Consider the following 57,671-nt stretch of genomic DNA (forward strand, 5'->3'; position numbering starts at 1 on the left):
TCGCTGCCCAACCTCGACTACGCCCTCAGCGCCTATTACATCATCGCACCCGCCGAGGCGAGCTCCAACCTGGCGCGGTTCGACGGGGTGCGCTACGGCCTGCGCGTGGAGGGCGCCGCGGACATGATGGAGATGTACGGGCGCACCCGCGCGGCGGGCTTCGGGGCGGAGGTGAAGAGGCGTATCATGCTCGGCACCTATGCCCTCTCGGCGGGCTATTACGAGGCCTATTACGGGCAGGCCCAGAAGGTGAGGACGCTCATCATCGCCGATTTCGACGCCGCCTTCCGGAGCTTCGACGTGCTGGTCAGCCCCACTTCCCCCACCCCCGCCTTCGAGCTGGGGGAGAAGGTGGAGGACCCGCTATCCATGTACCTCTCGGACGTGTGCACCATCCCCGTGAACCTGGCGGGCATCCCGGCGGTGAACATACCCTGCGGGCTGGACGGCGGCCTGCCGGTGGGGCTGCAGATCATGGGGAGGGTGCTGGATGAGGCCACCCTGCTCCGCGTGGCCCGCGCCCTGGAGGAGGCGCTGGACTTCCGGGCGGCGCCGGATCCCGGAAGGGGGGTGGGGAGATGAGCGGCTACGAGGCGGTGATCGGGCTGGAGATACATGCCGAGCTCAAGACGCGCTCCAAGATGTTCTGTGCCTGCGACGCCTCCTTCGGGGGTGAGCCCAACACCAGGACCTGCCCGGTATGCCTGGGGCTTCCGGGGGTGCTCCCGGTCCTCAACCGCCGCGCGGTGGAGCTGGCCGTGCGCCTTGCCCTGGCCTTGCACTGCGAGATAGCCCCGTACAGCATCTTTCACCGCAAGAACTATTTCTACCCCGATATGCCCAAGAATTTCCAGATATCGCAGTACGACCTCCCGCTGGGGGTGGGCGGCTACCTGGACCTGGAGGAGGAGGGAGAGGCGTTCCGCGTGGGCATCACCCGCGTGCACCTGGAGGAGGACACGGGGAAGACCGTGCACGTGAGCGAGAGCGGGCGCATCCACGGCTCGGAGTACAGTCTGGAGGATTTCAACCGCGCCGGCGTGCCCCTGCTGGAGATCGTGACCGAGCCCGATATCCGCACACCCGAACAGGCGCGCGCCTTCATGCAGGAGCTCAAGAGCATCATGGAGCACCTCGAGGTCTCCGACTGCAGGATGGAGGAGGGGAGTCTGCGCTGCGACGCCAACGTCTCCCTGCGCCCCCTGGGCTCCTCGCGACTGGGGGTGAAGACGGAGGTCAAGAACATGAACTCCTTCCGCGCCCTGCAGCGCGCCCTGGCCTACGAGATCCGGCGCCAGCAGGAGGTGCTGGAGGGGGGAGGAGAGGTGGTCCAGGAGACGCGGCACTGGGACGCCGACGCCAACGTCACCACCCCCCTGCGCACCAAGGAATACGCCTACGATTACCGCTACTTCCCGGAGCCGGACCTGGTCCCCCTGGAGCTGGACCGCGCCTTCATCGCCTCCGTGGAGGAAGCGCTCCCGGAGCTGCCGGCGCAGAGGAGGAGGCGCTTGCGCGAGGAATACGGACTGCCCGCCCACGACGCGGCTATCCTCACCTCCTCCAAGGCCATGGGCGACTTCTATGAGGCGGCGGTGGCCGCGGGAGCCGATCCCAAAGCGGTCAGCAACTGGATGATGGGTGAGCTCTCGGCTTACCTCAACGCCAAGGGGATGGAGATCGGCGAGGTTCCCGTGACCCCCGCCCAGCTCGCGGCGATGATCAAGCTGGTGGAAAAGGGCACCATATCGGGCAAGATCGCCAAGTCCGTGTTCGAGGAGATGCTGGAGAGCGGAAGGGACGCGGAGGAGATCGTGGCGGAACGCGGCCTCACCCAGATCAGCGACCAGGGTGAGCTGGAGGCGGTGGTGGAGGAGGTGGTCAAAGAAAACCCCGGCGTGGTCGAGGATTTTCGCAAGGGGAAGGAGAAGGCGGTGTCCTTCCTGGTCGGCCAGGTGATGCGCAAGACCCGGGGAAGGGCCAACCCGCAACTGGTGAACGAGCTCCTGCAGCGCAGGCTGCGGGAGGGGAGCTGATCTCCCCGGCGGGCGTCAGGGGCACGGGCCCCTGTTCGCACGCCGTGGAGGTCCGAGGCCGCGGCATGTCGGCTGCCGCGTGAAGCTTGGAGGGAAAGCCGACATACCGATGGGTTTCGTCGGATGAGAGGAGAAAGCGATGGATGAGAGCGGCGGAGGATACTGTCCGCGCTGCGGGAAGACGGTGAAGGAAGGCGCCTCCTTCTGCACCGGCTGCGGGGAGCCCCTGGGGACCCAGGGCGGTCCGCCGGGCGCGCAGTCCGGGGGAGCCGCCGGCGAGACGGGCGGGGGCGCGGAACAGGTCACGGGCGGGGCGGCGGCCCCGGTCCCGCCCCCGGGACCGCAGGCGTCACCCCCGGGAGAGCCCCCTTATCCCGCGCCGGGGATCCCGTCTTACGGGGGCGAGATGCCCCCGGCGGCGCTTCCGAGGAAGAGCAGGCTCCCCCTGGTGTTGGGGATACTGGGTGGGATCCTGGTGTTGGGGGGCGTCGCCGTGCTGGTGCTCTGGCTGACCCTGTGGAGGGGCGGCGCGGGAGGGACCGGTGACCCCATAGCGTTGGCGGAGAAGTTCATCTCGGCCATGGAGAAGGGCGATGCCGACGCCTACCTGGACTGCTTCGACCCCGAGTCCCTGTCCATGGAGGACAACCCCTTCATTGATGCCATGGGCATGGATATGAAAAAGCTGGTGGAGATGACCTTCTCGATGTCCGAGATCAGCTTCAAGGGCGTGCAGCTGGAGAAGAAGTCCGAGAGAGGGGACCGGGCCGAGGTGGTGACCACGGCGGGGACGCTCACCCTCTCGGTCATGGGCTTCGAGGAGGAGTACGACCTCGCGGAGGAGCCCCTGAGATTCAAGATGGTGAAGAAAAGCGGGCGCTGGTACCTGACGGAGGACCCCATGCCCGGTTCCGTGGGGCCGGAGATGGACCTCGAGGACCTGGAGGACATGGATTTCGAGGACCTGGACCTCGAGGACCTGGAGGAGTTCCTCCCCGAGGACCTGGACCTCGAGGAGCTGGAGAACATGAGCCCGGACGAGCTCCTGGAGTTCCTCGAGGAGCTGGAGCGCTTGATGGAAGATCTACCCAGCGAGTAAACGAGCACCCGGCTCTTCCTCGCGTACGGGTACCCCCGCCGCCGCGGGAAGAGGCGCGTGAGCGCCGGGCGGGACAAAGCGGCGGCGTACCGCGGCCGGAGAGGCACGGGAGAAGCGGGCCGCCGGTATGCGCGGATCGGGCGGCGCCGGAAAGGCGGGAGAAAAACAAGACGGGGGCGGCGCGCCCCCGTTCATCTTCCCTGCGGCGGCGAGGAAGCTATTCCGAGACCAGCTTCTCGTAGGCGGCGGCGTCGAGCAGCTCGTCCACGCCGGAGTCCTCGGCCAGCTCCACCTTGACCATCCAGCCCTGCTCGTAGCAGTCCTCGTTGATGATCTCCGGCGCCTCCACCACTTCCTGGTTGGTCTCGATGATGGTGCCGTTTACCGGGCTGTAGACGTCGGACACCGACTTGACCGACTCGATCTCGGCATAGGGCTTGCCCGCCGTCACCTCGGTGCCCACGGGAGGCAGCTCGAGGAACACGATCTCTCCCAGCTGGTCCTGGGCGTAGTAGGTGATGCCCAGGGTGGCGGTATTGTCCTCGATCCTTGCCCAGCAGTGCTCCGGATGGTACTTGAGGTCCTCAGGATACATCGGCTTCACCTCCAGGTAGTCCCGATATGACTATGCCATGATATCGCAACCCGTATCCTCGCGCCACACCCGTCACTTGCGGGCGGGAGCGGCGTGGATGGCGCGGTCGTGAGCCGCCTCGGCCGCCTCCATTACCGCCTCCGCCAGGCTGGGATGCGCGTGTATGGTCTTCCCGATCTGGTCTGCGGTGACGCCGACCTGGATGGCCAGGGCGATCTCGTGGATGAGGTCCGAGGCATGGGCGCTCATGATCTGGCACCCGATGACCTTATCGCTCTTGGCGTCCACCACCAGCTGCACGAAACCCTGGCCCTTGCCCATGGCCAGCGCCTTGCCCAGGCCGCCGAACATGAAGCGCCCGATGCGCGTCTCGATGCCCTTTTCCTCCGCCTTGGCGGGGGTGAGGCCGACGCTGGCGATCTCCGGCTCGGTGAAGATGCACGCTGGGACGACGTTGTAGTCCATGGTAGAGGACAGGCCCATGGCGTTCTCCGCCGCGCAGATGCCCTCGAAGGAGGCCACGTGGGCGAGGAGAATACCTCCCACCACGTCCCCTATGGCGTAGATGCCGGGCACGCTGGTCTCCATGCGCTCGTTGACCACGATCTCGCCGCGCTGGCCGAGCTCCACGCCGATCTCCTCCAAGCCCAGTCCCCTGGAATTGAGGGAGCGGCCGATGGACACCAGGAGTTTCTCCGCCTCCAGGACCTCGCCGTTGGAGAGCCTGGCCTTGACCCCGTCGGGGCGGTATTCAACCATCTCCTCGATGGTGGTCTCGGTGAGGATCTCGATGCCCTTCTTGTTGAGGATGCGCTTCATCTGCTGGGCCACGCGCTCGTCCTCGGTGGGGAGGATGCGGGGCATGAGCTCCACCATGGTCACCTTGGTGCCCAGGGCGTTGTAGATGGTGGCGAACTCCGATCCCACCACCCCGCTTCCCACGATGATCATGGACTTGGGGATCTCGGTGAGCTCCAGGCCCTCCGTGGAGGTGAGGATGGCCGGCTGGTCGAAGTCGAAGGTGGGCAGCCGCGCCGGCTCGGATCCGGTGGCGATGATCACCTTTTCCGTCTCGATCTCCAGCTCTCCCTCCTCGCCCCGTACCTTCACCAGGTTCGGCGATGCCAGGCTGGCCGTCCCCTTGACCACCTCCACCTTGTTGGCCTTGAGGAGCTGGGCGATGCCGTTGCGCAGCTGGGCGCTTATCTTCTCCTTGCGCTCCACCATGGCCTTCAGGTCGGGCACCGGCTCGGACACCTTGATGCCGTATTCGCCCGCCTCCTTGATGGTCTCCAAGGCCTCGGCGCAGGCGAGCAGCGCCTTGGTGGGAATACACCCCCAGTTGAGGCAGGTGCCGCCGAGGAGGTTCTTCTCCACCAGCACCACCCCGTCGCCGAGCTGGGCCGCGCGGATGGCCGCCACGTAGCCGCCTGGCCCGGCGCCGATGACCACCAGCTTCGCCTTTTTCGTCTCTGCTGCCATGTCTTCCTCCTTCGAAAAGAGCCTCGCGTGCGATGGGGTCGCCGCCGCGGCGGCGCTAAAGGTCCCGGCATATTTTATCATCATCGGGGGGAAAGGGCGCGCTGCTGCTAGGGGATGGCGCCGCGCTGCGGCAGTGGGGGAGGCAATGCTCGGCGTGACTCCAGGTGGAGGGGCGGATACCGAAAGGGGAGCGGACGCGGGCTTCGAGGCCCCGTGCCCTGACGGGGTCGCGGGTCCGCGGGGTGCTCCGGGACGCTTTGCGAAAACCTGCCGCGTATTGAATAATGGTAGCCGAATCCCGGTGGAGGGCGGTTTGGCCGACGCGGGCGTTGCCGGGTACAGGTGACGGAGAGGAGTGAAGCGAGGAGGAGAGAGCGCCGATGGGAAAGACCATGGCGGAGAAGATATTCGCCGCCCACTGCGGCAGGGAGGTCACGGCGGGCGAGCTGGTGGTGGCGGAGGTGGATTTCATGATGGGGCAAGACGGCACCTCGCCCCTGGCCATCCAGGCCTTCCGCGAGTTGGGGGGGGAGCGGGTGAAGGATCCCTCCAGGGTGGCCCTGGTGATCGACCACAGCGCCCCCAGTCCCCTGGAGGGGGTCTCCAACCTCCATGCCATGATGCGCGGCTTCGCCGTGGAACAGGGGGTGGGCCTCTACGACGTGGGATGGGGCGTGTGCCACTGCCTGCTGCCGGAACAGGGGCACGTGGCGCCGGGGGACATCGTCATCGGGGCCGATTCCCACACCACCACCTACGGGGCCATCAACGCCTTCTCCACCGGGGTCGGCTCCACCGACCTCGCGGCGGCCATGCTCACCGGCAAGCTGTGGTTCAAGGTGCCGGAGACCTTGCGCCTGGAGCTGCGGGGGAGGCTGCAGGAAGGCGTGTATTCCAAGGACGTAGCCCTCTTCCTGGCGGGCGAGCTCACCGCCGACGGCGCCACCTACATGGCGGTGGAATACGGGGGTGAGGTCATCTCCTCCCTCAGCGTGGATGCGCGCTTCACCATCTCCAACATGGCGGTAGAGATGGGGGCCAAGGCCGGCCTCATGGAGGCGGACGACAAGACCCTGGCCTGGCTGCGGGGGCGGGTGACGCGTCCCTTCCGCCCCGTGTCCCCCGACCCCGACGCCTCCTACCGCGAGGTGAGGGAGTTCGACCTCGGTGACCTCGTCCCCCTGGTGGCGGAGCCCCACCGCGTGGACGCCGTGCGCGCGGTGGAGGAGGTGGAGGGGACCCCCGTCCAGGAGGCGGTCATCGGCACCTGCACCAACGGGCGCCTGGAGGACCTGGAGGAGGCGGCGCGCATCCTGGCGGGCCGCAGGGTGAGCCCCGAGGTGCGCCTCATCGTGGCCCCCGCCTCGCGCCAAGTGTTCATGGAGGCCATGGAGAGGGGCGTGGTGCGGGCGCTGCTGGAGGCGGGGGCGGCCTTCGTCACTCCCGGCTGCGGGCCCTGCGTGGGCACCCACAACGGCGTCCCAGCCGACGGCGAGACGGTGATCTCCACCGCCAATCGCAACTTCAAGGGGCGCATGGGGAACGCCAACGCCTTCATCTATCTGGCGAGCCCGGCCACGGTGGCGGCCAGCGCGGTGGCGGGCAAGATCACCGACCCCCGGCGCATGCTGTAAGGTCGATCAAGGAGCGGTGAGATGAGCAGAAGTATGGTTCTCAGGGGAAGGGCGCACGTCTTCGGCGACGACGTCAACACCGACTACATCATCTCCGGCAAGTACAAGTTCAAGACCCTGGACATGGACGAGCTGGCCTGCCACTGCATGGAGGACCTCGACCCCGGGTTCGCCTCCCGGGTGGAGCCGGGGGACTTCATCGTGGCGGGGGCCAACTTCGGCTGCGGCTCCTCGCGCGAGCAGGCGCCCCTGGTGATCAAGCATGCCGGGGTGGGGGCGGTGCTGGCCCGTTCCTTCGCCCGCATCTTCTTCCGCAACGCCGTGAACAAAGGCCTGCCGGTGGTGGAATGCGACACCGCGGGGATCCGGGACGGGGACGAGCTGGAGGTGGACCTGGCCGCGGGGAGGGTTGTAAATATTACCAGGGGAACGGAGACGGAGATGGTGCCCCTGCCCCCGGTGATGATGGACATCCTCTCGGAGGGTGGGCTTACGGAATACCTTAAGAACCACGGAGGTTTCGAGCTATGAGGCGCGTGACGCTGATACCGGGGGACGGGATCGGTCCGGAGATCGTGGAGGCCTGCTGCCGCATCATCGAGGCGGCGGGGGTGAAGATCGAGTGGGAGGTGCAGAAGGCGGGAGCGAAGGTCATGGAGGAATACGGGACCCCCCTTCCCACCCACGTTCTGGACTCCATCCGCGCCAACGGGGTGGCCATGAAAGGCCCCATCACCACCCCGGTGGGATCCGGGTTCCGCAGCATCAACGTCGCCCTGCGCAAGGAGCTCGATCTCTACGCGAACCTGCGCCCGGCGAAGAGCATGGAGGGAGTGCGCTCCCCGTATCGGGATATCGACCTGGTGGTGGTGCGTGAGAACACCGAGGACCTCTACGCCGGCATCGAGCGCAGGGTGGACGAGGACACCGCCGAGAGCGTGAAGCTCATCACCCGCGGGGCCTCGGAACGCATCTGCCGCTTCGCCTTCGAGTACGCGCGCCGGGAGGGGAGGCGCAAGGTGACCGCGGTGCACAAGGCCAACATCCTCAAGTTCACCGACGGCCTCTTCCTGGAGGTGGCGCGCCAGGTGGCCTCGGAATATCCGGACATCGAGTTCGAGGACCGCATCGTGGACAACATGGCCATGCAGCTGGTGCAGAAGCCCCACATCTACGACGTGCTGGTGCTCCCCAACCTCTACGGGGACATCATCTCCGACCTCTGCGCCGGTCTGGTGGGCGGCCTGGGGGTGGCGCCCAGCGCCAACATCGGCGACGACATCCAGGTCTTCGAGCCCGTGCACGGCAGCGCCCCCAAGTACACGGGGATGAACAAGGTCAACCCCACCGCCCAGATCCTCACCGGGGTGCTCATGCTCCACCACCTGGGGGAGGAGGAGGCGGCGCGGCGCATCTACGAGGCCACCGCGGCGGTGATCGCGGAGGGGAAGACGGTCACCTATGACCTGGGAGGCGACGCCGGCACCTCGGAGATGGCCGACGCCATCATCGCCCGCCTCTGAGGGGCGGCTGAAGGCCCTCGCACGACCGCCGCGGAGGCGGCGCGGGGAGGTCCTGACGCGCCGGCATCGCGAAAGGGCCGCCCGACCGGCAGGGGCGGTGAGGGCGCACAGAGGCCGCTGGATAAGGAGGACGTTCCCGGCGCGAGGCGGACATCGATTTTTTTCACTGCGATCGGAATGCGTCGGTGGAGGCCGGGAAAACGCATCCCGGTCCAGGGGATCCTTTAAGGAATATCGCACGTTCCATGCCGTCGGCGGTATTCGCGTGGACGCCAAGAGAGGCATGCATCGCCTTCCTTCCTCGCGCGTACAGCGGCCAAACAGGTGGCCGGACGCGCCGGGGCCGGATTCCAAGGCTCGAATCGGGATGCAGACCGCGCTCTCCCTGCCCGGCGGCTTGACGCCGATAGTTATTATCTAAATAATACGGTCTATAACCGCGGCAGGGCGTTTCGCGCCGCTCTTACCATCGGGAGGGAAATAATGGAACTTGTCAGCGAGGTTGCGAAGAAGGGCGTTCACCGCGCTCCCCACCGCTCCCTGCTCAAGGCCCTGGGTTATACCGACCGCGAGATAGAGCAGCCGTGGGTGGGGGTGGCCTGCGCCCACAACGAGGTGATACCGGGGCATACGCACCTGCAGCAGGTGGCGGAGGCGGTGAAGGCGGGCGTGCGCATGGCCGGCGGCACCCCTATGCAGTTCGGGATCATCGGCATCTGCGACGGCATCGCCATGGGGCACGCAGGGATGTGCTATTCCCTGCCCTCGCGGGAGAACATCGCCGATTCCGTGGAGCTCATGGCGAGGGCCCACGCCTTCGACGCCCTGGTGCTCGTCACCAACTGCGACAAGATCGACCCCGGGGTGCTCATGGCCGCGGCGCGCCTCAACCTCCCCGCGGTGGTGGTCAGCGGCGGCCCCATGATGGCGGGGCGACACCGCGGGCGGGACGTGGACTTCATCACCGTCATGGAGGCTCAGGGAGCGGTGGAGGCGGGGCGCATGACCCCGGAGGAACTGGCGGAGCTGGAGGAATGTGCCTGCCCGGGCTGCGGGAGTTGCGCCGGCCTCTTCACCGCCAATTCCATGAACTGCCTCACCGAGGCCATCGGCATGGGATTGCCAGGCAACGGCACCATACCGGCGGTCCACGCCCAGCGCCTGCGCCTCGCCAAGCAGGCGGGGATGGCGGTGATGGAGATGCTGCGCAAGGGGCGCAGGCCGCGCGACATCATCACCCCCGCCTCGCTGCGCAACGCCCTGGCGGTGGATATGGCCATCGGCGGCTCGACCAACACCGTCCTCCACCTCCTGGCCATCGCCTACGAGGCGGGGATTGAGCTGAGCCTGGACACCATCCAGGAGGTCTGCGACGCCACCCCCAACCTGGCGCGCATCAGCCCGGCGGGGGAGGGGCGGCATCACCTGCAGGACCTGCACGAGGCGGGGGGCATCCCGGCGGTGATGGGAGAGCTTTCCAGGAAAGGCCTGGTGGATCCCGAGGTGCCCTGCGTGGCCGCGGACCGCATCGGGGACGTCTTCGAGGGCAAGGCCACCCTCGTGCCCGAGGTCCTCAGGCCCGTGGACGACCCCTACATGCCCACCGGCGGTCTGGCCATACTCCGCGGCAACCTGGCGCCCGAGGGGGCGGTGGTCAAGCAGTCGGCGGTTCCCGAGAACCTCCTCCACCACCGCGGTCCCGCGCGGGTCTTCGACCGCGAGGAGGACGCGGTGGAGGCCATGCTGGCGGGGCGCATACGCGAGGGTGACGTAATCGTGGTGCGTTACGAAGGGCCTCGGGGGGGCCCGGGCATGCGCGAGATGCTCAATCCCACCGCGACTCTGGCGGGCATGGGGCTCGCCGACAGGGTGGCGCTCCTCACCGACGGACGCTTCTCCGGAGGGTCGCGGGGGGCGGCGGTGGGCCATATCTCGCCGGAAGCGGCGCAGGGAGGGCCCATCGCCCTGGTGGAGGAGGGGGACGTGATAGAGCTGGACATAAGGGCAAGGCGCATCTCGCTGCAGGTGGACGACGCCGAGATCCGGCGCAGGGAGGCGGCATGGAGGCCTCCCGCCCCCAGGGTGGAGGGTGGGGTGCTCGCGGATTACGCCCGCAGGGTCTCCAGCGCCAGCCGGGGCGCGGTGAGGCTGCGCGAGTAGGTACCGGAAAGAACGGGAAAGGCGGGATGGCGTGAAGCTTACGGGAGCGAAGGCGCTGGTGAAGAGCCTCGAGGCCGAGGGAGTGGAGATCATCTTCGGCATCCCCGGAGGGGTGCTACTCCCCGTCTTCGACGAGCTCTATCGCAGCAGGATACGCAAGGTGCTCACCCGTCACGAGCAGGGTGCGGCCCACGCCGCGGACGGCTACGCCCGCGCCACCGGGAGGGTGGGGGTGTGCATGGCCACCTCGGGGCCCGGCGCCACCAACCTGGTAACGGGCATTGCCACCGCCTTCATGGACTCCGTGCCCCTGGTGGCCATCACCGGGCAGGTGGCCACGAACCTCATCGGCACCGACGCCTTTCAGGAGGCCGATACCACCGGCATCACCATGCCCATCGTCAAGCACAATTACCTGGTGAAGAACCCGGCGGACATCCCCGACGTGGTGCAGGAGGCCTTCTATATCGCCTCCACGGGGAGGCCCGGGCCGGTGGTCATCGACGTGCCCGTGGACGTCTCCCGGGGCGAGCTCACCTACCACCGCCGCGAGCATCCCGTGCTGCGCGGCTACCGTCCGACCTACAAGGGTCACAAGAAGCAGATCAGGCTGGCTGCCCAGGCCATCCTGCGCGCCCGCAACCCCGTCATCTATGCCGGGGGAGGGGTGATAACCTCCAACGCCACCGCGGAGCTCAAGAAGCTCGCGGTGGACAACGGCATCTTCGTCACCCACACCCTAATGGGCAAGGGCGCTTTCCCCGAGGACCACAAGCTCTCCCTGGGCATGCTGGGCATGCACGGCACGCGCTGCGCCAACTACGCCATGTGCGAGACGGACCTCATCGTGGCGGTGGGCGCCCGTTTCGACGACCGCATCACCGGCAAACTCTCGGAGTTCGCCCCCAAGGCCACGGTGGTGCACGTCGACATCGACCCCGCGGAGATAAGCAAGAACGTCTATGCCCACATCCCCATCGTGGGGGACGCGAGGCAGATCCTGCGCGAGCTCAACGCGGCCATCAAGGAGATGAAGGCCGAGATGGAGAGGCCGGACCGCGGGGAGTGGAACCGGCTCATCTCCGAGTGGAAGGAGAAGTACCCCCTCACCTACGACCGGAGCGGCGGCCTCAAGCCGCAGTTCGTGGTGGAGAAGATCCACGAGGTGACGCGGGGAGAGGCCATCATCTGCACCGAGGTGGGGCAGAACCAGATGTGGGCCGCCCAGTTCTATCCCGTGCGGAAGCCGCGCCGTTTCATAACCTCGGGCGGGCTGGGGACCATGGGCTTCGGGTTTCCCGCCGCCATCGGGGCCCAGCTCGGCAGGCCCGGGGAGCTGGTCATAGACATCGCGGGAGACGGAAGCTTCCAGATGACCCTGCAGGAGATGGCCACGGCGGTGTTGGAGGGCGCCCCGGTGAAGGTGGCCATCCTCAACAACGGCTACCTGGGCATGGTGCGGCAGTGGCAGCAGCTCTTCTACGGCCGCACCTATTCCTGCTCCTGCCTGGAGAGGGAGCGCGACTGTCCCGATTTCGTGGCTCTGGCGGAGGCATACGGCGCCAAGGGCCTGCGCGTCAGGGAGCCCGAGGAGGTCGAGCCCGCCCTGCTGGAGGCCCTGGAGGCCGATTGCCCGGTGGTCATCGACTTCCGCGTGGAGCCCGAGGAGAACGTCTATCCCATGGTGGCGCCCGGCGCCCCCCTCTACGACATGATCGGGGACATGCTCTATCCGGTGGAGAAGGTCCACCCGGAGAAGGCCGAGGAGCCCTTCCTCTAAAGGGGTGATGGGGATGAAGCACACGCTTTCCGTGCTGGTGGAGAACAAGCCCGGGGTGCTGGCCAGGGTGGCGGAGCTCTTCGCGCGCCGCGGCTTCAACATCGAGAGCCTGGCGGTGGGGACCACCGAGAAACCCGACATATCCCGCATGACCATCGTGGTGGACGTGGCCGAGCACTCCCTGGAGCAGGTGCGCAAGCAGCTCCACAAGCTCATCAACGTCATCGAGATCGTGGACCTCGACCCCGAGGCCTCGGTGGCCAGGGAGATGGTGATGGTCAAGGTTAGGGCGGACACCTCCAACCGCTCCGAGATCATCGAGATCACGGACATCTTCCGCGGCAACATCGTGGACGTCTCGCGCGAGAGCATCATCGTGGAGGTGACCGGCAACGCCTCCAAGCTCAGCGCCTTCGAGGACCTGGTCAAGCCCTACGGCATCAAGGAGCTGGTGAGGACGGGCAAGGTGGCGCTGCCGCGCGGCAGGTAGGGTCGCGGGAAGCCGGGGCGGGTCCCGGGGGGACGGCCTCCGGCCGCGGTGGCGCCGGCGCGAGGCTCGGGCATCACTTGCGTGTAAAGGCACGGTCGGTGGTCGTGGGCAGCACGGGCCCCACGCTTCCGTGCCGGGAGGGGGCCGCCGAGAGGAGGGTACATCGGGACATGCCGGCGCCGCCGTGAATTCGCCCATGAAGGAGGCGCACACGGCCGGGACAAGCGGACGGGATACAGGCCATCGAGCTCAGGCGACAGGAGGTTGGAGATGACGGAGATCTATTACGATAAGGACGCCGACCTTTCCCTCCTGGAGGGAAGAAAGGTGGCGGTCATCGGCTTCGGCAGCCAGGGGCACGCCCACGCCCTCAACCTCAAGGACTCCGGCGTCGACGTGGTGGTGGGCTTGCGCGAGAACAGTCCCTCGCGGGAGAAGGCGCGGGAGGCCGGCCTGGAGGTGGCGGGGGTGGCCGAGGCGGCCGAGGCTGGCGACATCGTGATGATCCTCGTCCCCGACCAGGACCACCGCCGCATCTACATGGAGAGCATCCAGCCGGGGCTGAAGGAGGGGAACGCCCTTTTCTTCGCCCACGGCTTCAACATCCATTACCACCAGGTCATCCCGCCTCGCGACGTCGACGTGGTGATGGTGGCTCCCAAGGGTCCGGGACACATGGTTCGCCGCATGTACGAGCAGGGGAGCGGCGTTCCCTCCCTGGTGGCGGTGCACCAGGACTATACCGGGCGCGCCCTGGACATCGGACTGGCATACGCCAAGGGCCTGGGGGCCACCCGCGCGGGGGTGATAAGGACCACCTTCGAGGAGGAGACGGAGACCGACCTCTTCGGGGAGCAGTGCGTGCTCTGCGGCGGGGTCTCCGAGCTCATCCGCGCCGGTTTCGACACCCTTGTGGAGGCGGGATACCAGCCGGAGATCGCCTACTTCGAGTGCCTGCACGAGCTGAAGCTCATCGTGGACCTCATCTACGAGGGCGGCATCTCCTACATGCGCTATTCCATAAGCGACACGGCGGAATACGGCGACCTCACGCGGGGCAGGCGGATCATCACCGAGGAGACGCGCGCGGAGATGCGGCGCATCCTGGAGGAGATCGTGAGCGGCGAGTTCGCCCGCGAGTGGATCCTGGAGAACCAGGCGGGGAGGCCGGTCTATCATGCCCTGCGCCGACGCGACGCCGGGCACCTCATCGAGCGCGTGGGCAAGGATCTGCGCTCCATGATGAGCTGGTTGAAATAATAGACATGGTGGATCCCGGCGTTTAGGCCAGTGCCCCCTTCGAGGCAGGGCGGAAAAAGACCGCCCGCCTCGCATGAACGGCGCGGGATATTCTGCTATTATTAGAGGACATGACCCTTTCCAGGGCGAAAGCTCCTTCGGAGGGGCTCCGCCCCGGGAGTGTTTGCGCCAGCAACAATCGCAAGATCGCCGTGGGTGTAGGTTACCCTGAAAACCGGGTGAAGGCGGAAAGGCAGATGACAGGAGGACGGAGATGATACGCAAGGAATACCTCATGACCCCGGGGCCGACGCCCATCCCCCACCAGGTGAGCCTGGCGCAGGCGGAGCCCATCATCCACCACCGCACGCCCGCCTACACCGAGCTCTTCGTGCGCATGGTGGAGGGGTTGAAGAGGGTCCTGCTCACGGAAAACGACCTGCTCACCTTCGCGGCCTCAGGGACGGGGGCCATGGAGGGAGCGGTCTCCAACTGCTTCAGCCCCGGCGACCGCGTCCTGGTGGCCGCGGGAGGCAAGTTCGGGCAGCGCTTCGCGGAGATCGCCAGGGTCTACAAGCTCCAGGTGGAGCTCTATGAGTACCCCTGGGACGAGGCGGCGGATCCCGAGGTCATCGCCCGCTACCTCAGGGAGAAGCCGGACATCAAAGGCGTTTTCGTCACCCACAGCGAGACCTCCACCGGGGTGGTCAACGACGTCGCCGCCATCGGGGAGCTGGTCAGGGAGAAGCCCGCCATCCTGGTGGTCGATTCCATCAGCGGCGCGGGAGCCCTGGAGCTGCGCACTGACGACTGGGGGATCGACGTGCTGGTCACCGGTTCCCAGAAGGCCCTCATGACCCCGCCGGGACTGGCCGCCGCCGCGGTGAGCCCCAAGGCGTGGGAGCTCATCGAGGCCGCGGACTCACCGGCGTACTATTTCTGCTTCAAGAAGGCCCGGAAGAAATACAACTCGGACAATCCGGAGACGCCCTATACCCCGGCCATCAGCCTGGTGAAGGCCATGTCCGAAGCGGTGGAACTGCTGCTGACGGAGGGCTTGGAGGCGGCCTGGGAACGCCACCGCGTGCTGGCGGAATGCTGCCGGGCGGCGGTCAGGGCCATGGGGCTGGAGCTCTTCCCCAGGGTGCTGGACCGGGCCTACGCGGTCACCGCGGTGAAGGCGCCGGAGGGGATAGGCGGCGGGGACATCGTCAGGCACATGAACCGCGTGCACGGCGTGATCATCGCCGGCGGGCAGGACCGGCTGAAGGGAAAGATCTTCCGAATCGGCCACGTCGGATACTATAACTTCTTCGACATGGTCATAGCGCTCTCCGCCCTGGAGCTCACCCTCGCGGAGCTGGGCCATCCCCTGGAGCTGGGGGCGGGGCTGGCGGCGGCGGAGAAGGCCTACGCGGAGGCGCTGCGGAGTTGAACCCGGCATGGTGCGCCGAGGCGGTCCATAGGCGTTGATGGAGGCACGGTGAGAGGAAGGAGGGCTGAGAGTTGGCACGTGTCCTGGTGAAGGAGAAGATCGCGGAGAGCGGCCTGCAGCTGCTCAGGAAGGACTTCGAGGTGGACTACCTCCCGGACATGTCCCGCGAGGAGCTCCTCGGACGCATCGGAGACTACGAGGCCCTCATCGTGCGCAGCGCCACCCGGGTGGACGCCGAGCTGATCCAGGCCGCGGAGCGCATGAAGGTCATCGGCCGCGCCGGCGTGGGCGTGGACAACATCGACGTGGAGGCGGCGACCAAGAAGGGGATCATGGTCATCAACGCCCCCCAGAGCAACATCATCTCCGCCGCGGAGCAGACCATGGCCCTGCTCATGGCCATGTGCCGCAACATCCCCGAGGCGGTCAATTCCCTGCGCGGTAAGTGCTGGGAGCGCTCCAGGTTCGAGGGCGTGGAGCTCTACCACAAGGTGATGGGGATCGTGGGGCTGGGGCGCATCGGCACCCTGGTGGCCCAGCGCTGCCTGGCCTTCGGCATGCGCGTGGCGGCCTTCGACCCCTATATCTCGGAGGAAAAGGCGAGGAAGCTGGGGGTGGAGCTGGTGTCCACCCTGGACGAACTCCTCGCCCAGGCCGATTTCATCAGCGTGCACCTGCCCAAGACCAAGGATACCTACCATCTCCTGGGAGAGGAGGAGTTCGCGAAGATGAAGGACGGGGTGCGGGTGCTCAACGTCGCCCGGGGCGGGATCATCGACGAGGACGCCCTGCTGGCGGCGCTCGACTCCGGCAAGGTGGCGGGGGCGGCCTTGGACGTCTTCGAGAACGAGCCGGCCACGGAATGCCCGCTCATCGAGCACCCCAGGGTCATCGCCACGCCCCATATCGGGGCCTCCACCCAGGAGGCGCAGGACCGCGCGGGGGTGATGATCGCCGAGTTCGTGAGCGCCGCCCTCAAGGGGGAGTTCGTGGCCAACGTGGTAAACCTGCCCGTGCCCGCGGAGGTGGACGAGACGGTGCGCCTCTACCTCCCCCTGGCGGAGAAGCTCGGCCTTCTCCTCACCCACCTGGTGGAGGGGCACGTGGACGAGATAGAGCTCGAGTACCTGGGCGGGCTGGCGGGGCACGAGACCGGCGTGCTCACGGTGGCGGCGCTCAAGGGGTTCTTCCAGAAGATCGTCTTCGAGCCAGTGAACTACATCAACGCGCCCCTCTTCGCCAAGGAGCGCGGCATCGCGGTACGGGAGACGAAGTCCGAACAGACCAGGGATTACGTAAACCTGGTGATGGTGCGGGGCCGGCGCGACGGAGAGGAGGTGGCCGTGGGTGGCACCCTGGTAGGCCTCTCCAACGCCGAGCGCTTCGTGCACGTCTACGAATACGACATCGACCTGGGGCCATCGCAGTACATGGCCTTTTTCCGCTATGATGATGTCCCGGGGATGATCGGCAAGATCGGGACCATCCTCGGGGACCACGGCATCAACATCGCCCACATGCAGGTGGGAAGGCGTAAGATAGGCGGAGAGGCGGTGATGGGCATCAACGTGGACATCCCCATACCCGACGAGGTCATGGAGGAGATCCGGGCGGTGCCGAGGGTCAAGGACGGCAGGTTCATCGTGTTGTGGTGAGCGTACGGGGGAGGACTCGGAGATGACGAGGAGGATATATATTTTCGACACCACGCTGCGGGACGGCGAGCAGGCCCCGGGCATCAGCCTCAACCAGAGGGAGAAGGTGGAGATCGCGGAGCAGCTCGCCCGCCTGGAGGTGGATGTCATCGAGGCCGGCTTCCCCGTCTCCAGCCCCTCCGATTTCGAGGCGGTGAAGGCCGTGGCCAAGACGGTCAAGGGACCGGTGATCTGCGCCCTCGCGCGCACCGACCGCAACGACATCGACTGGGCCTGGGAGGCGCTGATGTACGCGGAGAGGCCCCTCATCCACACCTTCCTCTCCACCTCCGAGTACCACATGAAATACCAGCTCAAGAAGACGCCCCGGCAGGTGCTGGAGATGGCGCGGGAGGCGGTGGCCTACGCTCGCAAGTACGTGGACAACGTGGAGTTCTCGGCCATGGACGCCACGCGCTCCGACCCCGCCTTCCTCCACCAGGTCTACGCCGCGGCCATCAAGGCGGGGGCCACGGTGATCAACATCCCGGATACCGTGGGCTATGCGCTGCCGGACGAGTTCGCGGAGCTGGTCAGGGGGGTCATGGAGAACGTGCCCGGCATCGAGGACGTGATCGTGAGCGTGCACTGCCACAACGACCTCGGCCTGGCGGTGGCCAACTCCATCGCCGCCGCCAAGGCGGGGGCGAGCCAGATCGAGGTGGCCGTGAACGGCCTTGGTGAGCGCGCCGGGAACGCCTCCCTGGAGGAGGTGGTGATGATCATCAACACCCGCCGCGACGCCACGGACATGACCACGGGCGTGAAAACGCGCGAGATCTACCAGACCTCGCGCCTGGTGTCCATGCTCACCGGCTACAACGTGCAGCCCAACAAGGCGGTGGTGGGGGAGAACGCCTTCGCCCACGAGTCGGGCATCCACCAGGACGGGGTGCTCAAGCACCGCCAGACCTACGAGATCATGAGCCCCGAGGACGTGGGGCTGGTGGAGTCGGAGATCTACCTGGGGAAGCATTCCGGGCGGCATGCCCTCAAGGCCAAGCTGGAGGAGATGGGGTTCTACCTCGACGACAAGGGCTTGGAGCGCGCCTTCATACGCTTCAAGGAACTGGCGAGCAAGAAAAAGGAGATCTCGGTAAAGGACATCGAGGCCATCGCCCTGGACGAGATCCGCACCTTGGAGGAGCTCTTCCAGCTAGACTACATGCAGTCCTCCTCGGGCACGGGCGCCATCCCCATAGCCGCGGTGAAGCTCTCCCGCGAGGGGAAGAGCTACGAGGCCACCTCCACCGGCGACGGGCAGGTGGACGCGGTGTGCAAGGCCATCCTCAAGGCCACCAAGGTGAAGGCCAAGCTCAAGGCCTACCAGGTTCAGGCCATAACCAAGGGCCTGGACGCCATGGGCGACGTGACCATCAAGCTGGACGTGGAGGGACACGAGGTGGTGGGGCGGGGGGTGAGCCCGGACATCATCGAGGCCAGCGCCCGCGCCTACATCAACGCCATCAACCGCGCGGTACAGAAGGGCCTGCTGGAGAAGAAGAAGCTCGCCCTCAAGGCGAGGTCCTCGGGCGCGGCGAAAAAGACCCCGGCCAAGCAGGCGGCCGCGAAAAAGGCCGCCAAAAAGGCCGCGAAGTCCGGCAAGGCCTGATCCTGCCGCAGGGTGAGATCCCATGGGAATGACCATCACCGAGAAGATACTCGCGTCCCACTGCGGACGCGACGAGGTACGGCCGGGAGAGCTCATCAACGCCCGCGTCGACCTGGCGCTGGCCAACGACATCACCGCTCCCCTGGCCATCCAGGCCTTCCGTGAGATGGGCGCGGAGCGGGTGTTCGACCCCGCGCGGGTGGTGCTGGTCCCCGACCACTTCGCTCCCGCCCGCGACATCGCGGCGGCGGAGAACTGCGCCATGATGCGCGAGTTCGCACGCCGGCAGGGGCTGGAGAACTACTACGAGGTGGGCAGGGTGGGCATCGAGCACGTCCTCCTTCCCGAGGAGGGCCTGGTGCTGCCGGGCGACCTGGTGGTGGGAGCCGACTCCCATACCTGCACCTACGGGGCCCTGGGAGCATTTTCCACGGGCATGGGGTCCACGGACCTGGCCATGGCCATGGCCCTGGGGGAGGTCTGGCTGCGCGTCCCCGAGAGCATGCTGCTGGAATACGAAGGGGAGCTCAAGCCCTGGGTGTGCGGGAAGGACCTCATCCTGCATACCATAGGCGCCATCGGGGTGGACGGGGCGCGCTACCGCGCCATGGAGTTCCGCGGCCCCGCCGTAGACGCCCTCTCCGTGGAGGGCAGGCTGACCATGGCCAACATGGCGGTGGAGGCGGGGGCCAAGAACGGCATCTTCCACGTGGACGCCAAGACCCGGGCCTGGCTGGAGCGCAGAGCGCGGCGGGAGTACATGGTCTTCCAGAGCGACCCCGACGCCTCCTACGCGGAGAGGATCCGCTTCGACGTGAGCGGCCTGGAGCCCCAGGTGGCGCTGCCGCACCTCCCCTCCAACGTGAAGCCGGTGTCCGAGGTGGGGGAGATCGCGGTGGACCAGGTGGTCATCGGATCCTGCACCAACGGCTGGCTGGAGGACATGGAGACGGCGGCGAGGATACTGGAGGGCAGGGAGGTGCATCCCCACGTGCGTTGCATCATCTTCCCCGGCACCCCCCGCATCAAGCGGGAGATGATCCGCAGGGGGTGGATGGACATCTTCCTGGCCGCGGGCGCGGTGGTGAGCACCCCCACCTGCGGGCCGTGCCTCGGCGGACACATGGGGGTGATCGCGGCGGGAGAGAGGGCGGTGTCCACCACCAACCGCAACTTCGTGGGCCGCATGGGTCACAAGGAGGGTGAGGTATACCTGGCCGGCCCCGCGGTGGCCGCGGCCTCGGCGGTGACGGGGAGGATAACCGATCCCGGGGAGGTGGCGGGAAGATGAGCGTGGCGGTGCTGGAGGGAAAGGCCTGGCGCTACGGGCGTGACGTGGACACCGACGTCATCATCCCCGCCCGCTACCTCACGGCCACCGACGAGCGCGAGCTGGGAGCGCACTGCCTGGAGGACCTGGACCCGGACTTCGCCGCGAAGGTCGAGAGAGGGGACATCATCGTGGCGGAGGAGAACTTCGGCTCGGGCTCATCGCGGGAGCACGCGCCGCTGGCCATCAAGGGGTGCGGGGTGTCCTGCGTCATCGCCTCCTCCTTCGCGCGCATCTTCTACCGTAACGCCATCAACGTGGGCCTGCCCATCCTCGAGTGCCCCGAGGCGGTGGAGGGCACCAAGACCGGCGACCGCCTACGGGTGGACCTGGAGAAGGGCACCATAGAGAACCTGAGCACCGGAAAGTCTTACCGAGCACAGCCCTTTCCCGACTTCATGCGGGAGATCATCGCCCTCGGCGGCCTGGTGGGATACGTGAGAAACCGCCTGGGGCGGGGTGAGGGCCGGTAGGGGAAGACGGGAGACGAGGAGAGCGCGGCTCCGCGGTCCGCACGTGAGATCGATCCGGGCCGGAGGCCGCAAGAGGGGAGAGAGATGTACAGGATAGCGGTGATTCCCGGGGACGGCACCGGTCCCGAGGTCACGCGCGAGGCGGTGAAGGCCCTGGAGGCCGCCGCCGGCTGCGCGGGGTTCGATTTCCAGGCCGACACCTTCGACTACGGAGGCGATCGCTACCTCGCGACGGGGGTGGTGCTCACCGACGAGGAGCTGGAGGGCCTGAAGGCCTACGACGCCATCCTGCTCGGGGCCATCGGGCATCCCGACGTGAGGCCGGGGGTGCTGGAGCAGGGCATACTGCTGCGCATCCGTTTCGCCCTCGACCAGTACATCAACCTGCGGCCGGTCAAGCTCTATCCCGGCGTGGACTGTCCCCTCAAAGACAAAGGGCCCGAGGACATCGACTTCGTGGTGGTGAGGGAGAACACCGAGGGGCTTTACGCCGGCACCGGCGGCTTCCTCCGCAAGGGGACCCCGGACGAGGTGGCGGTGCAGGAGAGCGTGAACACCCGCAAGGGCGTGGAGCGCTGCCTGCGCTTCGCCTTCGAGTACTGCCGGCGCAGGAACAGGGGACGCAAGCTCACCCTTTGCGGCAAGACCAACGTGCTCACCTATGCCTGGGACCTCTGGGAAAGGGCCTTCAACGAGCTGGCGGCGGACTACCCCGACATCGCCACCGACTACGCCCACGTGGACGCCATCTGCATGTGGTTCGTGAAAAACCCGGAGTGGTTCGACGTGGTGGTGACGGACAACATGTTCGGGGACATCATCACCGACCTGGGAGCCATGATCCAGGGGGGCATGGGCATAGCCGCGGGAGGGAACATTAACCCCGAGGGGACCTCCATGTTCGAGCCCATCGGGGGATCGGCGCCCAAGTACACGGGGAAGAACGTCATCAACCCCCTGGCGGCCATCTGCGCCGTGCAGATGATGCTCGACCACCTGGGGGAGCGCGAGGCGGCGGGGATGGTGGAGAGGGCGGTGATGCGCGTCTGTGCCCACGACCTGGAGTCCCTGTCCGCGGGACGCATGGGGAAGTCCACTTCGGAAGTGGGGGATCTTGTCGTAAAATACATCAGGGAGCAGGATGAGTAGAGCCGCGGGGGAGGAGAAGCGGAGCGGAGGTAGTTTCGATGCCCATACCTGAAGTAGAGAAGATCTGGATGGACGGCGAGCTGGTGGACTGGAAGGACGCCAAGATCCACCTGCTCTCCCATTCCCTGCATTACGGCTCCGGGGTCTTCGAGGGCATACGCGCCTACGAGACCCCGCGGGGGGCGGCGGTCTTCCGCCTCACCGACCACATGAAGCGGCTGTTCCGCTCGGCGGCCATCTACCGCAAGCCCATACCCTTCACCCTGGAGGAGCTGGTGGAGGCGACCAAGGTGGTCATCCGCGCCAACGGCCTAAAGAGCTGCTATATCCGGCCCATAGCTTTCCGCGGCTACGGGGAGATGGGATTGCACCCCATGGGCGCGCCGGTGAACGTGGCCATAGCGGTATGGCCCTGGGGGGCCTACCTGGGCGAGGAGGGGATAAAGCACGGGGTGCGTGCCAAGGTATCCTCCTTTCGGCGCAACGAGGCCAACTCCATCCCCACCGCCGCCAAGGCCACCGGTCAGTACCTCAACTCCATCCTGGCCAAGATGGAGGTGGTGGAGGCGGGCTACGACGAGGCCATCCTGCTCAACATGCACGGGCACGTGGCCGACGGGGCGGGAGAGAACGTCTTCGTGGTGAGGAACGGCGTGGTCTTCACCCCCCCCACCTCGGCGGGGGCCCTGGAGGGGATCACCAGGGACTCGGTGATGCGCATCGCCGAGGACATGGACATCCCCTGCCGGGAGAAGGACCTGGTGCGCACGGACCTTTACATCGCCGACGAGGCCTTCTTCACCGGCACCGCCGCCGAGGTGGTGCCCATAAGGGAGATCGACGACCGCGTGATAGGCGATCCCGGCCCCATCACCCGGCGCATCCAGGAGAAGTTCTTCGAGGTGGTGTCGGGCGGCGACAAGGCCTACGAGCACTGGCTCGAGTACGTGGACTGAGGCTCCGGCGGCCCGGGGGCGGCCTCCGTCCTCCGAGGCGGACGGCGCACGGTAAGGGCCCGGAGGCGGTACCGCACCTGAACGAGAGCACCTATACCGCCGTCCTTTTCGGGGCGTTCTCCCTGCATGGCGCGGCGGGCGGCGGGGTTCCGCGGGGGTACGGTGGGCAACTGGGCGTTGCCCGGGAAGAATAAAGACGGAAGGCGGAGATCGGCGTATGAATGACGGTGGCGCAGCCAGGCGGGATGCGGAGATGGAAGGCGGCGCCGTAAGGCTTTACGACACCACCCTCAGGGACGGCGCCCAGCGAGAGGGGGTCTCCCTCTCCGTGGAGGACAAGCTCAAGATCCTGCGCCGGCTGGACGAGTTCGGTTTCCACTACGTGGAATGCGGCTACCCGGCCTCCAACCCCAAGGACGAGGAATTCTTCCGCCGCCTGGCCGGGGTGGACTTGAGGAACGCGGTCCCGGTGGCCTTCGGCTCCACGCGCAAGGCGATGATCGGCACCGACAAGGACCGCGGGCTGGAGGAGCTCCTGCGCGCGGAGACCCCCGCGGTGTGCATCGTGGGCAAGAGCTGGGAGCTGCACGTGCGCACCGCCCTGCGCACCCGGCTGGAGGAGAACCTGTACATGATCGCCGACAGCGTGGACTACCTCAAGCGCCGCGGCCGCGAGGTGATCTTCGACGCGGAGCACTTCTACGACGCCTACAAGAACAACCCGGAATACGCCATGAAGACGGTAAGGGCCGCGGTGGAGGCGGGGGCTGACTGGGTCTGCCTCTGCGACACCAACGGCGGCGCCCTGCCCTGGGAGGTGAGGGAGATAACCGCTGCGGTGGGGCGGGAGCTCTCCGTGCCCCTGGGGGTGCACACCCACAACGACGGGGAGTGCGCGGTGGCCAACAGCCTGGTGGCGGTGGAGGAGGGCGTCACCATGGTCCAGGGCACCATCAACGGCTACGGGGAGCGCTGCGGTAACGCCAACCTCTGCTCCATCATCCCCGCCCTGGTGTTGAAGATGGGGCGGGAGGCGGTGGATGCCGAGAGGCTCAGGGGCCTCACGGAACTCTCCCACTTCGTGAGCGAGATCATGAACATCAAGCCCGATTCCCACCAGCCCTACGTGGGCCAGAAGGCCTTCGCCCACAAGGGCGGCATGCACGTGAGCGCGGTGGTACGCGAGCCGGAGACCTACGAGCACATCCGCCCGGAGTGGGTGGGCAACCGGCAGCATATCGAGGTCTCGGAGCTCTCCGGGAAGAGCACCATCATCATCAAGGGAAAGGAGCTGGGCTACGACCTCTCCCAGAGCCCGGAAAAGGTGCAGGAGATCCTGGACCTGGTGAAGGAGATGGAACACCGCGGCTATCACTTCGAGGCCGCCGACGGATCCTTCGAGCTCCTCCTGCGGCGCCACCTGGGCCTGCACCGGGTCTTCTTCCGCCTGGAGAGCTTCCGGGTGATCATGGAGAAGAGGGAGGACGGCAAGGTGGTCACCGAGGCCACCATCAAGGTGCACGTGCGCGGAAAGCGCATCATCGCCACCGGGGAGGGCAACGGCCCCGTGAACGCCCTGGACAACGCGCTGCGCCTGGCCATCGGCCGCGCCTACCCGGAGCTCGACGCCATCGACCTCGAGGACTACAAGGTGCTCATCCTCAACCCCGAGAAGGCCACGGCGGCGGTGACGCGGGTGCTCATCGAGAGCGGCGACGGGGAGAAGACCTGGGGAACCATAGGGGTCTCCGAGAACATCATCGAGGCCTCCTGGCAGGCCTTGGTGGACTCCATCGAGTATGGCCTCCTGCACAAGAAGGCCCAGCCGGAATGAGGCCCGGGCGAGAGGGGCCGAGGTTCCGGCGCCCGCCCGCGCCTGGCGGGGCGGGCGGAAAAAGCGATCCGGAGGAGAGAAAGCGGCATGAAGCTGGCGAGGTACAGGTACAGAGGCCACATCTTTTTCGGCGTGCTCGAGGACGGAATGCTGCACGAGCTGGAGCGCACCCCCTTCCTTGACCTCAAGCGGCAGGGGCGGAGCTACGGGCTGGAGGAGGTGGAGCTGCTGACGCCGGTGTTTCCCCAGAAGATCATCGCCGTGGGCCTCAACTACCGCGACCACGCGGAGGAGTTCGGGCTGGAGATGCCCGAGGAGCCCGTGCTCTTCATGAAGCCGCCTTCCTCCCTGCTGGCTCATGGGGGTGAGATCGTCTATCCGGAGATGAGCAGGCGGGTGGATTACGAGGCGGAGCTGGCGCTGGTCTGCGGCAGGGAATGCCGCGACGTATCCCCGCGAGAGGCACCTTCCTGCATCCTCGGCTACACCTGCGGCAACGACGTCACCGCGCGGGACCTACAGGCCAAGGACGGGCAGTGGACGCGCGCCAAGAGCTTCGACACCTTCTGCCCTCTGGGGCCCTTCATCGAGACGGACCTGGACCCCTCCGACCTGAGGATAGAGCTCCGCCTCAACGGCGAGACGCGCCAGTCCTCCACCACCGCCAACATGGCCTTCGGCCCGGCGGACCTCCTCAGCTTCACCTCCCGCATCATGACCCTCTATCCCGGCGACGTGATCATGACCGGCACCCCCTCCGGGGTAGGGGAGATGTTCCCGGGGGATCGCGTGGAGGTGGTCATAGAAGGCCTCGACCCCCTGCGCAACACCGTGGTGGCGACGGGATGATGCACGTGGTTCCCACGGCATCGCTGTCCGTGGGCTGCCTTCGGGGCAGGCGAGGAAGGGGAGGACATGGAGCCGGATTACAGGCAGGCCCTGCGTTATGCGCTGGGGGAGAGGCGGCTGTGGGCGGCGGGCCTGCTGGCCGCCCTCACCCTCTCCGAAGCCTGGTGGGTGATCTACGGCTGGGGGCCGGAGTACCTGGGCGAGAGGTGGAAGGGCGCTTTTGCGGGACGGCTGGGGGACGCCGGTTCACTCGCCGTCTTCCTGGCCGTCGCCCTGGCCGCGTTCGTCGTCTTAAAGGCGACGGGCTACCTGGGGGAGATGGTCCTGATACGCCAGGTGGCCCAGGGTGTGCGGTCGGAGATGCCCTGGTTCACGGAGGCCTTCTCCGCCTCCCGCGGGAGATATATCCACCTCGCGGCCGCCCTTCTCCCCCGCGACGCCCTGCGCGCCCTCCTCATCTACCTGCCGGTGCCGCTCCTCGCCCTCTGGAACCGCTGGGATCCCCGCCTCGACCACCTTCTCCTCTACGTGGCCTTGTTCGCGGCCTGGTTCGCCCTCCTCGCGGCCGCGGATTTCCTCGTCGGAGTCACCGCCGCTCTGGCCGCGCGCGGCGCTCTCCTGGAGCGGCAGGGGATGCGGGAGGCCTGGCGGAGGGGATGGAGCCTCCTGCGCCGCCACGCCGTGCGCTGTCTTGCGGCCTGGCTGCAGGTCCTGGCGGCGGACCTCGCCTTCCTGGTCCTCGCCTGGCCCCTCTCAGCCCTGGTCCCCTGGGGGGCGGGAATGGCGTCCGGCCTCCTGCGTGCCGCCCCCCTGCGGTGGCTGGTCCACGGCGCGGCTTACGCCGTGCTGGCGGCCTTCCTGGTGGGGGGCCAGACGGCAGTGCAGTGTTACCGGTCGTCCCTGTGGACATTGACCTACATCCGGCTGGAGGAGACCGGCGACAACCCGCCCACTCGCCGGTGACGGCGTTCGTGCCTCCCCGCGGGAGACGCCGCACCACGGGCCTGCCGTGCCCCGGGGCCGCATCGGCAGGCCGTGCCACCCCTTTTCTCGGGGCATCCGCGGGTCGCCCGCCACGGCCTCACACGCACTGGACGCCGGAGCCGACGCAGCCGTCCGCCCTGGGCTTTCGCGGCGCGATGCCGCGACCGATGCGAGGCCGTACGTCGGCTCGGGCTGTGCTATCATAGGTCCGGCGAAGAAGGAGAACAGGGAAGAGAGGAGCCCCGCCTTGCGCCTGCGTTTCGCACCCAGCCCGACGGGATACCTCCACGTGGGAGGAGCGCGCACCGCGCTCTTCAACTGGCTGCTGGCACGCCGCTCCGGGGGCTCCTTCATCCTGCGCATAGAAGATACCGACCTCACGCGCTCCACCGAGGAGGCCATCGAGGCCATCGTGCGGGATCTGCGCTGGCTCGGACTGGACTGGGACGAGGGTCCCGAGGTGGGAGGGGAGCACTGGCCTTACCGTCAGACGGGCCGCGTGAACCTCTACCGCCGAGCGGCCGAGGAGCTCCTCAAGAGGGGCGCCGCATACCGCTGCTTCTGCCTGCCCGACGAGCTGGCGGAGCGGCGAGAGGCGGCGGTCAGGGAGGGCAGGAGCCCCATGTACGACCGGCGCTGCCGTTCCATCCCCGCGGAGGAGTCCCAGGAGATGGCCAGGGACGGCAAGCCCTTCGCGCTGCGTTTCGCGGTCCCGGAGGGGGAGACGGTGGTCCGGGACCTCATCCGGGGCGAGATCCGTTTCCGCAACCGGGAGATAGAGGACTTCGTGCTCCTGCGCAACGACGGCTCCCCCACCTACAACCTGGCGGTGGTGGTCGATGATCTGGACATGCGCATCACCCACGTGGTGCGCGGAGACGACCATCTCTCCAACACTCCCAAGCAGATCCTACTCTACCGTGCCCTGGAGGCGGAGGAGCCGGCCTTCGCCCACCTGCCCATGATCGTGGGTAGGGACGGAAAGCCCCTCTCCAAGCGTCACGGGGACGTGGCGGTGGGTAGTTTCCAGGAAAGGGGATTCCTGCCCGAGGCCATGGTGAACTTCCTCGCCCTGCTGGGATGGTCTCTGGACGACTCCACCACCCTCATGGACCGGGAGACGATCATCGCCGGTTTCAGCCTGGAGCGGGTGAGCTCCAAGCCCGCGGTATGGGACGACGAGAAGCTCCTGTGGATGAACTCCCAGTACGTCATGGCCATGGAGGATGAAGAGCTGGCGCGGGCCCTCATGCCCTTCCTAGCCCGGGCGGGACTGGCGGAGGAGAACGACCCCGTAACCCTGGAGAGGATGCGGCGCATCGCGCCCCTGGTGCGCGAGCGCATCAAGGTGCTCGCCGACGCGCTGCCGCTGGTTGCGTTCTTCTTCCGGGAGGTGGAGGTGGAGGAGGACGCGCGCGAGCTGCTCAGGGGAGAGGAGAACCGGGCCATCCTGAGGGAGACGGGCAGGAGGCTCCTGGAGCTGGAGAGCTTCGACGCCTCCTCCCTGGAGGCGACCCTGCGCGCCATGGCGGAGGAGATGGGCCTGAAGGCCCGCAAGGCCTTCCAGCCGGTGCGCGCCGCCATCAGCGGGAGCAAGGTCAGCCCGCCTCTTTTCGAGTCCATGGAGATCCTGGGGAGGGAGACATGCCTGCGTCGCATCGCCAGGGCCCTGGACGGGGTAGGAGAGGAGTAGGGGAACGTGTGGCTGCGCTGGCTGGGAACGGCGGGGTTCGAGGTCACGAGCGGCGATGTCTCCCTGCTCATCGACCCCTATTTCACCCGCAACCCCGAGGCGCGCCCGCGCCAGGCACTGCGGGCAGGCGACTTCCCCCACGCCAGGGCGGCGCTCATCTCTCACGGGCATTTCGACCACGCCTACGACGTGGCCGAGCTGGTGGAGGTGAGCGGGGCGGAGGTGTACGCCTCCCCCACGGTCTGCCAGTCCCTGGCCGCGAGGGGCGTGCCCTGGAGCAGGATGCGCCCGCGCTGGGGCGGGGAGAGCGACGAGGTGGGGCCCTTTCGCTTTACGGCGGTGCCGGCGCAGCACGTGACCTTCGACGCCCGCCTGATGCTTACCACTTTATGGAAGTGCACTCCCCGCCTCGCGGAGCTGGCGCGCCTGGGCCCCTCGCAGTACCCCTGCGGCCAGGTCCTGGGCTGGTACCTGGTGGCGGAGGGAAAACGCCTCTTCCACCTGGGAAGCGCCTGCATGCCCTGGGACCTGGAGGCGGAGGTGGACGTGTTCCTGGTGCCGGTACAGGGAAGGACGGATATCTGCGAGGTGGCGGCGGAGCTGGTGCGCAGGGTAAGGCCCCGCGTGGTCGTCCCCCATCACCACGACGACTTCTACCCGCCCCTCAGCCGCCACGTGGACCTGGGTCCCTTCCGGGAGGGGCTGCGGCGCATGGGCCTTAAGGTGGAGGTGCGCGAGCCGGAGCTCAACCGCCTCATGGAGATCTGAGCGCACGGCTTCCCCTCCGCATCGCCCCTCGGGGGTCATGCGGTGCTGCCGCCGTCATCCAGGTCCCGGGTTCTTTGACGGTGCCGGTACGCTCATACATAATGTTTGATAGCCGGAACGGGAACGGACACGGAGGGGTGAGATGGAGAACAAGTCTTTCAAGGCCCTGGTGGTACGTGAAGGGGAGGACAAGTCCTTCACCCGCGCCATAGAGACCAGGAACATCGAGGACCTGCCGCCCGGCGACGTGGTGATCCGGGTCCGCTACAGCTCCGTCAATTACAAGGACGCCCTCTCCGCCAGCGGCAACCGCGGCGTCACCCGGAACTACCCCCACACCCCCGGCATCGACGCAGCGGGCACGGTGGAGGAGGACGCCAGCGGGCGTTTCTCCCCCGGTGAGGAGGTGCTGGTCACGGGGTACGACCTGGGCATGAACACCTCCGGCGGGTTGGCGGAGTACATCCGCGTGCCCGCGGACTGGGTGGTGAGGCTGCCGGCGGGACTCACCCTGCGCGAGTCCATGATCTACGGTACCGCCGGGTTCACCGCCGCCCTCTCCGTGCTCAAGCTGACCGAGGCCGGGGTAACGCCCGATGCCGGAGAGGTGCTGGTCACCGGGGCCACGGGGGGCGTGGGCTCCCTCGCCATGCGCATCCTGGCCAAGATCGGGTTCCAGGTGACAGCGGCCGCCGGTATCATGGACGAGGCGGAGCTCTCCGAGTACGAGGCCAGGCTCAAGGCCCTGGGCGCTTCCCGCGTCATACCCGCCTCTGAGGTGGACGACACCTCGGGCAAGCTCCTGCTCAAGGGCATCTGGCCCAACGCCGTGGACACCGTGGGCGGCAACATCCTGGCCACGGTGGTCAAGTCCACCGCCTACGGCGGGGTGGTGACCACCTGCGGCAACGCCGCCGGACACGAGCTGGACCTCAACGTCTATCCCTTCATCCTACGCGGCGTGAGCCTTTTGGGCGTGGACTCGGTGGAATGCCCCATGGAGCCGCGCCTCAAGGTGTGGGAGAAGCTGGCGGGGGAGTGGAAGCTCGACAACCTCGAGGAGATGACCACCGAGGTCACCCTGGACGGGGTGGAGGAGAGGATAAGGCTGCTCCTGGACAAGCGCTCCAAGGGCCGCACCCTGGTCAGGCTCTGAAGGGTCGGGCGCGTTCCTCGCTGCCTGCGGGTCCATAAAGTGCGCTTATGGAGGATCTGTGCTCACCGCTTCGATGTGTGCTGACGGGACGCCGTAAGCCATTGAGCCGAAAAAAGCCTTATGCTATCATAGCCGAGGACAGTCCCTGGGGGATCGTCTAACGGTAGGACGCGAGACTCTGGATCTCGTTGTGAGGGTTCGAATCCTTCTCCCCCAGCCAAAACTGAATATCGAATGCGTGGCGCATTAGTCTAGTTGGCCTAGGACGCCGCCCTCTCAAGGCGGAGATCGCGGGTTCGAATCCCGCATGCGCTACCAGGTTCAAAGGCCCCGCAAGGGGCCTTTTCATTGGTGTGGACGATCAGTTGCGTGAGGCTCGCGAGCTTCGCCTTTTAGGAAGAGCGATTTTCAAGACTCAAGCGCCGCTTTCGCCTGTTCCAGGATATCCTGGTGGCTCTTGGTCATCGCGCGGCCCACTACGGGTTCAAGCAGGCGCCCGATGTGCTTGCCCCTGGCGCGGCTTATCCAGCGGACGTCCGTGCCCTCCCCGCTGCGAGTGAATTCCATGCGGCCCAGCTCGTGCTTCATCGGCAGGGTGCTTTTCTTGACCTTGTATTCGAATGAGTGAGGCGGATCGTATTTCACGATCTCCTCGACGAAGGTGATGCCGGATAGGCGGATGCTCCTGACCGCGCCTACCCCGTATCTAGCAGCGCTCCCCTCCTCGAGCAGTCTCGCCCTGCTCGCACCCTTCAACCATGCCGGGCAGCCTTCGGTATCGATCATGAGATCGAATACGCGATCGATCGGAGCTTGGGCATGGACGCTTGCCTCCACTGTCTTCATGGCGATATCCCTCCTCTCGACACCCCCGGATCACCTCGTTTTCACATCTCGATCCGTTCACCCCGAGTACCCCATATATCACCCCTAATGGCGCAAGGCTAGCGCAAAGCCCGCGGCATGAAACGGCACCCGGAGACGTAAATACCCACCGGGGGGCTTAAACAGGAGCAGGAAAGAGGGCTTGCTTGAGATAAAAAGGCGAACGCCCGCGCGAAGGGGCAGAGAAGACCGCGCTTCGCGGCTATGCGCCGCCGGGGAAGGTTGCTTTAACCGTCTCGATGACCTGCCTGGCCAGATTGCCCGCCTCCTCGGCTTCGATGGGATCGTCGTAGAACCGGGACGGAACACCGCCGGGGAGGCTGTCGGGATGCCGCGTGGGGATATAATAGGCATCCAAAGATTTGGATCTCTTAGCGCGGGAGAAAACGGGGTCCACTTTCACGGCCGCCTCAATCAGCTCAGCCACCGAGTGGGTCCTGAAGACGTCGGGCTCCTCCAGCTTCGGATACAGGTAAGCCTTGAGTGCCTTTGCGGCGCACGATCTCCTCGATATCCAGTTTCGCCATCTCCGATCCCCTTCTCCGTTCCCGAGATCTACGATACCACAATATGGTATCCGGCACGGGCGCTCCGGGGACGCGAGGCCTTCGGGCCGTCCCCTCGGCCTAGGAAGAGGCCTTTCGCGCACCCGACCTCCTGGCCAGGCGCAGGGTCGCCAGGGCCACCGGGACCAGGGCGGCGAAGTATCCCAGGTAGGCGACATATCCCAGGTAGGGGAAGATGGCCACCACCTTTCCCTCCACCTCCTCCAGCGGCACCGGGAAACGGTCCGGCATCTCCACCGCGTCGCCTTTGGTGACGAGGTACCGCTCTCCGTCGCGCTCGAACTCGTCCACGATACGGTGGACGTTCCTCCCGATCCTGGGGTCCCGGAAGGCGATGATCTCGCCCGGACGGTACTCTTCACGCGGTATTACCACCACCATGCTCCCCGTCCGGATGGTGGGCTCCATGGACCCGGAGACGATCACCCGCGCGTGCAGCCAGGGGTTCACGGCCGAGAAGAGCAGCAGCAGAAAGAGGAGGAGCAGGAAACCCTCCAGCGCCCAGGCGGGAACCACGAGCAGCAGGTAGGCGGCCCGGTTCCTCTCCCGCAGGTCCTTGAGGGATAGTTCCCTCGACCAGAACGGTCCCCTCATCGCCGTCTCCTCGATCCTGTCCTCCCGTTTTTCATATAAACAAGCTGCCGCCTCGCCCGGCTCCACCGATTTCACGGCAACCACGGACTAAAGGCGATCACCGCCGTCCATCCCGCCGGGGTGAGGGCGCTATCCGGCTCCCGCAGTCACAGCAACCACAGGCTGAGCGCCATCACCGCCATGCCGGCCGTCACCCCCAGCATGGCATGGGCGTCCATGCCGTATTCACGCGAGGCGGGGATGAGCTCGTCGAGGGAGATGTAGACCATGATGCCGGCGACGGCGGCCAGGACCCACCCCAGCACCGTTTCGTTGATATGACGCACAAGCGCCGCCGCCGCGACCGCCGCCCCGGCGGGCTCGGCGGCTCCGGAGAGGAATGACCACCAGAAAGCCTTGCGGCGGCTTCCCGTCGCCAGGTAGACGGGCGTGGAGACCGCCATCCCCTCGGGGATGTTGTGGATGGCGATGGCGACGGCGATGGCCAGCCCGAGCCGCAGGTCCTGCAGGGAGCCCGCGAAGGTGGCCATTCCCTCCGGGAAGTTGTGGATGCCGATGCCCAGGGCCACCAGTACGCCGGTGCGGTACATCTCGCGGCTCTCCTCCGCGGGAGCGCCGATCTTCTCCGCGAAATATTCGTGGGGGATGAGGGCGTCCACGGCGAACATGAAGGCCATCCCGGCGAAGAAGCCCAGGAGGGCGGGGCCCAGGCCCAGGTATTCCCGGCTTGATGCCAGCAGCTCGACGAAGGATACCAGCAGCATCACCCCCGCGGAGAAGCCCAGGGTCATACTGATGAAACGCGGGCCGGGGTTCTCGAGCCACAGGGCGAGCAGGCTGCCGAAGGTGGTGGACAGCCCCGCGGCGGCGGTGATGAGCAGAGCCCAGCCAACGTTGACGTCCATGCGCACCTCGCGTTTACATGCCGATGATGTCCGCAAGCCATCCGCCGCAGGCAGGGTCATTAAGCCGCTGCTGCGGGTCCGCGCCGCCTCGCCGGCCTTTCCCGCCGTCGAGGGCCTGCACGAACATCATACCCCCTTCTCCATGGGAATATAAGGCAAATGCCCTCACGGGCCGATTCCCCTCGGGAAGCGGGGAGGTGGGTGCGGCACCCGCTTCTCTCCATGCAACGCCCTCCCGAGGACGCACACGAACGCCTCACCCACCTTCTTCATGGCAATATAAGGCAAATGCCCTCACGGGCCGATTCCCCTCGGGAAGCGGGGAGGTGGGTGCGGCACCCGCTTCTCTCCATGCAACGCTCTCCCGAGGACGCACACGAACGCCTCACCCACCTTCTTCATGGGAATATATGGTGAGCGTTTCCGAGGATGCCGTTTGCTGCGGGAAGGCGGCAGAGAGGACGGCGGAACAAGCCCCTCTCCGTATGGTCCATCTTGCGCCGCACGCCGGAGCGAGCCAGTCGTCTGTGGAGATCCGGTCGGGAACAGGAGGCGCAGATGCCAGGCGGGTGCCGCGCGCCGCGTATCACCACGCTGCGAGGGGTTAACTGCGGCGCGCTCCGTCCCGATATACCTCTCTAAGGGCGACGCATGAGGCGAAGGCGCGCGGAGGACAGGAAAGGAGAGAGAACATGATGAAGAGGATGTGGCGCTTGGGAGTGGCGCTTGCGGCTCTCTTGACGCTGGCCGCTGCGTTCCTCGCCGGCTGCGGCAAGTCCGCTGCGAAGCCGCAGATCAGCTCCCTGGACCCGGTGAGCGGGCCGCCGGGGAGCGAGGTGGTCATCAAGGGGTCCGGGTTCGGGTCCTCGCAGGGGACGGGGGTGGTCTTCTTCAGCGGCAGGCAGGTGGAGGTGGTGGCGTGGGCCGACACCGTGATCACGGTGAAGCTTCCCGCGGACATGGCCGAGGCCGCCTACGGAGTCAAGGTGGAGACGGAAAAGGGCGCCAGCAACGAGGTGGAGTTCAAGGTCACGGGAACGCCCGCCGCGGGCCCCAGGATAACCTCGCTGGAGCCGGAGAGGGGCAGATCCGGCGACGAGGTGGTCATCAAGGGCACGGGGTTCGGAAAGGAGCAGGGCAGCGGCAAGGTCCTCTTCGGCACCGGGACCGCGGAGGTCAAGAAGTGGTCGGATACCTCCATCACCATCGTGGTGCCTCCCAATCTGGGGCCGAACACCTACGGGGTCACGGTGAAGAACGATGCCGGAAAGAGCAACGAGGCCATCTTCAAGATCGGCAGCGACGAGGACAAGATGGCGGAGCAGAAGCAGGCGGTCATCGACTACCTCCAGGCGCAGGGACAGTCCACGGCTGGCTCCGAGCAGTGGAAGGTGACCCTGGTCAAGCGCAGCGCCCAGAACCCCAACTGGGAAGTGGTGAAGGTGGAGGTGCCGGGAGGAAAATCCTTCGAGGCCGTGCTGATCATGAACAACATGCTGGGGGGCTGGGAATGCCTGAAGACCGGCGAGCCCCCCTGGACGGGGATCGATTTCAAGGGCGAACCCATACCCTCGGACATCGAGAAGACCTGAACCATCCGGCGCCATGGGCGTGCCGGCGGCATCCGGCCGCGGGCGCGGCAGATGGAGGCGGCGGAAGCGGGCGCCCGGCCTCGGGCAGGCGCCCGCTCGCCGTCTTCCCCGGACGGGTTGCCCTTTCGCGCGGGGGCGGAAATACGGTCACCGGGCTTAACCTCACCTTGCCTTCTGTTTCCCGTAGGGATCCGAAATCCCACGACCCGGGGTGCTCGGCACGCTCGAGAGCCCCACAGAGGCAAACCTGGAGACGGGAAAGAAGATCGCATCGTCCGCGACGACAAGTGAGTAAGACGGCGCTCGCGATCCCCTCGTCTCGGGACCACATGTACCCCATGTATATGGGTATATGGCGGCTTCCGGACCGTGTCGGACAACCACCTCCGCCTGGGCAGAAACGTCCCGGGTCGGGGATATCGGGGACGGTCATGTCGCCGCGGAACCCTCCTGGGGTAGAATGTGGTCTCAAGCGGAGTAGGACACGCGCCCGAGACGGATGCGGGGCGCACGGATGGCCGGGGTGACATGGAGGACAACGAGTTCCACGTGGACATGCGGGAGGTGCTGGCGCGGCGCAGGCGCCTGCGCAGGCGGAGGAGGCTCAGGCGGACCGTGGTGGTTGCCGCCTGCATGGCGCTCTTAGCGGCGGCCTTGGTCCTCTCTCCCTGGGGGCCGGCAAGGGGTCTGTTTTTCTCGGAGCAGGGGGTTGAGGGAGGCCTTGACCGGGAGGAGCAGGCCGCCGCGGAGGGCAACGGGGCCGTGGTGACGCCCGCGGCGGCGGAGGAAGAGGCGGAAGGCGGAGGCCGGGAGGGAGGCGCGACCCCGGAGGAGCCGCCGAGGAGGGAGAAGGCCTCGGTCGCCAGCCCGCCCACCGTGGCCATCGTGGTGGACGATACGGGGGGAGACGTGACCAACCTGGAGCGCTGGCTGGCCGTCGGAGCCCCCGTAACCTTCGCGGTTATGCCCCACTGCCAGGCCTCCGCCTCCACGGCGGAGCGCCTGTGCGCCGCGGGATACCGCATCATGATGCACATCCCCACCGAGAACGACCCCCCCAACTCCTTCTCGGGAACCGGGCAGCTCGCGGTGGGGATGAGCCGCGACACGGTGTTCGCCACCGTGGACGGAGACCTGGCCACGGTGCCCCACGTGACGGGCATCAACAACCACCAGGGCGGCAGGGGCTGCAACGACCACCAGCTCATGAACTACATGTGCCAGTGGGCCAGGGAACGCGGCCTCTTCGTGGTGGACAGCGACAGCTCCACCCACAGCCAGGTCACCAGGGCTGCTCAGGAGCTGGGTTTCCCCCGGCGCAGGAACCAGGTGTTCATCGACCACCACAACGAGCCCTACACCATAAGGGAGGCCATGCGCCGCCTGGCGCGCATAGCGCGTCAGGACGGCACGGCCATAGGCATATGCCACTTCCACCGCCCCAACACGCCCTCGGTGGTGGGGGAGATGGTAAGGACGCTGCGTGCCGAGGGCATCAATTTCGCCTTCGTGGAGGACATCCACAACTGAAGCCTCCTCCGGGTGCGGGGCACGCCCGCGGGCGGCATAGCGTAATCGCGCTCCCGGCGCGGCCCTGCGCTGCCAGGAGCGAGCGCCGTTACCCGGGGAGCGTCCGCGGGCCCGACCGGATGTCCCCGGCGGCGCACGCTATCGGGCTACCTTCCGAGACAAGGCGACGAGGGAGCTTCCCAGGGGCAGACAAAAGCGGGAGGCGGCGCGAGCCTCGAGGCCGAGCAGGGAGGTCAGGGCGGCGTTCAGGGGTGGCGGAGGCATCCACAGATCGGAGGAAGGTCGAAGGAGGCCGTAAGGATTGGGGGAGGGAGAGCGGTCCGCGCGGATCGCCGGTCTTCCGTCCATCCTGCTCGCGAGGCGGAAGGCCGCGATGGCTGGCAGCAGGGTGAAGACGAAGTAAGTGACCTTCACCGGTTCGAGCCCTGACGCGGTGAGCATCTCTCGTACCTGTCTGGCGCGATAACGCCTAGCCCCATCCACCGCCTCGTCGTGTCTGCCGCGGAGGAGGGCAAGGGCGGGGAGGTTCAACAGCAGCCATCCTTCGGGGGCAAGGACCCTGGCCATCTCGCGCAGGGCCGCGAGGTCGTCGCTCACCGCGCGGTGGTAGATCACGTTGAAGGAGACCACCAGATCGAAACGGTCGCCGGCGAAGGGGAGCTCCTCCACCCCGCAACAGCGCAGTTCCTCCAGGCCGCGCTCCCGGCAGAAGCGCAGGGCCTCCTCGCTGACGTCCACGCCCACCAGCCGGCGGGGCCGGTAGCGATCACGCAGCCAGCACGTAAAGCCACCCGTTCCGCATCCCGCGTCGAGCACCCGGCCCCGCGGCGCGTCCGGACAGTAACTTTCGAGGAGCGAAGAGAAGAGTCGGCGGTGGCCCAGGTACCACCAGTGCCTGTCCTCAACCGCGCGCTGGCGGCGGTATTCTTCGACCTTCAAGCTGCATCACCGGTCCTCTATGGGTTTGGGCCTCCCCGGAGAAGGCCGGCACCGGGGGTTCGTGATGCCTTTGGCGTACTCCGCCCCTTTGGCCGCGGCTCGTCCTCCCGCAGAGCGGCCTGAAGAGCCGGGCATGAGGACCGTCGCCGTGCAGGACGCTTCTCGAGGCACCGCCCCCGCCGCCCCTTCCACACCTCCTCCAACCGCCGCGGGTGGGCGGAGGCCGGCCTCAGCGGGCGCGAGGCCGTGGCTTCCCCGCTTTTCGGGGGAACCCTCTCTTGCTAACATGTCCCCATGATAAACGGTGCCCGAGCGCGGCGGAAGCGGCGGGGCTCGGGATCCTCTGCCGCGCCGCGCAAGGGAAGTCGGCGGAGGCGTCCCGGCAAGGTGTGTGGAGGCCATGGCCTATCTGCTCGGTTATGACGCGGGGAGTTCTTTCATCAAGGCGTCCCTGCTGGACGCGGCCACGGGGCGGCAGGTGGCGGCCGCGAGCTCCCCGGATCGGGAGCTGCCCATCGCGGCGGCCCGCCCGGGTTGGGCGGAACAGGACCCGGAGACGTGGTGGGAGAACCTGGTGCGCGCCACCGCCGTGCTGCGCCGGAAGAGCGGCGCCGAGATGAGTGAAGTGGCCGCGATCGGCATCTCATACCAGATGCACGGGCTGGTGGTGGTGGGCAGGGACCTCAAGCCCCTTCGCCCCTCCATCATCTGGTGCGACTCGCGCGCCGTGGAGGTGGGGGAGAGGGCGCTGCGCGCGCTGGGCGTAGAGAGCTGCATGGGGCGCCTGCTGAACTCGCCCGGCAACTTCACCGCCTCCAGGCTGGCCTGGCTGAAGGAGAGCGAACCGGAGCTCTTCCGCCTCGTGCACAAGGCCATGCTGCCCGGGGACTACCTCGCCCTGCGTATGACGGGGGAGGCGGTCACCACCCCCTCGGGCCTCTCGGAGATGGTGCTCTGGGATTTCACCGCCGGCGAGGCGGCGGTGATGGTCCTGGAACACTACGGGATCCCTTCCGGGATGCTCCCCGAGGTGAGGCCCACTTTTTCCGTGCAGGGGGAACTCACCCGCGAAGCGGCCGCGGAGCTCGGCCTGCGCCCCGGCATCCCGGTGGCCTATCGCGCCGGGGACCAGCCCAACAACGCCTTCGCCCTCGAGGTGCTGGAGCCGGGGGAGGCGGCCGCTACCGCGGGTACTTCGGGAGTCGTCTACGGGGTGTCCGCGGAGCCCCGCAGCGACGCGCGCTCACGCGTCAACGTCTTCGTGCACGTGAACCACCGGGAGGAGGACCCGCGCTACGGCGTGCTGATGTGCGTGAACGGCGCGGGCATAACCTACCGCTGGCTCAGGAGCCTGCTGGGAGGAACGGCGGGAGGACCGGACTACCGGCGCATGGACGAGGAGGCGGCGTCGGCGCCCCCGGGGTCGGAGGGCCTCATGTTCTTTCCCTACGGCAACGGTTCGGAGAGGACGCTGGAGAACCGCCTGCCCGGGGCCTCCGTGCGCGGACTGGACTTCAACTGTCACCGCCGGCCGCACCTCCTGCGCGCCGCTCAGGAGGGCGTGGTCTTCGCCCTCCACTACGGCCTGGAGATCATGCGCGCCATGGGGGCCGGGGCGGAGAGGATACGCGCGGGCCGGGCGAACATGTTCCTCGACCCCCTCTTCCGCCGCATCTTCGCCGCGGTCACGGGAGCGGCGCTGGAGGTCTATGACACCGACGGCGCCCAGGGGGCCGCGCGGGGCGCGGGGCTGGGAGCGGGGGTCTTCGCGGACGTTGCGGAGGCCTTCAGGGGGCTGGAGAGAGTGGAGACGGTGGAGCCGGACCCGGACCTGGAGGAGGCTTACCGCGAGGCGTACGGACGCTGGAAGGCGGAGCTGGAGCGGCAGATGACCTGACCGCCGCGTAGATGCCGGCCCGCTCTCCGAGCCCTCGCCGTGGAAGGGGCGGGCCCCATGGCGACAGGGGCCCTCGAGGCAGACATCTGGAAGAAAAAGGAGGCGTGTGATGCGGGAAGAGACCTCTTTTCACAGCATCTGCCGCTGGACGTTCCATGCCGGGAAGGGGGGTTTCGTGCCCCCCGACTCCATCCCCGAGTGGGCTGCCCTCGACACCCCGGGATGCGTGGAGCTGGCGGCGAGAGAGATAAGGCCCCGCCTGCCTGAGCATATCCGCCTGGGCATGGAATTCCATTACGATTACGAGGTGGACGAGGGGAACGCCGGGGAGGTGGCCGACGCCCTGGTGTCCCACGGCATCCACCTCGCCCTCTTCACCCCCGGAGCCCACCGCCGCTTCGCCTACGGAGGCATCGCCTCCCTGGACGCCGAGGAGCGGAGGGCCGCCGAGGAGTTCGGCGAGCGCGCGCTGGAGCTGGCCCACGGTCCCCTGCGTCCCGCCTGGCACTCCGAACCCGCTCTGGCGCCCTCCTTCGTGCTCTGGAACGGTTCATGGGGATACGACCTCGCCAGCGCGGCGGTGGCGGAGATGTACCGCAACCTCAAGGAGAGCGTGGCCGCGCTGTGCCGCCGCGAGGTGGAGATGGGGGGCGGTATGTTCATGGCCCTCGAGCCCAAGCCCAACGAAGGCCACCCCGCCATGCTCCTCCCCACCGTGGCCAGCGCCATCCTCTTCTGGAAGAAGCTGGAGGATGAATACGGCGTCGACCTCGCAGGGAAGGGGATAAACAAGGAGTTCGGGCACACGGAGATGGTGGGACTGGACCTCGTCCACGACACCGTGGAGGAGGTGGACAACGGCATGCTGGTGCACATGCACGTGAACGGCCAGGGTTACAACGACGGCGTCGTCCTGGGCGGTCCGGGCAAGTACGACATCGACCATGGGGCGCGCATCAACGGCATGAACGTGGCGGTGGCGGGGCTGGCCCTGCGCGCCGGGTACGCGCGCTGGAAAGGTCACGACATGCAGCCGCGCCCCTACGACTGCCGCGAGCAGGCCGTGGACCGCGTAGTGCGCTCCATCCTCTCCTGGGAGGCCTGCGAGAAGGCGGCGCAGGAGATGGACCACGCCCTTCTCCTGGAATATCTTACCAGAAGGGAGACGGCCAAGGCGGAGGACCTGGTGCGCGAGGCGGTAGCTTCCGCCTGGGGCCATTTCAAGCGCATGTACCGGGGAGAGGGCTGAGGAGGCCGGGAGCGGGGCGGGACGCAGGACAGAGGAGAGACGCAGCCCGCGACCGCGCTTGCCGCCGTAACGGTCCGTGCCCGGCGGCGGGATGCGTGAGCACGCCCGCTCACACCGTTTTGCAGACCTCGGCGTAACCGCCCCCTCGAGGCAGAGCTATGCGGGTGCGCGGTCCGTGCCCGGCGGCGGGATGCGGAAGCACGCCGACAGCTTCAGGTCGTCGGAGCGCGAGGAGGGTCCGACGAAGACCCGGTACTCTCCTTCCTCGATCTTCCAGGTGGAGGTGGAGGCGTCGAAATAGGCGAGGTCCGCGGCCCGCAGCCGGAAGGAAACCGTCTTCTTCTCACCCGGCTCCAGGCGCACACGCGCGAAACCCTTGAGTTCCCTGGGGGGGCGGTCGACGGCCGCGGCCGGACAGGACACGTAGAGCTGGGCCACCTCCTCCCCGGAGCGCTCCCCGCGGTTGGCGACGTCGGCCTCCACGGCGATCTCCCCGTCCTCGTCCATGCCCGAAGCGCTCACCCTGAGGTCGGAGTACTCGTACCTGGTATAGCTCAACCCGAAGCCGAAGGGGTAGGCGGGCCGCATGTCCTCCCGGTCGAAGAGCCGGTAGCCGTGGTAATATCCGTACTCCGCGGACTCCGCCCTTTTGTCGAAGGGGGGCGGCTGGGCGTTGTCCTCCGGGAAGGTGACGGGGAGCTTGCCGCTGGGGTTCACCTCTCCGAAGAGGATCTCCGCCAGGGCCCTGCCTCCCTCCATGCCCGGGTACCACGCCACCAGGATGGCCCCGACCTTGTCCCGCCAGCCCGAGGTGAGGAAGGCGGAACCCGCCTCCACCACCACCACACAGCGGTCCGTGGCCTCCGCCACCGCCTCGATGAGGGCGACGTCCCGGGGTCGCAGCGAGAGGTCCTCGCGGTCGCCCCCCACCCCCTTCATGTAGGGGATGGACTCCCCTTCGTCCCTGCCGGTGAAGCCCACCACCACCACCGCGGCGTCGCAGCTCCCCGCCGCCGCGGCGGCCTGGCCGGGATGGGAGCCGTCATGGTAGAGGACCTCCGTCCCGCCCGACAGCTCGCGGATGCCCTGCAGGGGGGTGACCACATGGGGCGGCCTCACCCGGCTGCTGCCCTTGTCCCCGATGTTGGGAATATCTGCCAGTCTGCCGATCACCGCCAGCCTTCTGACGGCCTCGCGGTCCAGGGGGAGGAGCGCGCCCTCGTTCCGGAGCAGCACCATGGACCTGCGTGCCGACTCCAGCGCCAGCGCCGTATGCTCCGCGCACGCCACGCGCAGGCGCCCGTATAGCGAGGGGTCCCCGACTGCGGCGAAATCAGCCTTTATGCGCAGGATCCTGGTCACCGCCTCGTCGATGAGCGTCTCCGACACCTTTCCCTCGCGCACCGCCCTTTTCAGTTTGCGCCCGAAGTGGATGCGCAAGGGCATCTCGATGTCCAAGCCCCCCAGGGCGGCCCTCACGGTGTCCCGCGTCCCCCAGAGGAAATCGGACATCACCGCTCCCCGGAAGCCCCATTCCCCCTTGAGGATGTCGCGCAGGAGGTGCCGGTTGTGGGCGCAGTAGTCCCCGTTGACGCGGTTGTAGGCGCTCATCACCGCCGCCGCCCCTTCCTCCACGCAGCGTTTGAAATGAGGGAGATAGACCTCGCGCAGGGTGCGCTCGTCCACCCGCACGTCGACGAAGAAGCGCGACTCCTCGATGCTGTTGCAGGCGAAGTGCTTCACGCATGCCATGACGTGTCTCTGCAGGCCTCTGACCATGGCCGCGCCCATCTCCCCCAGCAGTAAGGGGTCCTCGCCGAAGGTCTCCTGCGCCCTGCCCCAGCCGGGGTGGCGGGGGAGGTTGATGCACACTCCCCCGAAGAAGTCGGCTCCCTGGGCTCGGGCTTCTATGCCCATGGCCTCGCCGATGCGTTCCTCCAGCTCCCGGTCCCAGCTCGCCCCCCTGGCCATGGACACGGGGAAACAGGTGGAGTTGCCGAGGGCCACGCCGCGCGGCCCGTCGGTGAACCTTATGGGAGGGATGCCGAGGCGCCGGTTTCCACCCGCCAGAAAGGGGAAACGGTTGTAATGAAAGATCATGTAAAGCTGTTTGAAGGGGCTGGTGGTCCCGGACATCTCGCGCACCTTGTCGTCCAGGGACATGTCCGAGACCAGCTCCGCGATGCGCCGCTCGCGCTCCTCCCCCCGCGCCTCGAGCACGGCCTGCCAGCCTTCATGCCCGCGCTTTTTTCGCCCGGCCAACGACATCCCCCCCTCTCACCTTCCGGAGCCATAGGTCTGGGGAGCGCGAGCGGCGGCGGGCCCTCCCGTCTCCGCGCGGCTCTTTGCGTCGTCCACCGCTTCCTGGCACCATCCCACGGATCGCGGGTCTCCGCCGTACCCGGCGGCTGTCCCCACCGCGTCTCGGCCCGCCCCCCTGGTCATGGTCATGGTGATTATATCAGACCGCGTGGCCGCTCGATGGGCCGCGCACGGGCCCCTTCCCGCGCGGAGAAGGCGGCGCTCGTCGGTGCGTGACCGCGGGAACGCAAGCCGGGGGCCGCGCACGGGCAGAGCGGGGCGTCCAGGGCCTCGAAGGCCTCATGAAAAGTGCACTCTTACTAAACTAAAACTTGACAATATTTATACGCGATGAATAAAATAACATCGGCTGTCTATGGGAAAACCGCAGGATCCAGAGCCAAGGGGGCTGCCGCCATGTTCATGGAAGACGAGCTTGAGGCCATCCGCAAGACCCGCGAGGAGTGGGAACTCACCGTGCTCGGTCCCATCATGGAGAGATGGCCCGAGCGCAAAGAGGAATTCAGGACCCAGTCGGGTCATCCCGTGCAGAGGGTCTACACCCCGGAGGACATCGCGGGCAAGAGCTACGTGCGGGACATCAGTTTTCCGGGCTGGTACCCATTCACCCGCGGGGTGTTCCCAACCGGGTACCGCGCCAACCTATGGACGCGGCGGCTGATCACCGGGCTGGCCACCCCCGAGGAGACCAATAAGCGCCTCAAATTCCTCATCGAGCAGGGCCAGACGGGACTGAACATCATCTACGACAACCCCACCACCAACCTGCTGGACTCCGACAATCCCCTGTGCGAGGGGGAGGTGGGCAGGGACGGAGTCCCCACCTGCACCCTGCGGGACATGGAGGTGATCATGGACGGCATCGATATGGAGAAGGTGTCCACCTCCATCATCCACTCCGGGCCCTTCATCCTCTCCATGTACCTCGCCCTCGCCGAGAAGAGGGGGGTCCCCTTCGATCGCCTGCGGGGCACGCTGCAGAACGACGTCCTCTCGCAGTACTACACGGTGAACATGTCCGTGGTGAGCCTGCGTGACGGCTTCCGGCTTTCGGCCGACGTGGTGGAGTACTGCCGCAAGCACGTGCCGCGCTGGAACCCCATCAGCTTCGTGGGCTACCAGATACGCGAGGCGGGGAGCACGGCGGCGCAGGAGATCGCCTTCGCCATCGGCAGCGCCATCGGGTACACGGAGGAGCTGATGGGCCGGGGCATGGACGTGGACGACTTCGCGCCCCGCCTCTCCTTCATGTTCAACTGCCACAACGACTTCTTCGAGGAGATATGCAAGCTGCGGGCGGCGCGGCGGCTGTGGGCGCGCATCATGAGGGAGCGCTTCGGGGCCAGGAACCCCCTCTCGTGGCTGCTGCGCTTCCACGTGCAGACGGCGGGGAGCTCACTCACCGCCCAGCAGCCCATCAACAACGTCATCCGCACCACCATCCAGGCCCTGGCGGCGGTGTTGGGCGGGACCAACTCCCTGCACACCAACTCCATGGACGAGTGTTACTGCCTGCCCTCGGAATACGCCGCGCGCACCGCCCTGCGCACCCAGCAGATCATCGCCTACGAGAGCGGGGTGGCCAACACCGTGGATCCCCTGGCGGGCTCCTATTTCGTGGAGAAGCTCACCGACGACATCGAGGCGGAGGCGGAGGATATCCTGCGCCAGATCGACGACATGGGCGGCATGGTGGCGGCGCTGGAGGCGGGTTGGGTGCAGCGGGAGGTGGTGAAGGCCTCCAACGAGTACCACCGCAAATTGAAAGCGGGGGAGATCGCCGTGGTGGGGGTGAACATGTTCCAGGACAGCGAGGACGAGGAGGTCCCCATCGAGATCCTGCGCATCGATCCCGCCCACGAGAGGCACCAGGTGGAGATGCTGCGACAGGTAAAGGAGCGCCGCGACGGGGAAGCTCTGCGGAGGGCGCTGGAGAGGATGAAAGAGGACGCCGCCGCCCACCGCAACATCGTGCCCTCGTGCATGGAGGCGGTGAAGGCCTACGCCACCCTGGAGGAGATGCGCAACGCCCTGCAGGAGGCCCTGGGCGCCGGCAAGGAGAGCAAGGACGCCTTCATCTGCTGAACGGCCGGGCCGGGGCGGGCAACCCCCGGAGACGGGCGGCCGGAGAGGTAAAGCACGCGAGACGAGGGGAAAAAGGGGTCATGACCATGGAGGGAAAACCGATCAGGGTACTGCTGGCCAAGGCGGGGCTGGACGGCCACAACCGCGGTATCCAGCTGGTGGGCAAAGCGCTGCGGGATGCCGGCATGGAGGTGCTCTACGGCGGCCTGCGCATCACCCCGCAGGAGGTGGTGGAGATGTCCATCCAGGAGGACGTGGACGTGGTGGGCATCAGCATCTTCTCTGGCGGGCTCATGACCATCATACCCAAGATATTCCATGCCCTGCAGGACAACGATGCCACCCGCCACATCCCCATGATCGTGGGAGGGATCCTGCCTCCCCGCGATGCGGAGACCCTCAAGGCCATGGGGATAAAGGAGGTCTTCGGCCCCGGCAGCGACCTCGAGGACATCGTCGCCTGCATCCGGGAGCTGGCGGCCGAGGGCGCGAGGAAGGAGAGGGCGGCCTCGGGTTGAGGGAGGGAGCTCCCGGCTCCCGACCCGCCGGCAGCCGACGGAAGGCGCCGCTCCCTCCTACCGGAGGACCGCGCGCGTTGCGAAGTCGACCCGCGTGCGCGAGGCGGGGAGAAGGGGAAGAGCGCCCGCACGGCGGATGGCGTAGGATAGAACCATCGTGTTTTTTTTTCACGGTGGTGAGGCCATGAAGCATACTCCCGGGGTCAAGCCGGTCATCTTCGCCGCCGCCGCCTGCGCCGCGGCAGCGGCTTCGTGGCGCTGGAGGTCCAGGGTGATGCCGAGGCGAGACCCCGCGCAGCGCCGCTTCCGGGATTTCACCCTCACCACCTCCGACGGAGTGAGGATCGCCGCCAGGCACATCGAGGGCGCGGGAGGAGCGGCGCTCATCGTCGCCCACCCCGCGGTGACCGGGCAGCGCTACGCGCCCCTGGTGGATTTCGCGGAGGCCGCAGCGGAACATTTCGACGTCTTCACCTTCGATTTCCGCGGCCACGGGGGCAGCGGGGGGCGGCTGGAGATGAACCTCGGCGGCCCGCTGGAGGACCTGCGCGCGGTGGTACACGAGGTGCGCGGACGGGGATACGAGTGGGTCGGGGCGGTGGGGTTCTCCCTGGGGGGCATGGCGGCCTTTCTCCTCGCCTCCCTGGACGGGGACCTGGACGCGGTGGTGACGGTGGGCGCTCCGCCCGCGCTTCCGGACATCACCCCCTACCGCCGCTTGCTGCCGCTGTGGTCGCTGTTCCTGCGCTTCCTGGGGGCACGGTTCAGGGCCGTGAACGAGGGAGGCCCCCTCCCCCTGGAGGCGGCGGCGTGCTTCCCCGCCGTCCCCCTGCTGGTGGTGCACGCCGAGAACGAGGCCTTCTACTCCCGATGCGACCTCGATGCCATGCTGGGAATACTTGGCAACAAGGCCGAGTTCATGCTCGTGGAGGGGGCCGGCCACACCGAGCTGGCGGGCAGGGAGGGGGAGGTGCTGGAATGGCTGGTGGCAAGGTCGCCCCGTGGGATCCGTGCGGGAGGGTGGGGAAGCGCGAGAGGCGCGAGGTGACGCGGGCGCGAGGCCGCCGCCCCGGGCGCGGATGTCCTCTCCGCCAGGCGCGGGAAAGAAGGGGGGCGAGGGGTCCGGGATGCCGCCCGGGGGATAGCGGCGGCGCACTCCGGAAGCGAGGTCACGAAGAGAGAGGAAATTGGTATTATACAGTTGTCCGGCGGGGCGTCCCCGGAGCGGGAGCGGCGGGGCGGTTCGGCGGGATGACGGAGGAGAACGCGGACGTTCGCGCGCGTTGAGAAGGCAGGCGGAGAGAGCAGCCTCCGGACGGCGGCACTGAGGCGGGAGTGAAGGCGAGAAGGGAAGAGAGGGATGCTGATCGACAAGCCGTGGGGGAGCATCAAGGCGTACGCCGTGAACCAGCCCTGCACCGTGAAGCTGATAACCGTGGAGGCGGGGCAGGAGACCAGCCTGCACTACCACAAGCTGCGCGACGACATGTGGATAATCCTGGATGACGGCCTGGAGGTCACCATCGGCGACAGGGTCTTCCTGCCCCGCGAGGGAGAGGAGTTCATGGTGCCCGCCATGGGCCTGCACAAGATCAGGTCGCTGGGAGGGCGGGGAAGGGTGCTGGAGATAGATATCGGTTTCACCAGCGAGGACGACAACTATCGCCTCAAGGACGTATACGGACGCAAGCTGGAGGAAAAGGACGAAGAGGGAATCTGACGGCGATCGGGCGCGAGAGAGGAGAGAGATGCTCAAACTGGTCATCCCCAAAGGCAGCCTGGAGAACACCACCCTGGAGATACTGCGCGACGCCGACCTCGCGGTGCGCAGGAGCGGAGACCGCGAGTACCACGCCGCCATCGACGACCCCCGTATCGAGCAGGTGAGGATCCTGCGCCCCCAGGAGATCCCCAAGTACGTGGAGGACGGTTTCTTCGACCTGGGCATCACCGGATACGACTGGATAAGGGAGTCGAGGGCGCAGGTGGAGGAGGTGGCGGATCTGCCCTACACCAAGACGGCGGTGGGGACGGTGGTGCGGGTGGTGTTAGCGGTGGCGGGAGACTCTCCTTACCGAGAGCCCAGAGACCTGCCCGACGGCGTGCGGGTATCCACCGAGTACCCCAACCTGGTGGCGGATTACTTCCGGGAGCTGGGGATCAAGGCCAACATCTATCTCTCCTACGGCGCCACCGAGGCTAAGGTCCCCGAGATGGCGGACGCGGTGGTGGAGCTGACCGAGACCGGAGGCACCCTGCGCAAGCACGGGCTGCGCATCATCGACACGGTGCTGGAGTCCACCACGCGCCTGATCGCCAACCGCGAGAGCTACGCCGAACCCCGGAAGCGAGAGCTCATGGAGGAGCTGCGCCTGCTCATCCTGGGAGCGCTCAACGCCCGCGGCAAGGTGCTCATAAAGTTCAACGTGGCGGAGAAGGACCTGGAGGAGGTGGTGAGAGCGCTCCCCTCCCTCAAGGCGCCCACCCTTTCCAGGCTGCACGGCGAGGGCTATTACGCCGTGGAGAGCGTGGTGGAGAAGAAGGGCATCAACCTCCTCATCCCGGAGCTGGTGAAAAAGGGCGCCGAGGACATCATCGAGCTGCCCATCTCCAAGATAATCGCCTGAGAGAAAGGGGGACGGTCATGGCGGCGCTGCAGGAAAGGGCGGACCTGCTCCTGGAGCGGTGGAAGCAGGAACTGCAACGCCTTCCCCTGCCGGCGCACGTGCAGGTGACCGGGGGAGAGGCGGGCGAGAGGATGGAGAAGCTGGCGGTCTCGCTGGTGGCCGTGGTGGACGACGAGGATTTCACGCGCCAGTTCGAGCCCGGCGGAGAGAGTTACGTCATCGCGGAGGAACTGGGCAGGCAGCGCAGGCAACAGGGCTACTCCATCGAGGAGCTGGTGCAGGAACACGTGATCATGCGCAACGAGTTCTGGAACCTCTTCCGGGAGCAGGTGGACCTGAAGTACGTGGTGGATTTCCAGCTCGAGAAGCGCGTCAACTCCTGCTTCGACCTGCTGCTGCAGGCCGCCGCCTCCGCCTACCATTACGAACACTCCAGGGAGATAATGGAAAACCCACTGCGGGACCGCGACACAGGTATATACAACAAGAACTATTTCCACGGCCGCATGATCGAGGAGTTGCGGCGTTCGGTGCGCTACGCGCACGACATCACCCTGGTCCTCTTCGAGATCGGCAATTATGCCTCCGTGCTGGAGGCGGAGGGCTCGGAGAGGACGCGGGAGCTCCTGCGCTCCGTGGCCTCCGCCCTGGTGCGCATGACCAGGGACTGCGACGTGGTGGCCAGGTTGGGGGAGGGGAGCTTCGCGGTGCTCCTCCCCGAGACGGGGTGGCGCGGGGGCAAGGTGATGTCCGAGCGCCTGTGCCGGTACTTCCAGAGCGAGCTGAGGGAGTCCGCTGCCGGCATGCCGCTGGAGTTCTTCTGGGGCTTGGCGTCCTTCCCCGAGGAGGTGCGTTTCCCTGAAAAGCTCTATGCCTGCGCCGTGGAGGCCATGAGGCAGGCCCGCGACCTTCCCGCGGGAGAGATAGCGGTATACCGTGGGACGGAGAGCAGCGGAGGGTCATGAGTTGGCGGTAAAACTGATTGCCGATCCCCACGGCCGTTTCGAGGACCTCCCCCGGGAGGTTGGCTCCGGGGACACCCTCATCATCCTCGGAGACGTGCTCGACCTCATCGACTGGGCGGACATCAGCGGCATCCTCCCCGAGGTGGTGGGCAAGGATGCGCTGGTGGGGAAGCTCATGGCCGCGGCGGCCGCGGGGCCCCGGGCGGCGGTGGAGCTACGCGACGAGCTCCTGCGGCCGGACGGCGATTACTTCGCGCTCCTGGAGGAGCGCGTCCGGGAATCCTACCGCAGGTTCACCGCGACCCTGAGCCGCATGGATTGCAGAACCTACGTCATCTACGGCAACGGGGACATCCCCGGCGCGCTGGCCGCGGCCCTCGACGGCGCCGGGAACGCGGTGCTGGCTCCGGAGAGGGCGGAGATAGAGGGCCAGCGTTTCGGCTTCGTGCATGGCGCCCTCTACTCGCCGTTCATGATGCCCGCGGAGATGGACGACGAGGCCTACGGCAGGCGCCTGCGGGAGCTGGGGCCCGTGGACGTGCTGTGCACGCACATCCCCCCACGCGTGGAGGAGGCGGTGTTCGACGTGGTGGCGGGGCGGCCGGTGGAGGGGAGCGCGAGCCTGCTCGCCTACGTGGAGGAGCACCAGCCCGCATTCCTCTACCACGGACACGTACACCAGCCGGCCCGGCGCGAGCTGCGCATAGGCAGGACGCGGGTCGTCAACGTCGGGTACTATAAGCGTCAGGGCTACGTCCACCTGCACCGGGCATAGGGCGAGTCCCGGATGCCGTGAACCTCAGATCGTTCACTTACTGGGATATTATACCATCGTACCCCAAGGAGTCGGGACGCGGATCTTCATGCCCGAGCGTATGGATTGGAGGCGGGATGCGCGATGCGATGCGGCCATGTCTCGAGCCGTCTCTTCGTTCGCCGGTGCAGGTATCGATGATCCAGGTCCATCCCCCCAAGCCGGAAAGCCGCAGGCAGGACGGGGGTGCGTCTCCGCGGCCGCGTCGAACGGCCGATATCCGTGCGCATTCAGGAGATAGACCTATATAATTACATGCATGATTGCGTGCGTCGGCGGCGCGCGGCATCCGCGTGCGGCATGACCGGAGACAAGGACGCGCCTTCCGCCGTGGCGGCGGGAAGGGAGGGGCGGGGGAGGAGAAGCCGCGCGGTGCGCGGCCACGTCGGAGACAGGCCCTGGAAGCCCTTGGAGGATGGAGAGATGGAGTTCGACGCGCGGAGGCTGATGAGGGAGGAGGTGCGCGGCCTCCCGGTTTACAGTCCGGGCAAGTCCCCGGAGGAGGCGGCGCGGGAATACGGGGTGACGGACTGCGTGAAGATGGCTTCCAACGAGAACCCCCTGGGACCCTCGCCCCTGGCGGTGGAGGCGGCGAAGGCCGCGCTGTCCATGGCCCATGTATATCCCGACGGCGACTGCACGCGGCTGCGCGCGGCCCTCTCCCGGCGGCTGGGGATCCCGGATAGCTGCATCCTGGTGGGCCACGGCGCGGACGAGATCTTCGACCTCCTGGCCTACGCCTTCCTGGGACGGGACGACGAGGTGGTGGTGGGCGACCCCACCTTCAGCTCCTACGAGCTGGCGGCGCTGACCATGGGGGCGAGGGTGCGCAAGGTGCCCCTGCGCGACTACCGCCAGGACGTCCCGGCCATGCTCGACGCCATGGGCGCGCGCACCCGCATGGCCGTGCTCTGCTCCCCTCTCAACCCCACCGGGACCACGGTCAGCAGGGCGGAGCTGGAGGAGATGCTGGAATGCCTGCCCCGCGACGTGCTCCTGGTGTTGGACGAGGCCTACGTGGAATACGTCACCGATCCCGGGCACCCGGATGCGCTGGGATATTTTTTCGGTAATCCGCGGCTGGTGATCACCCGCACCTTCTCCAAGGCTTACGGGCTGGCAGGCCTGCGCGTGGGCTATGCCGTCTGCGACCCCACGGTGAGGGAGGCGCTGGAGAAGGTGAAGCTGCCCTTCAACGTGAACCGCATCGCCCAGGAAGCGGCCCTGGCAGCCCTGGAGGACGAAGAACACGTGCGCAGGTCGCGCGAGGCCAACGAGCGAGGGAAGGAGAGGCTCTACCGCCTCTTCGACGAGCTGGGCATGGCCTACGTCCCCACCCAGGCCAATTTCATCCTGGTGGAGAACGGGCCCTACCCGGACCTCTTCCTGCGCCTGCTGCGGCGCGGGGTCATCGTGCGGGACGGGGGCGCCCTGGGGGTGCCCGGCCACGTGCGCATCACCATCGGCGACGAGGCGCAGAACGACCGCCTGGAGAAGGCCCTGCGCGAGATCGCGGAGGGGGGTTAGAGGCCGCCCATGCCGCTGATAGGTGAGCGCCAGGGAGGGATTCCCGGGAAGGAGCGGCTTTTCGTCTTCCTCGACGGCCTGGAGTTCATCGCCGGCACCGAGGCCTACGCGGAGTTCCTGGAGCCTCTGCTCGCCTTCGGCTCCTACCGTTACTACAAGAACCGCCTGGACGAGAGCCGCCTCCTGCTGGAGCGCATCGGGGGAGCGCACGCGGTTTTTCTGGACTGGTCCAACCTTGACGCGGAGGTGCTGGAGGCCTGCGGCAACCTGGAAATAGTTTCCTATATAGGAGTGGGGGCCGCCAACTTCGTGGACATCGAGGCGGCCACGGCGCGGGGGATCGTGGTCACCAACACCCCCGACTATGGGAACCGCAGCGTGGCCGAGCACGCCCTGGGCCTGGCCCTGGCGGTGGCCAGGCATGTGGCGCGGGGCGACCGCGACCTCAGGCGGGGGGAGTGGACGTCTGCCGCCCTGGAGGGGGTGCAGCTGGCGGGCAGGAGCGTGGGCCTGGTGGGCATGGGGGCGGTGGGGAGCGAGATGGCCAGGCTCTGCCATGCCTTGGGGATGAGGGTGTACTATCATGACCCGTGCCGCAGGCCGGAGATGGAGGACATCGCTGCTTGGCTGGGGTTGGACGACCTGCTGTCCACCTGCGACCTCGTGAGCCTGCACGTGGCGCTGACGCCCGAGACGCGCGGTCTCATCGGCGAGCGGGAGATCGCCCTCATGCGCCCCGACGCCATCCTGGTCAACACCAGCCGGGGAGAGGTGCTGGACCTCTCGGCCTTGGCGGCCGCCCTGCGGGAAAAGCGACTGCGGGGGGCGGGGCTGGACAACTACCCCGGTGAGCCGCGGCCCGACCTGCGCGAGCTCGTGGAGCTGGACAACGTGGTGCTCACCCCGCACATCGCCTTCAACACCCGGGAGGCCAAGGACCGCATGACCGCCATCGCGGTGGAGAACGTGGTGGCCTTCTACCGCGGCGAGCCCCGCAACGTCATGAACCCGGCCGCTCTCCGTCCCCGCTGAGAGCCGGGAGGCTCCCGGGGGAAGGGATGGCACTAGGGCGGGCATGGCCTCGGTCCCCGGGACGGTGCCCCGGGGGAGGGTTGGCAAGGCGGGAGAAGAGGCCGGCCGTGGGTGCCAGGCGGCGAGACGGGAAGGGCGCGGGGAGGGTGAGGAGGTCAGGCCGTCCCGAGGCCCGCGGCGCGGAGGAGGAGGTCCCGCCGTGCGCCGCGGGGAGCCGGCGACACGCGGCCGCTCGCGGACGTTCAAGGGCGGCGCAAAAAAACCCGAGAGAAAGGGAAAAAGAAAAGAGGAAAGCGGAGGCCGCGGAGCGGGGAGGAAGTCCCCGGGCGCCGTCCGCGGGGTGGAGAGGCCGGACGGAAGCGCCTTACGGCCGCGCAGGGCCCTGCCTCTTCCCGGAGCCGTCGGGTGTGGGGAGGGGCGCCGGGAGAGGGAACGAAGGGCCGGCCGTTCCTCCTCCCGAGGTGGCGTCGGTGGCCGCGGGAGCCGGGAAGAAGCGAGCGGAAGGAGTGGGTGAGATGTCGCGCCGCAAGCAACTGACGGTGGTCATCCCCTCCTACTGGGGGAGGAGTTCGGGCGAGCCCCTCAACGAGGAGGACGCCGTTTACGACCATCCCACGCCCCTGGACGCCGGAGGCACCCTGGCGCGCGCCCTGGAGAGCGTGCGCATCCTGAGGTACCGGGACTTCCGGGTGGTGGTGCTGGGCGCGGCCACCCATCCCGACCTGGAGGCGGAGGTGGAGGAAAAGCTGCGGGGGATCGTCGCGCCCTTCCGCAGGCACTATCCCCTCGCCCTTCTCACCCACCGGCAAGAGAGGGAGATGATACATATCCTGGAAGATAATGGCATGGAAGCGCATGCCCGTTTCGTCTCCCTGCGGGGATATTCCAACATCCGGAATTTCTGCCTCATCGCGGCCCATCTTACCGGGGCGGAGGCGGCGGTGCTCTTCGACGACGACCAGGTATACGAGGACCCCTACTACCTCCACAAGGTGGCGCAGAACATAGGCGAGGACGGGGGCGGGGGACCCATCCTCGGCATCGCCGGCTACTACGTCAACCCGGACGGCAGCTACCGCGTGCCTCCCAACCGCGACCCCGTGCTCGCGGAGTGGCCGGCCGCGGAGCGCATGAACCTCGCCTTCGACATCATCGCCGGCGGAGAGAGGCTCAAGCCCACGCCGTGGGTGTTCGGCGGCAACATGGTCATCCACCGCGGCCTTTTCATGCGCGTGGCCTTCGATCCCCTGGTGACGCGGGGAGAGGACATAGATTACCTGGTGAACGCCAGGTTCCTCGGCCACCTCTTCCTCCTCGACAACACCCTCTGGATCCGCCACCTGCCTCCCCCCAAGACGGCGCCTCTCTGGCGCAGGTTCCGGGAGGACCTGGACCGCTTCATCTACAGCCGCGCCAAGCTGCGATGCCAGGTGCCGGTAGAGGAGGCGGCGCGTAGGGTGGAGGTGGAGGAGCTCGACCCCTACCCGGGTCGTTTTCTCCGCGACGACCTCGAGGACCTCATCTTCCGCACCGTCGTGCTCATGGCCCTGCACTACCTCTCGCAGGGGGACGCCAAGGGATACGAGGAGTGCATGCGCAACCTCCTGCGCGCGCGCTCTCCGGAATGGATACCCGATAACCCCTTCCTCGCCTACATGGAGTGGCGCCGCGGGTGGGAGGGTTTCATGCACGCGGCGGGGGAGAGCGGGGAGCTGCGCGCGGTGGTGGAAGAGGCTTTCGATGACCGGGGTTGATGCCTGATGGGAGAGTCGCGCAGCGTACTGGACCCCGAGGTCATACGCCGCTGCCAGGACATAGGTTGCGCGGATATCCTGGTGGGCATACCGAGCTTCCGCAACGCCGACACCATCGCCCACGTGGTGCGCACCGCAGCCGAGGGCATGGTGAGGTACTTCCCGGGCTTGCGGCCGGTGATCGTGAACTCCGACGGGGGCTCCACCGACGACACCGTGCGGGTGGTCCTGGACACCCCGGTCCCACCGGAGGTGGAGAAGATCGTCACCCCCTACAAGGGGCTGCCCGGCAAGGGCTCGGCCTTCAACGCCATCTTCGAGGTCGCTTCCCGGCTCCGGGCGCGCATCTGCGTGGTGGTGGACTCCGACCTGCGCAGCATCACCCCGGAGTGGATCCGACTGCTGGGAGAGCCGGTGTGGAAGAACAGCTACGGCTTCGTGGCCCCTTACTACATACGCCACAAGTACGACGGCACCATCACCAACTGCCTGGCCTACCCCCTGACCCAGGCCCTCTACGGAAGGCGCATCCGCCAGCCCATCGGGGGAGACTTCGGCTTCACCGGCTCCCTGGCCCTGCTCTACTCGCACATGGACGTGTGGAAGTCGGACATCGCCAAGTTCGGCATCGACATCTGGATGACCACCACCGCCATCACCGAGGGTTTCCGCATCTGCCAGTCGGCTATGGGGGTCAAGATACACAACGTGAAGGACCCCGGAAGCGACCTCGGCTCCATGTTCAGGCAGGTGGCCTCCACCATCTTCTACCTCATGGGGGTGCACGAGGTGAAATGGATGCAGGTGAAGGGGTCCACGGCTACGCGCGTCTTCGGGGACCCGCGCTACATCGAGCCAGAGGCCATGGAGGTGAACGTGGAGAACCTCATCGACCACTTCCAGAGCGGTTTCGAGGGATACCAGGAGCTGTGGGAGGATGTGCTGGAGCCGTCCAACATGATGGAGGTCTCTTTCGCGAGGATGGCGGAGAAAGAGGAAGATTTTACCTTTCCGGACAAGTTGTGGGCGAAGATCGTCTATGACTTCGCGGTGGCCTACAACTTCGACTGCGAGGTATCGAGGCGGGAACTCGTCGACTCCCTCGTGCCCCTGTACTGCGCGCGCACCGCCGACAGCGCCATCCGCACGCGCAACATGACCAGCATGGAGGCGGAGTATTTTGTGCAGCGCCAGGCGGAGGAGTTCGAGTGGTTCAAGCCCTACTTGGTGGAGAAGTGGTTGAGGGCCAAGGCCCTGGCCGGGGGAGCACCCATTGACAGCCTCCCCGTCAGCGGCTGAAGGTCCGCGGGCGACTTCCTCCCCGCTCCCGAGGCCCCGCGCCGCCGGGGTATCCGCTCCCCCCATCCCTTAGCTGTTCCATCACGCGCCCGTTGCGGGCATGGGCGCGCCCGAATCCCGCGGCCCCGCGCCGCCGGGGTATCCGCTCCCCGCCCTTGCGGCGCGCCCACCCGGCCGCCCCGCCACCCGTATGACGCTGGGAGACCGTGCGGGCCCCACAAGTTGTGTCCGCGCGGCGGCATGCGGCACAGGATGTTGATCTCCCAAAAAAAGTCCCTCAGGGTGGTTGATTTTCCCTTTCATATGGTCGAATATAGAGGCATAATGGAGGAAAATGGTTTGGTATGGAGTATAATGGAGTAAAGGAAGGGGCTACGTGGAGCTCCGGTGGCGGCATCCGGGGGAGAGAGGGGGCTCTCGCGAAGGCCGGGGGAGCGGAAGAGGGAAGAGATGATGTTCTTCGGGTCCTTCGAACACGCGCTTGACGACAAGGGGCGCATCATCATGCCCTCCAGGTTCCGCGCCCGGCTCGCGGAGGGAGTGGTCATGGCGCGCTGGATTGAGCAGTGCGTGGCGGTGTTCCCCCGCGGCGAGTTCGAGAAGATGGCGGAGCGCATCCAGGCCCTGCCCGAGGGAAGCGCCGAGAAGCGCGAGTTCGTGCGCGTGCTCTTCGGCCATGCCTTCGAGGCCGTTCCCGACCGCCAGGGGAGGATCACCATCCCCCCCAAGCTGAGGGAGGTGGCGGGGCTCGACCGCGAGGTCGAGGTGGTGGGGATGATGAACCGCGTGGAGATATGGGACCGCCGACGCTGGCAGGAATCCACCCAGGGAGGACTGGAGCGTTTCGAGCAGACGGCGGAGAAACTTTCGGAGATGGGATTTTGAGGCCGGTACGCGGGGAGGTCGGCGCATGTTGGAGTTGATCGCGCAGGGCCGCCGCCGTTGGCCGTACAACCGAGGGGAGGCGCGCCGTACCCTGCGCCACCTACTGGAAACAAATGGGCGAAGGTGATGCCAGGCATGTACCCGTCATGCTCTCGGAGGTCGTGGACATACTGCGCCCCCGACCGGGCAGGGTGTACGTGGACGCCACGGTGGGAGAGGGCGGGCATGCCCTGGCTCTGCTGGAAGAAATGGGGGGGAAGGGTTGCCTGATCGGGCTGGACAGGGACGAAGCGGCGCTGAGCGTGGCGCGGGAACGCCTGCGGCCCTACGCGGTCAGCGTGCTCCTGGTGCACGCGGACTTCTCGCGGCTGGAGGAAGTGCTGGAGGAGGCGGGCGTGGAGGCGCCACACGGCATCCTCTTCGATCTCGGGGTATCCTCGCTGCAACTGGAGGAGGCGGAGAGGGGGTTCTCTTTCCGCTACCCGGCGCGACTGGACATGCGCATGGACCGCAGCCGGGAACTCGACGCCTGGAAGGTGGTGAACGGCTATGAGGAGAGAGAGCTGGCGCGCATTATCCGCGCATACGGCGAGGAGCGTTGGGCTCCCCGTATCGCTCGGAACATCGCTCTCGCGAGAAAGCGCGCGCCCATCGACACCACGGATCGACTTGCTGAGATTGTGAGGGATTCCATCCCCGCGGCGGCGCGCCGCAGGGGAGGACATCCCGCGAGGAGGACCTTTCAGGCCCTGCGTATGGAGGTGAACGGGGAGTTGCGCGAGCTCGAGGCGGCCCTGCCGCAGGCGGTTAGGGTCCTGCGGGACGGGGGACGGATGGCGGTCATCTCCTACCATTCCCTGGAGGACCGGATGGTGAAGCGGTTCCTCGCCGCGCGCGGCTCGCGCTGTCCGTGTCCTCCCGAAGGGGAGGGCTGCCGCTGCGGGGCCCGGGAGGAACTGCGCATACTGACCCCAGGACCCCTCACTCCGTCACAGGCAGAGGTGTCCGGGAACCCCAGGGCCCGCAGCGCCAAGCTGCGGGCGGCGGAGAAGAGGAAGGCTTGACCATGTCCCTGGCCGTGGAGTGGAGATATCCCTCCGAGGCGGCGGAGCGGGAAGCGAGGCCGAGGCCGCGCGAGGCGGCGGAGCGCCCCCGCCGCGGAGAGGCCGAGAGGCGCCGCACGCGCCTCGTATTCGCATGCTTCTCCTGCGTGGCTGCCTTCGTCTGCGGCCTGCTGCTGCTCTCGGTGTTCCTGCACGTCATGGTGGTGCAGGACGAGGTGAGGACCAGGGAGCTGGAGAAAAGGATAGAGCTGGAGAGGCGCCGGCAGGAGTCGCTGCGGGTGGAGATAGCCTCACTGGAGGCGCCGAGGAGGATAGAGCGCATCGCGGTGGAGGAGCTGAAGATGGAACGGGTCTCCGGCGCCGTGTACCTAGAGACGCCCGCTTTCCGGACGGCCAGGAAGGACGGCGGGAGATCGGAAGGCGTCGGGGAGGGGATGGTGAGCGACGCCTCTTCGGGAGGAGGTCTGTAGAGTACCGCAGCGGAGCAGTCGAAAGGTCATGCGACGCGGGGCGGCGAACCCAAATATAAGGCCGTGACCCGGCATACACATAAAAAGAGGCATCCAGGGAGGACGAGATGTCAAATGCTGGTAAGGGGTATGCCAGGGTGAACCTGGCAGCCCTGGTGTTGTTCCTCGCGCTCGGCGCCGT

At 67.2% G+C, this 57,671-nt stretch carries 50 protein-coding genes and 2 tRNA genes (2 of these 52 cut by a window edge); 44 read left to right on the top strand and 8 right to left on the bottom strand.

Translation table 11 applies throughout. The features are described from left to right. The 3 genes from gatA to H5T74_03275 form a co-directional block, all read left to right on the top strand. Window positions 1-582: the final stretch of an Asp-tRNA(Asn)/Glu-tRNA(Gln) amidotransferase subunit GatA gene (gene gatA, locus H5T74_03265; protein MBC7229398.1), read on the top strand. The gene continues 876 nt to the left of window position 1, outside the view; only the last 582 of its 1,458 coding nucleotides appear in the window; the start codon falls outside the window, past its left edge; it ends in the stop codon at window positions 580-582. Next, window positions 579-2,036, top strand: a complete 1,458-nt coding sequence (gene gatB, locus H5T74_03270) for an Asp-tRNA(Asn)/Glu-tRNA(Gln) amidotransferase subunit GatB (GenBank protein MBC7229399.1) — start codon at window positions 579-581, stop codon at window positions 2,034-2,036. Before gatA ends, gatB begins: the two co-directional genes overlap by 4 nt. Before the next feature lie 139 nt (window positions 2,037-2,175). Next, window positions 2,176-3,135: a zinc ribbon domain-containing protein gene (locus H5T74_03275; protein ID MBC7229400.1), complete on the top strand. Its 960-nt coding sequence runs from the start codon at window positions 2,176-2,178 to the stop codon at window positions 3,133-3,135. Between the two features lie 217 nt (window positions 3,136-3,352). On the opposite strand, the gene gcvH is transcribed toward H5T74_03275, so the two are convergent. Both gcvH and lpdA read right to left on the bottom strand, forming a co-directional pair. Next, a complete protein-coding gene (gene gcvH / locus H5T74_03280; protein MBC7229401.1) occupies window positions 3,353-3,730 on the bottom strand; it encodes a glycine cleavage system protein GcvH in 378 nt (125 codons plus the stop codon). Between the two features lie 72 nt (window positions 3,731-3,802). Next, the gene (lpdA, locus tag H5T74_03285; GenBank protein MBC7229402.1) at window positions 3,803-5,212 is read right to left on the bottom strand and encodes a dihydrolipoyl dehydrogenase; all 1,410 of its coding nucleotides are present in this window, start codon (window positions 5,210-5,212) and stop codon (window positions 3,803-3,805) included. Between the two features lie 380 nt (window positions 5,213-5,592). Between lpdA and H5T74_03290 the strand changes: the two genes are divergently transcribed. The 22 genes from H5T74_03290 (at window position 5,593) to H5T74_03395 (ending at window position 30,289) form a co-directional block, all read left to right on the top strand. Then, window positions 5,593-6,846, top strand: coding sequence for a 3-isopropylmalate dehydratase large subunit (locus H5T74_03290; protein MBC7229403.1), 1,254 nt, complete (start codon window positions 5,593-5,595; stop codon window positions 6,844-6,846). Between the two features lie 33 nt (window positions 6,847-6,879). After that, entirely contained in the window at window positions 6,880-7,377 is a 498-nt protein-coding gene (locus H5T74_03295; GenBank protein MBC7229404.1) for a 3-isopropylmalate dehydratase small subunit, read from the top strand. Continuing rightward, complete coding sequence (locus H5T74_03300) at window positions 7,374-8,369, top strand: isocitrate/isopropylmalate dehydrogenase family protein (protein MBC7229405.1); 996 nt, start codon at window positions 7,374-7,376, stop codon at window positions 8,367-8,369. The genes H5T74_03295 and H5T74_03300 overlap by 4 nt, the downstream gene beginning before the upstream one ends. Window positions 8,370-8,852: 483 nt before the next feature. Continuing rightward, entirely contained in the window at window positions 8,853-10,529 is a 1,677-nt protein-coding gene (ilvD, locus tag H5T74_03305; protein ID MBC7229406.1) for a dihydroxy-acid dehydratase, read from the top strand. 31 nt (window positions 10,530-10,560) lie between these two features. Then, window positions 10,561-12,309, top strand: a complete 1,749-nt coding sequence (gene ilvB / locus H5T74_03310) for a biosynthetic-type acetolactate synthase large subunit (GenBank protein MBC7229407.1) — start codon at window positions 10,561-10,563, stop codon at window positions 12,307-12,309. A 7-nt stretch (window positions 12,310-12,316) separates the two neighbouring features. Then, window positions 12,317-12,799, top strand: a complete 483-nt coding sequence (gene ilvN / locus H5T74_03315; GenBank protein ID MBC7229408.1) for an acetolactate synthase small subunit — start codon at window positions 12,317-12,319, stop codon at window positions 12,797-12,799. A gap of 270 nt (window positions 12,800-13,069) precedes the next feature. Further along, window positions 13,070-14,059, top strand: a complete 990-nt coding sequence (ilvC, locus tag H5T74_03320) for a ketol-acid reductoisomerase (GenBank protein ID MBC7229409.1) — start codon at window positions 13,070-13,072, stop codon at window positions 14,057-14,059. Between the two features lie 253 nt (window positions 14,060-14,312). Further along, a complete protein-coding gene (locus tag H5T74_03325) occupies window positions 14,313-15,473 on the top strand; it encodes an alanine--glyoxylate aminotransferase family protein (protein MBC7229410.1) in 1,161 nt (386 codons plus the stop codon). Between the two features lie 71 nt (window positions 15,474-15,544). Continuing rightward, window positions 15,545-17,128: a phosphoglycerate dehydrogenase gene (locus H5T74_03330; protein ID MBC7229411.1), complete on the top strand. Its 1,584-nt coding sequence runs from the start codon at window positions 15,545-15,547 to the stop codon at window positions 17,126-17,128. Between the two features lie 22 nt (window positions 17,129-17,150). Beyond that, window positions 17,151-18,779, top strand: coding sequence for a 2-isopropylmalate synthase (locus tag H5T74_03335; GenBank protein MBC7229412.1), 1,629 nt, complete (start codon window positions 17,151-17,153; stop codon window positions 18,777-18,779). 22 nt (window positions 18,780-18,801) lie between these two features. After that, entirely contained in the window at window positions 18,802-20,070 is a 1,269-nt protein-coding gene (gene leuC, locus H5T74_03340; GenBank protein ID MBC7229413.1) for a 3-isopropylmalate dehydratase large subunit, read from the top strand. After that, window positions 20,067-20,582, top strand: a complete 516-nt coding sequence (locus tag H5T74_03345; protein ID MBC7229414.1) for a 3-isopropylmalate dehydratase small subunit — start codon at window positions 20,067-20,069, stop codon at window positions 20,580-20,582. The genes leuC and H5T74_03345 overlap by 4 nt, the downstream gene beginning before the upstream one ends. An 84-nt stretch (window positions 20,583-20,666) precedes the next feature. Continuing rightward, window positions 20,667-21,731: a 3-isopropylmalate dehydrogenase gene (locus tag H5T74_03350; GenBank protein ID MBC7229415.1), complete on the top strand. Its 1,065-nt coding sequence runs from the start codon at window positions 20,667-20,669 to the stop codon at window positions 21,729-21,731. A gap of 38 nt (window positions 21,732-21,769) precedes the next feature. Beyond that, complete coding sequence (locus tag H5T74_03355) at window positions 21,770-22,687, top strand: branched-chain amino acid transaminase (GenBank protein MBC7229416.1); 918 nt, start codon at window positions 21,770-21,772, stop codon at window positions 22,685-22,687. Between the two features lie 253 nt (window positions 22,688-22,940). Beyond that, window positions 22,941-24,521, top strand: coding sequence for a citramalate synthase (locus tag H5T74_03360; GenBank protein ID MBC7229417.1), 1,581 nt, complete (start codon window positions 22,941-22,943; stop codon window positions 24,519-24,521). Between the two features lie 87 nt (window positions 24,522-24,608). Beyond that, entirely contained in the window at window positions 24,609-25,370 is a 762-nt protein-coding gene (locus H5T74_03365) for a fumarylacetoacetate hydrolase family protein (GenBank protein ID MBC7229418.1), read from the top strand. 66 nt (window positions 25,371-25,436) lie between these two features. After that, window positions 25,437-26,333 carry a hypothetical protein gene (locus H5T74_03370; GenBank protein MBC7229419.1) on the top strand — a complete coding sequence of 299 codons (897 nt, stop codon included), beginning with the start codon at window positions 25,437-25,439 and terminating at the stop codon, window positions 26,331-26,333. A gap of 268 nt (window positions 26,334-26,601) precedes the next feature. Then, complete coding sequence (locus H5T74_03375; protein MBC7229420.1) at window positions 26,602-28,047, top strand: glutamate--tRNA ligase; 1,446 nt, start codon at window positions 26,602-26,604, stop codon at window positions 28,045-28,047. Between the two features lie 6 nt (window positions 28,048-28,053). Then, window positions 28,054-28,815 carry an MBL fold metallo-hydrolase gene (locus tag H5T74_03380; GenBank protein ID MBC7229421.1) on the top strand — a complete coding sequence of 254 codons (762 nt, stop codon included), beginning with the start codon at window positions 28,054-28,056 and terminating at the stop codon, window positions 28,813-28,815. Between the two features lie 142 nt (window positions 28,816-28,957). After that, window positions 28,958-29,971 (top strand): YhdH/YhfP family quinone oxidoreductase, encoded by a 1,014-nt coding sequence (locus tag H5T74_03385; protein MBC7229422.1) that lies wholly within the window; start codon window positions 28,958-28,960, stop codon window positions 29,969-29,971. 146 nt (window positions 29,972-30,117) lie between these two features. Then, window positions 30,118-30,191 (top strand) — tRNA-Gln (locus H5T74_03390). Between the two features lie 20 nt (window positions 30,192-30,211). Next, a tRNA-Glu gene (locus tag H5T74_03395) sits at window positions 30,212-30,289 on the top strand. 90 nt (window positions 30,290-30,379) lie between these two features. Here the strand turns inward: H5T74_03395 and H5T74_03400 are convergent. From H5T74_03400 to zupT, 4 genes are all read right to left on the bottom strand, one after another. Beyond that, window positions 30,380-30,817: an SRPBCC family protein gene (locus H5T74_03400; protein ID MBC7229423.1), complete on the bottom strand. Its 438-nt coding sequence runs from the start codon at window positions 30,815-30,817 to the stop codon at window positions 30,380-30,382. A 241-nt stretch (window positions 30,818-31,058) separates the two neighbouring features. After that, window positions 31,059-31,505 (bottom strand): HEPN domain-containing protein, encoded by a 447-nt coding sequence (locus H5T74_03405; protein ID MBC7229424.1) that lies wholly within the window; start codon window positions 31,503-31,505, stop codon window positions 31,059-31,061. Next, a complete protein-coding gene (locus tag H5T74_03410; protein ID MBC7229425.1) occupies window positions 31,483-32,016 on the bottom strand; it encodes a signal peptidase I in 534 nt (177 codons plus the stop codon). The genes H5T74_03405 and H5T74_03410 overlap by 23 nt, the downstream gene beginning before the upstream one ends. 146 nt (window positions 32,017-32,162) lie before the next feature. After that, window positions 32,163-32,921: a zinc transporter ZupT gene (gene zupT / locus H5T74_03415; protein ID MBC7229426.1), complete on the bottom strand. Its 759-nt coding sequence runs from the start codon at window positions 32,919-32,921 to the stop codon at window positions 32,163-32,165. Window positions 32,922-33,613: 692 nt separating this feature from the next. On the opposite strand from zupT, the gene H5T74_03420 reads away from it, so the two are divergent. Then, complete coding sequence (locus tag H5T74_03420; protein ID MBC7229427.1) at window positions 33,614-34,513, top strand: IPT/TIG domain-containing protein; 900 nt, start codon at window positions 33,614-33,616, stop codon at window positions 34,511-34,513. A 528-nt stretch (window positions 34,514-35,041) separates the two neighbouring features. Beyond that, on the top strand, window positions 35,042-36,043 hold the full coding sequence (locus tag H5T74_03425) for a divergent polysaccharide deacetylase family protein (GenBank protein ID MBC7229428.1): 1,002 nt from the start codon (window positions 35,042-35,044) through the stop codon (window positions 36,041-36,043). A gap of 138 nt (window positions 36,044-36,181) precedes the next feature. Here the strand turns inward: H5T74_03425 and H5T74_03430 are convergent, their stop codons facing one another. Beyond that, a complete protein-coding gene (locus H5T74_03430; GenBank protein ID MBC7229429.1) occupies window positions 36,182-36,982 on the bottom strand; it encodes a class I SAM-dependent methyltransferase in 801 nt (266 codons plus the stop codon). Between the two features lie 400 nt (window positions 36,983-37,382). Here H5T74_03430 and H5T74_03435 point away from each other — a divergent pair, with 400 nt between their 5' ends. Together H5T74_03435 and H5T74_03440 are read left to right on the top strand one after the other, a co-directional pair. Then, window positions 37,383-38,879: a carbohydrate kinase gene (locus tag H5T74_03435; GenBank protein ID MBC7229430.1), complete on the top strand. Its 1,497-nt coding sequence runs from the start codon at window positions 37,383-37,385 to the stop codon at window positions 38,877-38,879. 109 nt (window positions 38,880-38,988) lie between these two features. Next, window positions 38,989-40,128 (top strand): xylose isomerase, encoded by a 1,140-nt coding sequence (locus tag H5T74_03440; protein ID MBC7229431.1) that lies wholly within the window; start codon window positions 38,989-38,991, stop codon window positions 40,126-40,128. Window positions 40,129-40,284: 156 nt separating this feature from the next. Here the strand turns inward: H5T74_03440 and H5T74_03445 are convergent, their stop codons facing one another. Continuing rightward, window positions 40,285-42,390, bottom strand: coding sequence for a glycoside hydrolase family 3 C-terminal domain-containing protein (locus H5T74_03445; GenBank protein MBC7229432.1), 2,106 nt, complete (start codon window positions 42,388-42,390; stop codon window positions 40,285-40,287). A 456-nt stretch (window positions 42,391-42,846) separates the two neighbouring features. On the opposite strand from H5T74_03445, the gene H5T74_03450 reads away from it, so the two are divergent. The 15 genes from H5T74_03450 to H5T74_03520 all read left to right on the top strand — a co-directional run. Then, on the top strand, window positions 42,847-44,535 hold the full coding sequence (locus H5T74_03450; GenBank protein MBC7229433.1) for a methylmalonyl-CoA mutase: 1,689 nt from the start codon (window positions 42,847-42,849) through the stop codon (window positions 44,533-44,535). 86 nt (window positions 44,536-44,621) lie between these two features. Beyond that, window positions 44,622-45,053, top strand: coding sequence for a cobalamin B12-binding domain-containing protein (locus H5T74_03455; protein MBC7229434.1), 432 nt, complete (start codon window positions 44,622-44,624; stop codon window positions 45,051-45,053). A gap of 184 nt (window positions 45,054-45,237) precedes the next feature. Further along, a complete protein-coding gene (locus H5T74_03460) occupies window positions 45,238-46,101 on the top strand; it encodes an alpha/beta fold hydrolase (GenBank protein ID MBC7229435.1) in 864 nt (287 codons plus the stop codon). Window positions 46,102-46,413: 312 nt separating this feature from the next. Then, entirely contained in the window at window positions 46,414-46,773 is a 360-nt protein-coding gene (locus H5T74_03465) for a mannose-6-phosphate isomerase (protein MBC7229436.1), read from the top strand. A gap of 28 nt (window positions 46,774-46,801) precedes the next feature. Beyond that, window positions 46,802-47,680, top strand: coding sequence for an ATP phosphoribosyltransferase (locus H5T74_03470; GenBank protein MBC7229437.1), 879 nt, complete (start codon window positions 46,802-46,804; stop codon window positions 47,678-47,680). Between the two features lie 17 nt (window positions 47,681-47,697). Beyond that, window positions 47,698-48,645 (top strand): diguanylate cyclase, encoded by a 948-nt coding sequence (locus H5T74_03475; protein MBC7229438.1) that lies wholly within the window; start codon window positions 47,698-47,700, stop codon window positions 48,643-48,645. A gap of 1 nt (window position 48,646) precedes the next feature. Beyond that, window positions 48,647-49,420 (top strand): metallophosphoesterase family protein, encoded by a 774-nt coding sequence (locus H5T74_03480; protein ID MBC7229439.1) that lies wholly within the window; start codon window positions 48,647-48,649, stop codon window positions 49,418-49,420. A gap of 486 nt (window positions 49,421-49,906) precedes the next feature. Continuing rightward, entirely contained in the window at window positions 49,907-50,986 is a 1,080-nt protein-coding gene (locus tag H5T74_03485) for a histidinol-phosphate transaminase (protein ID MBC7229440.1), read from the top strand. A 9-nt stretch (window positions 50,987-50,995) separates the two neighbouring features. After that, window positions 50,996-52,018: a hypothetical protein gene (locus H5T74_03490; protein MBC7229441.1), complete on the top strand. Its 1,023-nt coding sequence runs from the start codon at window positions 50,996-50,998 to the stop codon at window positions 52,016-52,018. A 515-nt stretch (window positions 52,019-52,533) separates the two neighbouring features. Further along, window positions 52,534-53,772, top strand: a complete 1,239-nt coding sequence (locus H5T74_03495; GenBank protein ID MBC7229442.1) for a hypothetical protein — start codon at window positions 52,534-52,536, stop codon at window positions 53,770-53,772. A gap of 6 nt (window positions 53,773-53,778) precedes the next feature. Then, window positions 53,779-55,071 carry a glycosyltransferase gene (locus H5T74_03500; protein ID MBC7229443.1) on the top strand — a complete coding sequence of 431 codons (1,293 nt, stop codon included), beginning with the start codon at window positions 53,779-53,781 and terminating at the stop codon, window positions 55,069-55,071. A 387-nt stretch (window positions 55,072-55,458) separates the two neighbouring features. Then, entirely contained in the window at window positions 55,459-55,956 is a 498-nt protein-coding gene (gene mraZ / locus H5T74_03505; GenBank protein ID MBC7229444.1) for a division/cell wall cluster transcriptional repressor MraZ, read from the top strand. 113 nt (window positions 55,957-56,069) lie between these two features. After that, entirely contained in the window at window positions 56,070-57,020 is a 951-nt protein-coding gene (rsmH, locus tag H5T74_03510; protein ID MBC7229445.1) for a 16S rRNA (cytosine(1402)-N(4))-methyltransferase RsmH, read from the top strand. A gap of 2 nt (window positions 57,021-57,022) precedes the next feature. Next, window positions 57,023-57,490: a cell division protein FtsL gene (locus tag H5T74_03515; GenBank protein MBC7229446.1), complete on the top strand. Its 468-nt coding sequence runs from the start codon at window positions 57,023-57,025 to the stop codon at window positions 57,488-57,490. A gap of 107 nt (window positions 57,491-57,597) precedes the next feature. Next, a protein-coding gene (locus H5T74_03520; protein ID MBC7229447.1) for a penicillin-binding protein 2 crosses the window boundary here: on the top strand, window positions 57,598-57,671 show its start. It continues 1,645 nt past the right edge of the window; only the first 74 of its 1,719 coding nucleotides appear in the window; its start codon is at window positions 57,598-57,600; the stop codon falls past the right edge of the window.

This window comes from Actinomycetota bacterium, from assembly GCA_014360645.1.
Taxonomy (GTDB): domain Bacteria; phylum Actinomycetota; class Geothermincolia; order Geothermincolales; family RBG-13-55-18; genus Solincola_B.

What these genes read in the sequence shown, in the direction of transcription:
- gatB (MBC7229399.1), top strand. Translation starts at nt 579, where the DNA reads ATGAGCGGCTACGAGGCGGTGATCGGGCTGGAGATACATGCCGAGCTC.
- H5T74_03275 (MBC7229400.1), top strand. Translation starts at nt 2,176, where the DNA reads ATGGATGAGAGCGGCGGAGGATACTGTCCGCGCTGCGGGAAGACGGTG.
- gcvH (MBC7229401.1), bottom strand. Translation starts at nt 3,730, where the DNA reads ATGTATCCTGAGGACCTCAAGTACCATCCGGAGCACTGCTGGGCAAGG.
- lpdA (MBC7229402.1), bottom strand. Translation starts at nt 5,212, where the DNA reads ATGGCAGCAGAGACGAAAAAGGCGAAGCTGGTGGTCATCGGCGCCGGG.
- H5T74_03290 (MBC7229403.1), top strand. Translation starts at nt 5,593, where the DNA reads ATGGGAAAGACCATGGCGGAGAAGATATTCGCCGCCCACTGCGGCAGG.
- H5T74_03295 (MBC7229404.1), top strand. Translation starts at nt 6,880, where the DNA reads ATGGTTCTCAGGGGAAGGGCGCACGTCTTCGGCGACGACGTCAACACC.
- H5T74_03300 (MBC7229405.1), top strand. Translation starts at nt 7,374, where the DNA reads ATGAGGCGCGTGACGCTGATACCGGGGGACGGGATCGGTCCGGAGATC.
- ilvD (MBC7229406.1), top strand. Translation starts at nt 8,853, where the DNA reads ATGGAACTTGTCAGCGAGGTTGCGAAGAAGGGCGTTCACCGCGCTCCC.
- ilvN (MBC7229408.1), top strand. Translation starts at nt 12,317, where the DNA reads ATGGGGATGAAGCACACGCTTTCCGTGCTGGTGGAGAACAAGCCCGGG.
- ilvC (MBC7229409.1), top strand. Translation starts at nt 13,070, where the DNA reads ATGACGGAGATCTATTACGATAAGGACGCCGACCTTTCCCTCCTGGAG.
- H5T74_03325 (MBC7229410.1), top strand. Translation starts at nt 14,313, where the DNA reads ATGATACGCAAGGAATACCTCATGACCCCGGGGCCGACGCCCATCCCC.
- H5T74_03335 (MBC7229412.1), top strand. Translation starts at nt 17,151, where the DNA reads ATGACGAGGAGGATATATATTTTCGACACCACGCTGCGGGACGGCGAG.
- leuC (MBC7229413.1), top strand. Translation starts at nt 18,802, where the DNA reads ATGGGAATGACCATCACCGAGAAGATACTCGCGTCCCACTGCGGACGC.
- H5T74_03345 (MBC7229414.1), top strand. Translation starts at nt 20,067, where the DNA reads ATGAGCGTGGCGGTGCTGGAGGGAAAGGCCTGGCGCTACGGGCGTGAC.
- H5T74_03350 (MBC7229415.1), top strand. Translation starts at nt 20,667, where the DNA reads ATGTACAGGATAGCGGTGATTCCCGGGGACGGCACCGGTCCCGAGGTC.
- H5T74_03355 (MBC7229416.1), top strand. Translation starts at nt 21,770, where the DNA reads ATGCCCATACCTGAAGTAGAGAAGATCTGGATGGACGGCGAGCTGGTG.
- H5T74_03360 (MBC7229417.1), top strand. Translation starts at nt 22,941, where the DNA reads ATGGAAGGCGGCGCCGTAAGGCTTTACGACACCACCCTCAGGGACGGC.
- H5T74_03365 (MBC7229418.1), top strand. Translation starts at nt 24,609, where the DNA reads ATGAAGCTGGCGAGGTACAGGTACAGAGGCCACATCTTTTTCGGCGTG.
- H5T74_03370 (MBC7229419.1), top strand. Translation starts at nt 25,437, where the DNA reads ATGGAGCCGGATTACAGGCAGGCCCTGCGTTATGCGCTGGGGGAGAGG.
- H5T74_03385 (MBC7229422.1), top strand. Translation starts at nt 28,958, where the DNA reads ATGGAGAACAAGTCTTTCAAGGCCCTGGTGGTACGTGAAGGGGAGGAC.
- H5T74_03400 (MBC7229423.1), bottom strand. Translation starts at nt 30,817, where the DNA reads ATGAAGACAGTGGAGGCAAGCGTCCATGCCCAAGCTCCGATCGATCGC.
- H5T74_03410 (MBC7229425.1), bottom strand. Translation starts at nt 32,016, where the DNA reads ATGAGGGGACCGTTCTGGTCGAGGGAACTATCCCTCAAGGACCTGCGG.
- zupT (MBC7229426.1), bottom strand. Translation starts at nt 32,921, where the DNA reads ATGGACGTCAACGTTGGCTGGGCTCTGCTCATCACCGCCGCCGCGGGG.
- H5T74_03420 (MBC7229427.1), top strand. Translation starts at nt 33,614, where the DNA reads ATGATGAAGAGGATGTGGCGCTTGGGAGTGGCGCTTGCGGCTCTCTTG.
- H5T74_03425 (MBC7229428.1), top strand. Translation starts at nt 35,042, where the DNA reads ATGGAGGACAACGAGTTCCACGTGGACATGCGGGAGGTGCTGGCGCGG.
- H5T74_03435 (MBC7229430.1), top strand. Translation starts at nt 37,383, where the DNA reads ATGGCCTATCTGCTCGGTTATGACGCGGGGAGTTCTTTCATCAAGGCG.
- H5T74_03440 (MBC7229431.1), top strand. Translation starts at nt 38,989, where the DNA reads ATGCGGGAAGAGACCTCTTTTCACAGCATCTGCCGCTGGACGTTCCAT.
- H5T74_03450 (MBC7229433.1), top strand. Translation starts at nt 42,847, where the DNA reads ATGTTCATGGAAGACGAGCTTGAGGCCATCCGCAAGACCCGCGAGGAG.
- H5T74_03455 (MBC7229434.1), top strand. Translation starts at nt 44,622, where the DNA reads ATGGAGGGAAAACCGATCAGGGTACTGCTGGCCAAGGCGGGGCTGGAC.
- H5T74_03460 (MBC7229435.1), top strand. Translation starts at nt 45,238, where the DNA reads ATGAAGCATACTCCCGGGGTCAAGCCGGTCATCTTCGCCGCCGCCGCC.
- H5T74_03465 (MBC7229436.1), top strand. Translation starts at nt 46,414, where the DNA reads ATGCTGATCGACAAGCCGTGGGGGAGCATCAAGGCGTACGCCGTGAAC.
- H5T74_03470 (MBC7229437.1), top strand. Translation starts at nt 46,802, where the DNA reads ATGCTCAAACTGGTCATCCCCAAAGGCAGCCTGGAGAACACCACCCTG.
- H5T74_03475 (MBC7229438.1), top strand. Translation starts at nt 47,698, where the DNA reads ATGGCGGCGCTGCAGGAAAGGGCGGACCTGCTCCTGGAGCGGTGGAAG.
- H5T74_03485 (MBC7229440.1), top strand. Translation starts at nt 49,907, where the DNA reads ATGAGGGAGGAGGTGCGCGGCCTCCCGGTTTACAGTCCGGGCAAGTCC.
- H5T74_03490 (MBC7229441.1), top strand. Translation starts at nt 50,996, where the DNA reads ATGCCGCTGATAGGTGAGCGCCAGGGAGGGATTCCCGGGAAGGAGCGG.
- H5T74_03495 (MBC7229442.1), top strand. Translation starts at nt 52,534, where the DNA reads ATGTCGCGCCGCAAGCAACTGACGGTGGTCATCCCCTCCTACTGGGGG.
- H5T74_03500 (MBC7229443.1), top strand. Translation starts at nt 53,779, where the DNA reads ATGGGAGAGTCGCGCAGCGTACTGGACCCCGAGGTCATACGCCGCTGC.
- rsmH (MBC7229445.1), top strand. Translation starts at nt 56,070, where the DNA reads ATGGGCGAAGGTGATGCCAGGCATGTACCCGTCATGCTCTCGGAGGTC.
- H5T74_03515 (MBC7229446.1), top strand. Translation starts at nt 57,023, where the DNA reads ATGTCCCTGGCCGTGGAGTGGAGATATCCCTCCGAGGCGGCGGAGCGG.